This window comes from Streptomyces sp. L-9-10 (genome assembly GCF_004151105.1).
Taxonomy (GTDB): domain Bacteria; phylum Actinomycetota; class Actinomycetes; order Streptomycetales; family Streptomycetaceae; genus Streptomyces.
Genome location: NZ_PHRF01000168.1, coordinates 115,344 through 165,985 on the forward strand (window position 1 = coordinate 115,344; position 50,642 = coordinate 165,985).

Here is a 50,642-nt window from a genome sequence, read left to right on the forward strand (position 1 = left end):
CCGTCGTGCACCCACTCGTGCACCTCCGCACCGGAGAACACCGACGTGGCGCCCTGCTCCGCGCCGACGAAGTAGAGCAGCACCAGCATCAGGGTGCCCACGAACACGGCCCACGGCAGCACCGCGCGGAGCGGGAGCGGGGTGACAGCGGTACCGGTGGCACCGGTGGACGTAACGGTCGGGGGCGCTATGGACTGAGCCATGGCACAACCTCCTTGCGGGAACTCGCGTCCCATTCAGTGGAGCTCGAACGACGGCTTCCGGGTCTGACTCACCGGGGCCCCCGCCGCGCAGTACGCGGCCGGCGCCCGGCTTACAGTGGCGCGACCGTGCCGGATTCCCACCGGACTTCCGTTCCGCCGTCGTGATTGCGACGTGAAGGTACCGCGATACGGCAGACCGGCCAAGGGGACCTCCTTCCCGACCCCGGTGCGGCCGACCCGGCAGGACCGAGCCAGAACCAGGCAGCGAGGACCGTATGACCACCCGCCTCATGCTCATCTCACCGGCCATGAACCCGGCCCTGCGCGAGGCCCGCTTCCCGCACACCGGTGAGCCGGCCGCGACCACCGCCGGACCGGGCGCCGGAGCGGGCGGCGAACCCGTAACCGGAGCGGGCGGCGAAACGATGCCCCCACCCGGCGGCGACGCGCTGGACGCCCTCGGACTGCGGCAGGCCGAGGCCGTACGGGAGCACTTCCCCGCCACCGCCACCGCGTACGTCTCTCCCTCCCCCCGCTGCCGTCGCACCGCCGAGGCCCTCGGCCTGGACGCGCGGTCGCTGCCCGCCCTCGCCCCTTGCGCGATGGGCCGCTGGCAGGGCAGGACCCTCGACGAAGTGGCCGCCGCGGAACCGGCCGCGCTGGCCTCCTGGCTCTCGGATCCGGCGTCCGCCCCGCACAGCGGCGAATCCCTGCTGGAGCTGCTCGCCCGCACCGCCCACTGGCTCGACACCCTCGGCGACGGCGCACCGGCCGACGGCGGCACAGGCGGGAACGGCACAGGTGGGAACGGCACAGGTGGGAACGGCACGGCCGGGAACGGCACGCCCGGGGGCGGCACGGCCGGCGGCCGCCTCATAGCCGTCGTCGAACCGGACATCGTCCGCGCCTGCGCGGTCCACGCCCTGGGCGCACCACCCGCGGCCTTCTGGCGTATCGACGTACGCCCCCTCACCGCCACCGAACTCAGCGGACGGGCCGGCCGCTGGAACCTGCTCAGCGGCCGCCCGCTCCACAGCACGGCCCCCTGAGACACCCACCGCCGAAACCCGCCGGGACCCGGCACCGGTCAACGGGCCAACGCCCATTCGCCTTGTGAAGACTGGCGGTGTAGGTATAGGTACATGGCCCGACATATGGGTCGATCCTGGGCTCGGGCCTTGTCTGCCCGCTCCGGCCGGCGCCCACGGAGTCGGCGGCGTGAGCACCCGCGCACGGCAGGCGGGTCGCGACGATGGATCCAGCGCCGGGCCCCGCGGTGGCCGCAGGGGTGGCGTCGTCCGTCATGGCTGAACGTCCGCACGCTCGCCGGACAGGTCTTCATCCTGCAACTGGTGATCGTGCTGCTGCTCATCGGGTCCTCGCTGGTCTCACTCCTCCTGGTGTCCCGGCACGACACCGAACAAGAGGCGCGCAACCGCTGCCTCTCCGTCGCCACCGCGTTCGCGAACTCGCCGGGAGTCGCGCCCGCCCTGCGGGCCCCCGACCCCAGCGCGATCCTCCAGCCACGGGCCGAAGCGGTCCGCAAGGCCTCCATGGTCGACTTCGTCGTCGTCATAAACACGAAGGGCATCCGGCTCACGCACCCCAACCCCGCGCGCATCGGGGAGCACTTCATCGGCACCATCGGCCCGTCGCTCAAGGGCCGCACCATCACCGAGACCGTCCCGGGGACCCTCGGCCCCTCCGTACGGGCGGTGACCCCCGTCAAGGACGCGAACGGGAAAGTGGCCGGACTCGTGTCGGCCGGGATCACCATCAGCAAGGTGAACAGCCTCGCCAACCGCGAGGTCCCGATCGTCCTGGCCGCCGCCGCCGCGTCGCTCGCCCTCGCCACCGGCGGCACGGCGCTGGTGAGCGGCCGGCTGCGCCGCCAGACCCACGGGCTGGAGCCCGTCGAGATGGCGCGTATGTACGAGCATCATGACGCGGTCCTGCATGTCGTACGCGAAGGAGTGCTCATCCTCGACGGCGACGGCCGGCTGGTGCTCGCCAACGACGAGGCGCACCGTCTCCTCGATCTGCCCCCGCGACCGGAGGGCCGCTCCGTCACCGATCTCGGCCTGGATCCGCAGATGGCCGATCTGCTGGCCTCGGGACGCGCCGCCAGCGACGAGGTGCTGGCGACCGGAGAGCGGCTGATCGCGGTGAACAACCGCTCCACGGATCGTGACGGAGGCCCGCCGGGCAGCGTGGCCACCCTCCGCGACTCCACCGAGCTGCGCGCGCTCACGGGCCGGGCGGAAGTGGCGCAGAAGCGTCTCAAGCTGCTGTACGACGCGGGCGTGGAGATCGGCACCACCCTCGATGTGACCCGGACCGCCGAGGAGCTGGCGCGGGTGGCGGTCCCGCGGTTCGCGGACTTCGTCACCGTGGACCTGGCGGAGGCCATGCTGCGCGGTGAGGACCCCGCGGGGGTCACCGCCGTCTCCGAACTGCGCCGTACGGCCGTGGTCGGCATCCGCGACGACCACCCGCTCTACCGGCTGGGCGAGCGGTTCACGTTCCGCGCGTCCACACCCCAGGCACGGAGCCTGCGGAGCGGGCGCGGAACCGTCGAGCCCGATCTCGGCGTGTCGGCCGGCTGGCAGGCCCAGGACCCCGAGCACACCGCCCGGGTCATGGCGTACGGCATCCACTCCCTCGTCACCAGCCCGCTGCGTGCCCGGGGCGTGCTCCTCGGGGTCGTCAATTTCTGGCGTTCGGAGCGGCCGGAGCCCTTCGAGGACGAGGACGTGTCCCTCGCCGAGGAACTGGCCAACCACGCCTCGGTCTGTATCGACAACGCACGCCGCTACACCCGCGAGCACAACATGGCGGAGACGCTCCAGCGCAGCCTGCTCCCCCAGGTCCTGCCGGACCAGAACGCCCTCGACGTCGCCTACCGCTATCTGCCCGCGGAGTCGGGGGTGGGCGGCGACTGGTTCGATGTCATCCCGCTGCCCGGCGCCCGCGTGGCCCTGGTGGTGGGTGATGTCGTCGGACACGGCCTGCTCGCGGCGGCGACGATGGGCCGGCTGCGTACGGCGGTCCACAACTTCTCGACGCTCGACCTGCCGCCCGATGAGATCCTCACCCACCTGGACGATCTGATCACCCGCATCGACCATGACGAGGGCATCGCGGGCGGCGGCGCCGTGATCACGGGCGCGACCTGCCTCTACGCGATCTACGATCCGGTCACCCGGCTGTGTTCCATGGCCCGCGCCGGCCATCCGCCGCCCGCGCTGGTCGGCACGGACGGCAGCGTGGAGTTCCTCGATCTGCCGGCCGGGACTCCGCTGGGGCTCGGCGGGCTGCCGTTCGAGACGGTGGAGGTGCGGCTGCCCGAGCACAGCCATCTGGTGCTGTACACCGACGGGCTCATCGAGGACCGCGACCGGGAGATCGACGAAGGACTCCATCTGCTGCGCGCCGCGCTGTCCCACCCGCACCGGGACCCGGAGGAGACCTGCTCCGCGGTGCTGGAAGCACTGCTGCCCAACCGCCCGAGCGATGACATCGCGCTCATCGTCGCCCGTACCCGCGTGCTCGAACCCGACCGGATCGCGGAGTGGGAGGTGCCCTCCCATCCCTCGGAGGTGTCCCGGCTGCGCGCCGCCGTGGCCAGGCAGCTGGCGGACTGGGGGCTGGAGGAGGTGGCGTACTCGACCGAGCTGATCCTCAGCGAGCTGATCACCAACGCCATCCGCTACGCCCTCGGCCCGGTCAAGGTGCGGCTCCTCCGCGACCGCACCCTGATCTGCGAGGTCTCCGACTTCAGCAGCACCTCGCCGCATCTGCGGTACGCGAAGGCCACCGACGAGGGGGGCCGGGGCCTGTTCCTCGTCGCGCAGTTCACCGAACGCTGGGGCACCCGCTACACCGCGGAGGGCAAGGTCATCTGGGCCGAGCAGGCGCTGCCGTCGGACGACGGACCCGCCGCGGACAGCTGACCGCCGACCGCCGACCGCCGACGGCTGAAGGCTGACGGCTGACGGCTGACGGCTGACGGCCGAGCGACGGGCCCGCAACGGGCTACGAGCGGCTCCAGCCCGGATCCCGTCCCGTCGCGGCGAGCAGCGCCGCGAACGGCGCCGCGTCCTCGGCCACCGCCACGGGCTCCCCGAACACCCCCATCTTCCGCGCCGTCGGAGCCAGCGCCCCGAACTCCGCCCCGAGCATCCCGACGAGCGCCGCGTCCGGCTCGTACGGCTGCCCCGTGGCCCGCGCCAGATCCCACCCGTGCACGGCGAGGTCGCCCACCACCATCGCGCCGACCGTCCTGGCCGGCATCCCCATCGCCCCCGAGGTGCCCTCCTCGGCGCCCGGCGCGCCCCAGGCCGCGATGAGCCGTACGGTCTCGTCGGCGAACCGGTCACGCCACGCACCCGTCAGACGCTCGGGGGCGGCGCCGAAGTCGGAGTCCTCCTTCGCGGCCAGTGCCTGGAAGTTCACGATGACCTGGAAGAGATGGTCGACGAGGGCGTGCACGTCGTACTCCGCGCACGGGGTCGGGGCGGTGAGCTGGTCGTCGGTGATGTTCCGGACGACGGCGACGGTACGGTCGGCCGCCACCTCCAGCAGCTTGCTGATCGTGTCGTTCATGGCCGTGATCGTAGGAATCGGCGCCCCCGGCGTCTTGAAGAAACGCGACATAGGATCCGTACATGGCAGGACCGCGGCGTGACACCCGGGGCATCGTCGACGCCCCCGGGCTCTTCGCGCGGGTACGGTTCCGGCGCCGCGAGCCCGCTCCGGCCCTGCGGCCGTATCTGGAGCACTACTGGCTGATCGACTGGGATCTCGAACAGCCCTACGACTCCCTTGTCGTGCCGCACCCCTCGGTCAATGTCGTCTTCCAGCGGTTCGGCCCCGGACCGGACAGCCCGGCCTTCGCCGAGGTCGCGGGCATCGGCCTGGAGCTGTTCACGCAGAAGCTGGAAGGGCGCGGCCGGGTGTGCGGGGTGCAGTTCAGGCCCGGCGGCTTCCGGCCGTTCGCACCGCGGTGGCCCGTGTCGGAGTGGACGGGGCGGCGCGTGCCGATCGCCGAGGTCATGCCGGCGACCGACGAGGACATCGCGGCGGTGCTCGGCCCGCCCGACGCCACGGAGGACGCGCGGGTGGCCGCGCTCGACGCGTATCTGCTGGGCGTGGGCCCGCGCCGGGACCCGCGGGCGGCGCACGCCATGGCGCTCGCCGACCGGATCCGTACGGACCGCACGATCCGGCGCGTGGCCCCGCTCGCCGAGGCGGAAGGGCTGTCGGTGCGCTCGCTGCAACGGCTCTTCGCCACATATGTGGGGGTGGGTCCGAAATGGGTGATCCTGCGCTACCGCATCCACGAGGCCCTGGAGCGCGCGGAGTCCGGAGCGGGTGCGGGTGCGGGTACGGGTGCGGAGGCGGACGTGGACGTGGACTGGGCGGAGCTGGCCGCCGAACTCGGCTACAGCGATCAGGCCCATCTCGTACGGGACTTCACGGCGACGGTCGGGGTCCCGCCGACGGCGTACGCCGGCCCCCCGGACGCCGGCCCCCCGGACACCACACCCCGAGAAGTCGGCCGCCCATCAGCCGGTCCGCCGGCAGCCGGACGCCCCGATGTCAGACCCCCGCCCTACAGTGCCTGACATGCCTGACACGCCTGACACACAGAGCGAACCACCGGGAGTACGGCTGGATCCCTGGTCCGAGGGCGATCTCGGCCTGCTCCGCGCCATGAACGCGCCGGAGCTGATGAGCCATCTGGGCGGCCCCGAGACCGAGGAACAGCTGCTCACGCGGCACCGGCGGTACGTCGATCTGAGCGCGGACCTGACGGGCCGGGGCCGCATGTTCCGGATCGTGCTGCCGCCGTCCGGCGAGGCCGTCGGCACGATCGGGTTCTGGGAGCAGACCTGGCAGGGACAGCAGGTGTACGAGACGGGCTGGGGAGTGCTCACCGCCCACCAGGGGCGCGGCATCGCGGCGGCGGCAGCGGCGGCCGTCGTGGCGAAGGTGCGCGCCGAGCACAGGTACCGCTATCTGCACGCCTTCCCGTCCGTCGACAACCGCTCGTCGAACGCGCTGTGCCGCCGGGTGGGGTTCTCGCTCCGGGGCGAGTGCGAGGTCGAGTACCCGAAGGGGCGTCTGATGCGCGCCAACGACTGGCGGCTGGATCTGACACCCGGCGCCGACGACCAGGAAAGTCCTGGCCCGCCCCCCGCGTCCGGTGGCATCCTGACGACGTGAACGGACCGGAGATCCAGATCGAATTCGCCCCCGGGCTGCGCCTGTTCGTTCCCGCCGAGCGGCGTCATGGACGTACGTCCCTCCTCACCGACGGCGCGTCCACGCTCGGTCACACCGTCGAATCGCTCGGCGTCCCGCTCACCGAGGCCGGGGCGCTGCTCGTGGACGGCCGTGAGGTGCCCGTCTCGCACATCCCCGCCGCGGGCGAATCCGTCGAGGTACGGGCCGTGAGCCGCCCCCAGCGGGTGCCGGGCGCTCCCCTGCGCTTCCTGCTCGACGTCCATCTCGGCACGCTCGCGCGACGGCTGCGGCTGCTCGGTATCGACGCGGCGTACGAGAACGAGGACCTCGGCGATCCCGCCCTGGCCACCCTCTCCGCCACCGAGCGCCGGGTGATGCTGTCCCGGGACCGCGGGCTGCTGCGGCGCCGCGAGCTCTGGGCCGGGGCGTACATCTACAGCGACCGCCCCGAGGACCAGCTCCGGGACGTCCTGGAACGCTTCGCCCCCGCCCTCGCGCCCTGGACCCGCTGTACCGCGTGCAACGGCGGCCTGGGCCCGGCCGCCAAGGAGTCCGTCCAGGAGCGGCTGGAGCACGGCACCCAGCGTTCGTACGACGTCTTCGCCCAGTGCACGGCCTGCGGCCGGGTGTACTGGCGCGGCGCGCACCACGCGAGGCTGGCGGCGATCGTCGAGGACGCGGTACGGGAATTCGGCGACGCCGCCGCATAGCTCCCGCGTAGCTCCCGGGGCGGCCGGAGCTCGCAGCCGAAGCACGCGGCCGGGGCCGATGCCGGAGCGGACGAGGCCGGGGCGGACGAGGCCGGAAGGCACGCGGTCAGAAGGCGTACGGGTCCCCGGTGGCCGGGGCCAGCACCCGGTGCCGGTGGTTCTCGGGGTTCGGGTCGCTCGCGCCGCCGTTCCAGGCGGTGTCGATCTCCACGACCGCCTCGACGGGCCGCCCCGCCGCCTTCAGGTCGAGAACGGTCTCCTGGCTCCGGCCGACCGCCCGGAGCGGCCCCGTACGGCACAGCACCACCCGGTCACCGCTCCGCAGACAGTTCGACGGCAGGCTCTGACCGGCCGCGAGAGCGACCGAGAACGTCAGCCGCACGGTCGCGTCCGCGAGCCCGGAAGGACCGTGGTTCTCGGACTCGAAGCGGACCGTCAGCTGCTGGCTCCACAGCGACACATGCCCGTGGTGCGAGAGATCGGCCTCCGGCACGACACCACCCCGGAAACCAACGGTCCCGGCCTCGGCACCAGTCCCCGCCTCGGTCTCGGCCCCGGCCCCGACGCCAGGCCCCGCACCCGTCACCGTCACCACCGCCGCGACGGCCGACACCGCCACCAGCCACGCCTTGCGCTTGACACCCATGGCGGGAACATACCGATCATCACACCGCGAATCGGGCCACCCGTAGGCCCGGCGCGCCCCCGGTCACCCACATGACACGCGGCACCCACGCGGCGGAATCCCGCGCGCACCCCGCGGCCACCGCCCTCGCACCGCCGCGGTCCGCGCTCCGGACACCACGGGCACCCGCCCGCGCACCCTGCCTATCCTGGCCGTGTCCGACTCGATCATCGATCACACGCGCGAGGAGTACGTCATGACCGCCGCGGGGACCCCCATCGCCGTCATCACCGGAGCGAGCAGCGGCATCGGCGCCGCCAGCGCACGCCAACTCGCGGCCGCCGGCTACCACGTCATCGTCACCGCCCGCCGCAAGGACCGCATCGAGGCGCTCGCCGCCGAACTGACAGCCGCCGGGCAGCACGCCACCGCGTACGCCCTCGATGTCACCGACCGCCCGGCCGTCGACGCCTTCGCCGCCGAGCTGGGCCGCTTCCCCTCCGTGAACGTCCTGATCAACAACGCCGGGGGCGCCCTGGGCGCCGACCCGGTGGCCACCGGCGACCCCGTGGACTGGCGCCGGATGTACGAGACGAACGTCCTCGGCACGCTCAACGTCACCCAGGCGCTGCTCCCCGCCCTCACCGCGAGCGGCGACGGCACGGTCCTGGTCGTCTCCTCCACCGCCGGCCACGGCACGTACGAGGGCGGCGCGGGCTATGTCGCGGCCAAGCACGGCTCCCACGTCCTCGCCGAGACCCTCCGCCTGGAGATCGTCGGCACACCGGTCCGGGTGATCGAGATCGCCCCCGGCATGGTCAGGACCGAGGAGTTCGCCACCACCCGCTTCCACGGCGACACCGAGAAGGCCGCGAAGGTCTACGCGGGCGTCGCGGAACCGCTCACGGCCGACGACGTCGCCGACACCATCACCTGGGCGGTCACCCGCCCGAGCCATGTCAACATCGACCTCCTCGTGGTACGCCCCCGCGCCCAGGCGTCCAACTCCAAGGTCCACCGCGAGCTGTGACCGCCCCCGGCCGGTCAGGGCCGGCAGTCGGCCCCCCGGCAGAGCGCCGGGGGGCCGATCACCGTTCCGGGAAGCAGGACCATGGGGACATCGGGACCGTCACGGCCGGCCGTGTCCTGGCCGCTCAGCCCTTCACGCAGATGACCTGCTTCAGCTTCGCCACCACCCGCACCAGATCCCGCTGCTGCTCGATGACCTGCTCGATCGGCTTGTACGCGGCCGGGATCTCGTCCACGACTCCGGAGTCCTTGCGGCACTCCACGCCCCGCGTCTGCTCCTCCAGGTCCCGCGTCGAGAACCGGCGCTTGGCGGCGTTACGGCTCATCCTCCGGCCCGCGCCGTGCGAGGCCGAGTTGAACGACGCCTCGTTCCCCAGGCCCTTCACGATGTACGAACCCGTGCCCATGGAGCCCGGGATGATGCCGAAGTCGCCGCTGCCCGCACGGATCGCGCCCTTGCGTGTGACCAGCAGGTCCATGCCCTCGTACCGCTCCTCCGCCACATAGTTGTGGTGGCAGGAGATGACCTCGTCGAAGGTCACCCGGGCCTTCTTGAACTCCTTGCGGACCACGTCCTGGAAGAGCCCCATCATGATCGCGCGGTTGTACTTCGCGTACTCCTGCGCCCAGAAGAGATCGTTCCGGTACGCCGCCATCTGCGGGGTGTCCGCGATGAAGACGGCCAGGTCCCGGTCGACCAGCCCCTGGTTGTGCGGCAGCCTCTGGGCCTCGCCGATGTGGTGGTCGGCCAGTTCCTTGCCGATGTTCCGCGATCCGGAGTGGAGCATCAGCCAGACCGAATCCGACTCATCCAGACAGAATTCGATGAAGTGGTTGCCCGAGCCGAGCGTTCCCATCTGCTTCGTGGCGCGTTCCTGACGGAATTTGACCGAATCGGCGACTCCGTCGAACCGCTCCCAGAAATCCGCCCACCCCGCCGTGGCGAACCCGTGCATCCGCCCCGGATCCACCGCCTCGTCGTGCATGCCGCGCCCCACCGGGATCGCCTGCTCGATCTTGGAGCGCAGCCGGGACAGGTCACCCGGCAGATCGTTCGCCGTCAGGGACGTCTTCACCGCCGACATCCCGCACCCGATGTCCACCCCCACCGCCGCCGGGCAGACCGCACCGTGCATCGCGATCACCGAACCGACCGTCGCGCCCTTGCCGTAGTGCACGTCCGGCATCACGGCGAGGCCCTTGATCCAGGGCAGTGTGGCGACATTCCGGAGCTGCTGCATGGCGCCCTCTTCGACCGTCGCGGGATCCGCCCACATCCGGATCGGCACCTTCGCGCCCGGCATCTCTACATACGACATAACCCCTCAATTCCCCCGAAAGTCCTATAACGCAAAAGCCGGAACCAGGGCCGTCAAAAGAGACGGCCGACCAGCATCGACGGCGTCGCGTGCGATAGACATTGTGTCCATCGACCGTCATACGGCGGCAAGCAGTTTTCGCGCGGAGCCCCGCGCGGAACCCCGTACAGAAGGGAGCCCGGGACCGTGCAGCCAAAGGCGCGCAAGGCGTACGTACCCGGCCTGGCGGCGCTCCTCGTGGCGGTCGTCGCCGGCTGCTCGGGGGGCGGCGGCGCGGACGGCGCCGTCACCGACACCAAGCCGGGCGGCCCCACCACCGCCACCGCCGCCCAGCCCGGCAAATACCGCACGCTCCGCGAGCCCTGCGGCTCCGTGCCGCGCTCCATGCTCAAGGATCTGCTGCCCGGCGTCGCCTCGCTCCCCGAGGACCAGCGGGCGAAGGTGTACGAGGGCACGGCCGCTGTGACATACGACACCGACCGCCGCGTCGGGTGCGGCTGGAAGGCCGCCTCCCCCGACGCGTCGAACCAGCTGATGATCGACCTCGAACGCGTCGTGTCATACGACCCGGCCGTGAGCGACGCCGACCGGGCCCAGGAGGTCTACGCGAAGGCGGAGACGGCCGCGGGGCTGCCCGCGGCCACGGCTCCCGGAACGCCGGGCGGCATGCCCTCCGCGACGGGTTCCGGCGCGGGCACGGACACCGGTACCGGCTCGGAGTCCGGTACGAGCGCACAGACCGGCTCCCCGTCCGGTACCCCCTCCGGCACCCCGTCCCGCTCCGGCGCGCCCTCCGACGGCGCGCCCTCCGACGGCACGACCCCCGACGGCCTCGAACCCCGCGTCCTGGAGAATCTCGGTGACGCCGCCTTCCTGGACGATGTCCTCGCCCGCTCCGGCGCCGCAGCTCAGCAGCGCACGGTGAGCGTGGTGTTCCGCACATCGAACGTGATCGTGACCGTCCGGTACACCGAGCAGCCCGCCCACCCCACCGTGGTCCCCGACAGCAAAGAACTCCAGGACAAGGCGCGGGAACTGGCCCGGACGCTCGCCGAGCAGCTCAACGAGTAGCCGCCCCCGTCCCCGCCGCCCGCGCCGGGCGCGCGGGGCCCGGACTCCCGCTCCGGGAGCCCGCGGACCCGGCTCGGCGGTTACCGTGGCCGATCGGACCGTACGACAACCGACCGACTGAAGGAACCATGCACCGTTCAGCCTCGCGACTCACCCGCATACTCGCCTGCGCAGCCGTTCCGGTGATGCTCGTCGTCGCCGGCTGCTCGTCCGACTCCGGCGACAAGAGCGACGCCGACGGCTCCTCGTCGAGCCCGAGCGCCGCGCCGTCCCCGAAGGTCGCGGCGGCCAAGTACAGCGGGCTCCCCGACGCCTGCGCCACGATCGGCGCGAAGACGGTCGGCTCGCTCGTTCCCAAGGTCAAGACCAAGGCCGGTACGTCGGGCAAGTCCAGCGACATCGACACCCGCGGCAGCTGCTCCTGGAACGGTCTGGACGACAAGGGCGTCAAGGGCTCGCAGTACCGCTGGCTCGATGTCTCCCTCATGCGGTACGACTCCGACGCCACGCTCGGCAGTGGCGACAAGCGCGCCGGCGAGTACTACGCGAAGGAGGTCGCCGGGGCCCAGGGCACGGCGGGCGCCAAGAGCCTCAAGTCCGTCGCCACGGCCGGCGTCGGCGACCAGGCGACGCTGGTCACGTACACCCTCAAGAAGACCGACGAGGACTTCGCGTACGCGACGGTCGTGGCCCGCGCGGAGAACGTCGTCATCACCCTCACCTACAACGGCGCGGGATACGCGGGCGCGAAGTCGCCCAGCCCCGCCGATCTGACGAAGAACGCGGAGAAGGCGGCCAAGGAAGCCGTGGCGGCCGTCGCCGCCGGTTCCGAGGACGCGGCCGGTTCCGGTGACGCGCCGGGCGCCGGGGAGGGCTCCGAAGCCGCGTCCTGAAGGCCGGCTTCCGCTCCCCGCGCAACGCCCTCCGCACACATGTGCCAGGCTGTGCCCGCCGGGTGTCGGGGCGTCGAGTGATTGTTGTCGAGTACCTGACGCCCCATACAGGCCGAATACGGGAGGAGATCGCGGGTGGCCGCGATGCAGCTGACACGCACGCACCGGATTCTCATCGGGATCGTGGTGTTCGGAGCGGTGATCATCGCCGCGATCGGATTCGCGGGGTCCTACGCCGCCGTGCGCGAACTCGCCGAGGCCAAGGGCTTCGGGCGGTTCTCCCTGGTCTTCCCGATCGGTATCGACGCGGGCATCTGCGTCCTGCTGGCGCTCGACCTCCTCCTGACCTGGATGCGGATCCCGTTCCCGCTGCTGCGCCAGTCGGCGTGGCTGCTGACGACCGCGACCATCGCCTTCAACGGCGCCGCCGCCTGGCCGGACCCGCTGGGCGTCGGGATGCACGCCGTGATCCCGCTCCTCTTCATCGTGTCCGTCGAGGCGGCGCGCCACGCGGTCGGCCGGATCGCGGACATCACCGCCGACAAGCACATGGAGGGCGTGCGGCTCACCCGCTGGCTGCTCTCGCCGGTGCCCACCTTCAAGCTGTGGCGCCGGATGAAGCTGTGGGAGCTGCGCTCGTACGAGCAGGTCATCAAGCTCGAACAGGACAGGCTCATCTACCAGTCGCGCCTTCAGGCGCGGTACGGCCGCAACTGGCGCCGCAAGGCGCCGGTCGAGGCGCTGATGCCGCTCCGGCTCGCGAAGTACGGCGTACCGCTCGCCGACACCGCGCCGTCGGGTCTGGCCGCCGCCGGGATCGAACCGGTGCTGCTGCCGCCCCCGCCTCCGGTGGCCGAACTCCCGCAGGGCCGGGCCGAGATAGCCGCCGCGAGCCCGTCCGTGTCTCCGTCCCCGGAGCCGACGGAACAGCAGCCCCAGCACTCCCAGCCCCAGCCCCAACAGCAGCAGCAGATCCCGCCGCAGCTGCGGAAGCAGGACCAGGACCCCCAGCACCAGCAGCAGCCGCAACCGCAACCCGAACCCCAGCAACACCCTCAGCAGCACCCGCAGCCGCAGCACCCCCAGCCTGAGCCCCAAGCCCAGCCCCAGCCGAGCCCCTGGTTCGCGGCCCCGCAGGTGCAGGAAGCGGCGTACGAGGGCGCGTACAACCCCGCGTACGCCGAAGTCCCGGACCCCGCAGCCCCGGTGATGATCCCCGCCGGCCCCGGCCGCAGCCGCCCGCTCGGCGGGGTGCCCAATCAGCGCGTGGAGGGCCCGTACGCGACCCCGGAGCCGGAGCAGGTCCCCCAACAGGCCCCGGAACAGCGGCAGTACGCCGAGCCCGCGCCCGTCCAGGAGCAGCCCGAGGAACTGCCCGTTCCCGCGCTCCCCGACGACATCTCACGCGAGGAGGCGTACTTCAACGCCTTCCGCAAGTACATCAGCGAGCACGGCGACTACCCCAACGGCCGCCAGTTCGGCCTGTACTTGGTCGATCTGTACGGGATCACCGGCCGCACCGGCGGCCCGCTGAGCGAGAGTTCGCTCCGCCCGTACCTGAAGGACTTCCGCTCCCGGTACCAGGCGGAACTGGACGACGAGTACATCGCCTGAGCCCCGTCCGGCGACTGATCCCTGTCCGGCGACGACGCGCCCCACAGCCTGGCCGCCGCGTCACGGAGGCCGGGCGGACCCCATACGGGCGGACCCCATACGGGCAGACTCCATGAACGCGGCGCCGGCCGCGACCGCGCACCGGCCGCGACCGCGCGCCGGCTCAGCCGCCGAGCAGCGTCCTCACCCGGTCCGCGCCCACCGCCAGCAGCAGCGTGGGCAGCCGCGGCCCGGTGTCCCGGCCGACCAGCAGCCGGTAGAGCAGCGCGAAGAACGACCGCTGGGCGGTCTTCAGTTCGGCCGTCGGCTTGGCGTCGGGGGCCAGCCCCTCCATGACCTTGGGCACGCCGTAGACGAGCGTGGTCAGCCCGTCCAGCGACCAGTGGCTGTCCAGGCCCTCCAGCAGCAGCCGCAACGACTCGCGCCCGCGCGCGTCGAGCGAGTCGAGCAGCTCGCGGTCGAGCTCGGCGCGCACGATCGTCCGCGCCTCGGCCGGGACCTGGCTGGTGATCCAGTTCTGTGCGCGGTCCAGCCGGGGACGCGCCTCGTCCAGCGAGGCCAGCGGACGGGCCGGGTCCAGTTCGCTGAGGATCCGCAGGGTCTGTTCCTCGGCACCGGCCGTGATGTCCACGACCGAGGCCAGCGTGCGGTACGGCAGCGGGTGCGGCGTACGCGGCAGCTCACCGGCCGCCGTGCTCGTGGCGCGGGAGTACGCGGCGGCGTCGGCCGGCAGGACGGAGCCGTCGGCGACCTTGCGCTCCAGCGCGTCCCACTCGTCGTAGAGCCGCTGGATCTCCTGGTCGAAGGCGATCTTGAACGACTGGTTGGGCCTGCGGCGCGCGTAGAGCCAGCGCAGCAGCGGCGCCTCCATGATCTTCAGCGCGTCGGCCGGGGTCGGCACGCCGCCCTTGCTGGACGACATCTTCGCCATCCCGGAGATCCCGACGAAGGCGTACATCGGGCCGATCGGCTGGACGCCGTCGAAGATCTCGCGCACGATCTGCCCGCCGACGACGAACGAGGACCCCGGCGAGGAGTGGTCGACCCCGGACGGCTCGAAGATCACGCCCTCGTACGCCCAGCGCATCGGCCAGTCGACCTTCCAGACCAGCTTGCCGCGGTTGAACTCGCTGAGCAGGACGGTCTCGGAGAAGCCGCACTCCGCGCAGGTGTACGTGAGCGCGGTCGTCTCGTCGTCGTACGCGGTGACGGTGGTGAGGTCCTTGCCGCAGCCGCCGCAGAAGGGCTTGTACGGGAAGTAGCCGGCGGCCCCGCCGCTGCCGTCGTCCTCGGCCGCCGCGCCGGAGCCCTCCGCGGCCTCCAGCTCGGCTTCCTCGGGCGGCTTCTGCCCCTGCTTCTGGCCCTGCTTCTGGCCCTGAGGGGCCTTGGCGGGCTTGTCCTTCGTCCGGTAGCGGTCGAGGATCGCGTCGATGTCCGCGCGGTGCTTCATCGCGTGCAGGATCTGCGCGCGGTACGCCCCGGCGGTGTACTGCTCGGTCTGGCTGATGCCGTCGTACTCGACGCCCAGCTCGGCCAGCGCCTCGGTCATCGCGGCCCTGAAGTGCTCGGCCCAGTTCGGGTACGCCGACCCCGCCGGGGCGGGCACGGACGTCAGCGGCTTGCCGATGTGCTCGGCCCAGGACGGGTCCGTACCGGGAACGCCGGCCGGAACCTTGCGATAGCGGTCGTAGTCGTCCCAGGAGATCAGATGCCTGACCTCGTGACCGCGCCTGCGGATCTCGTCCGCGACCAGGTGCGGGGTCATGACCTCGCGGAGGTTCCCCAGGTGGATGGGGCCGGAGGGGGAGAGTCCGGACGCGACGACGACCGGTTTGCCAGGCGCACGTCGCTCCGACTCGGCGATGACATCGTCCGCGAAACGGGAGACCCAGTCGGTCTCGGTGCTCTGAGCCACGATCGGCACGTCCTTACTTCTTTCTCGTACGCCCAAACATTCCGGCGGCTGCCATTCTCCCAGGTCCCCCCGGGAGAGCGAAAATGGCTTGTTACACCATGGGATACTGGGCAGGACTTCCCTCCGTACCCGACAGGAACGGCACCAGCCCATGGCCTCGGTCACTTCCCTCGCTTCGACCGTCGATCAGCGCATCGCGGACGCCCTCTCGGCAGCTCTGCCGGAGGCCGGTCCCGCGAACCCGCTGCTGCGCCGAAGCGACCGGGCCGATTTCCAGGCCAATGGTCTCCTGGCGCTCGCCAAGCGGCTCAAGGGCAACCCGCGCGAGCTGGCGACGCGGGTCGTCGCGTCGCTCCCCGCCGATGGCGTGATCAAGGACATCGAGGTCTCGGGACCCGGCTTCCTCAACATCACGATCACGGACCGGGCGATCGTCGAGACCCTCGCGGCCCGCGCGGCGGACGCCCGGCTCGGTGTCCCGTACGAGCCGGAGCCGGGCACGACCGTCATCGACTACGCGCAGCCGAACGTGGCCAAGGAGATGCACGTCGGGCATCTGCGCTCCGCCGTGATCGGCGCGGCGATGGTGGAGATCCTGGAGTTCACCGGCGAGAAGGTGGTCCGGCGCCATCACATCGGCGACTGGGGCACCCAGTTCGGCATGCTCATCCAGTATCTGATCGAGCACCCGCACGAGCTGGACCACAAGGGCTCCGCGGACGCCGCCACCTCCGGCGAGGAGGCGATGTCCTCCCTCAACCGGCTCTACAAGGCCTCGCGGGCGCTCTTCGACTCCGACGAGGAGTTCAAGGCACGCGCGCGGGACCGGGTGGTGGACCTCCAGGCCGGTGACAAGGAGACGCTGGCCCTGTGGCAGCGGTTCGTGGACGAGTCGAAGATCTACTTCTACTCGGTCTTCAACCAGCTGGACATGGAGATCCGCGACCCCGACATCGTCGGCGAGTCCGGCTACAACGACATGCTGGAGGAGACCTGCCGGCTCCTGGAGGAGTCCGGGGTCGCGGTCCGCTCCGAGGGCGCGCTCTGTGTGTTCTTCGACGACGTGAAGGGCCCGGACGGCAACAAGGTCCCGCTCATCGTCCAGAAGTCCAACGGCGGTTACGGCTACGCGGCCACCGACCTCTCCGCGATCCGCGACCGGGTGGGGAACCTGTCGGCGACGACCCTGCTGTACGTGGTCGACGCGCGCCAGTCGCTGCACTTCAAGATGGTCTTCGAGACCGCCCGCCGGGCCGGCTGGCTGAACGACGAGGTCGACGCCGTCCAGCTGGCGTTCGGTACGGTCCTCGGCAAGGACGGCAAGCCGTTCAAGACCCGTGAGGGCGAGACGGTACGGCTGGTGGACCTGCTGGAAGAGGCGGTCGAGCGGGCGACGGCGGTCGTACGGGAAAAGGCGAAGGACCTCAGCGAGGAGGAGATCGCCGAGCGCGGCAGGCAGGTGGGCATCGGCGCGGTGAAGTACGCCGACCTGTCCACGTCCGCCGCCCGGGACTACAAGTTCGACCTGGACCAGATGGTCTCGCTGAACGGCGACACGTCCGTCTACATCCAGTACGCGTACGCCCGTATCCAGTCGATCCTGCGCCGGGCGGGCGACGCGAAGCCGGCCGCCCACCCGGAGCTGGAGCTGGCCCCGGCCGAGCGGGCGCTGGGCCTGCACGTGGACCAGTTCGGCGAGGTGCTGGCGGAGGTCGCGTCGGCGTACGAACCGCACAAGCTCGCCGCGTACCTGTACCAACTGGCCTCGCACTTCACGACGTTCTACGACCAGTGCCACGTACTGAGCGACGAGAACCCGGCCGAGCTGGTCGAGAACCGCCTCTTCCTCTGCGACATCACGGCCCGCACGCTCCGGCAGGGCCTGGCACTCCTGGGCATCCGCGCCCCCGAGCGCCTGTAACCCTCCGTACGCGACGCGTGGGGTGCCACCGCCACCTGGCGGCGGCACCCCACGCGTTCTGTTCGGCCTGGTCAGAGCGCGACGATGCCCTCGCCGCCGACGCCGTCCGGGACCTTCGTGGTGCTGATCTTGGTCAGCGAGCCGTCCGCGTGGATACGGAAGGCGTCCACGGCGCCCGCGCCGCCGGTCTGGACGTAGAGGAAGCGGCCGTCGGGAGTGATGGACGAGTCCACCGTGCCGGTGCCCGTGGGGGTGTTGCCCAGGCGTTCGAGGCGGGCCTCACGGTTCTGGAGGAAGCGGGTGACGGTGCTGCTGCCCGCGTTGGACGCGAAGAAGTGGTTGCCCGTGCGGGAGACCCAGCAGGTGGCCTGCTGTCCGGTCGGTGCCGCGTCGACCAGGGTGGTACGGCCGTCCTTGTGGATACGGAACGTCAGGAGGGCGTCCTCCACGCCGTCGGCGACGACGAGCCGGTCCTGCGCGTCGAAGGTCAGCCCGAACGGCTGCGCGCCCGGCTTGCTGTCCACAACAGGCTTGTGCGACAGCACGCCTTCACGGTTGAGGTGGAAGATCTCGATGCTGTTGCCGCCCAGCTTGGTGGTGACGACGAGCTGCGATCCCTCGGGGGTGAAGGCCACCTGGCCCGGGGTGTGGGTGAACTCGGGCGTGGCGCCGGTGTTCAGACGCAGCGCACGGTGCCAGGCCTCGACGCGGTGCAGCTTGCCTTCCTTGAGCCGGAAGCCCTGGATGGAGCCGCCCTCGCGCGCGTTGAGTACGAAGACACGGTCCCCGTGCGCGGTGACGCTGACCGGGAACACGCCTCCGGACTCGATGACCTGCCGGCGCTGGAGCCGGTCGCCGTCGACCGAGAACACCGTGACCGTGTTGCTGCCCGCGTTGACCGCGTACAGCAGCTTGTGCTGAGAGTCGTACGTCAGCGATCCCTGCGAGGCGAGGTGGTCGACGACAGAGCCGCCGAGTACGCCGCCCTTGCCGCCGGTGCCGTACACCGCACGCTTGTGCAGGGAACCGTCGGCTTCGCGGCTGTAGGCGATCACCTGATTGCCTTCGACGCGGTCGTTCTGGACGAACACCGCCTTGCCGTGGTGGTCGGCGGGCGGGGCGGGGCTGGTGGGGGCCGCGGTGGCGGGCACGGCGAAGGCGGCCGTCGAGAGGGCCACGGTCACGGCGGCCTGGACGATACGAGCGAACCTGCGGGTAGTTGTCGGCATCTGCCTTTTCCTGAGTCGGGCCGGCCGGGCGCGACTTCTGTGAGGAAGGCGTACACCACGGTCGGCGCAGAGCGTCATTCCGCCGTCATCGTGAGGGAGGAGCGGCTCGCGCCGACGGACCGTCGCCCATCGGGTAATCCATCCGGATGGATCAAGGGTGGCGAACGGTGGCACGCAGGCAGGCACATGGCCCCGGGGGCGATGTCAGGCGGAACGGTTCTCCGCGCTGACCATCCAGGCGTGCTTCTCCAGGGAGTCGATGATCGAGTGCAGCAGGTCGGCCGTGGACGGATCCTCGCTGTCGACCTGGTCATGGAGGGTGCGCAGCGTATCGACGGTGGCCCGCAGGCGCGCGGTGACGAGGTCGACGACGGCGTGCACACTCTGCACGCCCTGCGGGAACGCCGGGAGCGTGGTGGTCGCCGACACCGTGTCGGAGCGGCCGTCCGGCCAGGCCTCCAGCGCGCGCATGCGTTCGGCGATGGTGTCGGCCGACTCCCGGGCGTCGTCGACCACCTCGTCCAGTTGAAGGTGCAGATCACGGAAGTTGTGCCCGACCACGTTCCAGTGCGCCTGCTTCCCCTGGAGATGCAGCTCGACGAGATCCACCACGATCTGCTGCAACGCTCGGGCGAGCTGCGCCGAGGCCGCGAACTCCGGCACATCGGACTCCGAACGCCGGGAACCCCCAGGGGCGGAGGAAGCGGGCATGACGTATCTCCTTCGAGAGCACCGGAGGGCAGACCCCTGCGAGACGAACAGGAAGCCTGTTGATCTACGTCCTCAAGCCTTACGAAGGTCCCTTTCCGCCGCCACCGGGCGTTAGTCCGTCTGCGCTCCGGCCTGGGGCCCGGGGCAGAATAAGCCGGGGTCAGTCACTACGTGAAGCGGCGCACGGCCTCCGGGTGGATGACGACGCGGAGGTGGTCGGTGGCCAGCATCGTGGCAAGGGCGTCGGCGCGGACCTGGTCGTCGAGGTCCCAGTAGCGGGCGGCGAGCCGGGAGCACACGTCGCGCGCTCCGTCGGCCTCCACCGTGACGCGGCCGGCGACGGACACCCAGCGCTCGGGCTCACCCACCGGGGCCGCGACGACGATCGAGGCGCGGGGGTCGTCGCGCAGGCGCCGTACCTTCAGCGAGTCCGGCTCCGTGAAGAACTGGACCGTCCCCTCCGCGGTGGCCTCGAACCACACGGGCCGGGGCTGTGGCGGCTGGGTCCCCCCGGCCACGGACAGGAACCCGTGCAGGGGACGTCCGAGGAACTCCAGGTCCTCGGCGGTCAGGAGGCTGGTGCCGGTGCTCATAGCGGCCCTTTCGGAAGATGATGACGGTGGAGGGCAGACAGTGACGATGACGGTGGAGGGTCATGGTGAGGGTCAGGACCGCCAGGCCCCCGCCGCAGCGGCCCGCACGACGTACTCCTCGAAGGTCCGTGGCGCGCGCCCCAGCACGGTGGCGACACCGTCCGTCGTTCCGGCGCCCACCCCACGCTCCATCAGCACGAACATCTCGGCGACGTGATGGGCGTCGTCCTCGCCCCAGCCCTCCTCGACCAGCGCCGCGCTGTACTCGGCGGGGGAGACCCGCTTGTAGGTGAGGGGCCGCCCGGACGCCCGGGAGATCAGCTCGACGGCCTCGGCGAAGGTCAGCGCGCGCGGCCCGGTCAGCTCGTAGATCCGCCCGGCGTGCCGGCCGGGCTCGGCCAGCACCGCGGCCACGGCGTCGGCGACGTCCTCCACGTCGATGAACGGCTCGGGGACCGTCCCGGCCGGGAGCGCCAGCTCTCCCGCGACCAGCGGGGCGTGGAACAGGTCCTCGTCGAAGTTCTGGTTGAAGTTCGACGGCCGCAGAACGGTCCACTCCAGCGCCGAGCCGCGTACGGCGTCCTCGGCCGAGCGCATGTCCAGCCCGAACGCGGACTCGCCCCAGGCGTCGACGCCGTGCCCGGAGAGCAGGACCAGCCGCCGCACACCGGCGGCCTCGGCCCGCGCCACGAACTCGTGCACCGGTCCCGGTACGGACGGCGGAACCACATAGACGGCGGTGACGCCCCGCAGGACCGCGTCCCAGCCGTCGGGCTCGGACCAGTCGAAGCGGGCACGGCTCGACCGGGAGGCGGCGCGCACCTGCGTGGTGCCGTGCAGCCGCAACCGGGCGGCGACCCGTCGGCCGGTCTTGCCGGTGGCGCCGAGGACGAGGGTGGTGTCGAGGGTGGTGTCGTTGCTCATAGCAGCGAGTCAACGGCATCCGCTCGGACGCATCCATAGGTGAAAAGCCGGATCACCTTTGTCATCGTCTAACCTCGGTCGGGTGGACGCGTTCGGTGACCTCTTCCGCGGGATGCGGGCCCAGGGCTCGTTGTTCGCCGGCTCGACCCTGTCCCCGCCCTGGGCGCTGCACTTCGTGGACGGCGCTCCGCTGACGTTGTGCACCGTTCTCGGCGGGGCGGGCTGGATCGTGCCGGAGCACCGCCCGCCCGAACACCTCCGCGCCGGCGAGACGCTCATCGTGCGCGGCCCCGAACCGTTCACCTTCGTCGACGAGGTCGGCACCCGGGCCGAACCGGTCGCCTGCGGCGAGCACTGCGCGACGCCCGAAGAGGGCGGGACCCGGCACCGGCTCGGCTGGAACGACGGCAGCTGCGACGACTCGGGCGACGGCGCGACCACGCTGATCGTCGGCGCCTACCCGGTGCGCGGCGAGATCAGCCGCCGGCTGCTGGACGCGCTGCCCGTAGTCCTGCGCGTCGCCTCCGGCGGCGGGGCCGACGCCGTACTGGACCACCTCGCCGCCGAGGTCGCCACCGACACCCCGGGCCAGCAGGTGGTCCTGGACCGGCTGCTGGACTGGTTGCTGGTCTGCGCGGTGCGCGAGTACTTCGACCGGCCCGGCGGCGAGCCGCCCGCCTGGTACGCCGCCCAGCGGGACCCGGTGGCGGGCGACGCGCTGCGCCTGCTGCACGCCGAACCGGCGGCGCCCTGGACGGTCTCCTCGCTGGCCGGCCGGACCGGAGTGTCGCGTTCCACGCTGGCGAAGCGATTCGCCGACCTGGTCGGCGAACCGCCGCTGACCTACCTCACCCGCTGGCGCATGACCCTCGCGGCGGACCTGCTGACCGAGCGCGAGACGGCGACCGTCTCCGAGATCGCCCGCACCGTGGGCTACACCGACGCGTTCGCGTTCAGCGCGGCGTTCAAACGGATCCGGGGCGTCAGCCCGAGCGAGTTCCGGCGCGCGGGCGCCGCACGGTAGCCGACGGGACACACACCAGGCGGAAGGGGATGCTTCGTCCCGCCCGCGCGCCGTCCCGAGCCGATACGGTGACGCCAGGGGAGGGGGCACCATGATGGAGACGGTCTTTCACAGCGATGACCTTCCGGCGGCGGAGCGGCTGGCCCGCTTCGACGCGTTCCAGGTCGGCAGTCTGTACCCGATGCGGGTGGAGAGCGGCGAGCGGGCGCGGTTCAGTGCCACGGCGCGGGCGCTGGACCTCGCGGCCGTGAACGTCATCGAGCTGACCTGCTCACCCTCGGACGTACAGCGCACACCGCGGCTGATCCGGCGGTGCGACCCCGAGCTGTACTCGGTCGTCTTCGCCCAGCGCGGCGGGCTCGGCGTCGTCCAGGACGCCCACGAGGTGGAGTTGGGACCGTACGACTTCGCGCTGTACGACAGCTCGCGCCCCTTCGACGTGAGGATCGCCGCCGACCGCGGGACGGCCGCGCTCGTACACGCCCTCGTACCGCGCGCGCTGCTGCCCCTGCCCGTGGACCGGAGCGCGGGGCTGATCGCCGTGCCGCTCCCGGGCCGCGAGGGCGTGGGGTCGCTCCTCACGCAGTTCCTCACCAGCCTGACCACGGACTCCGCCGCCTACCGGCCGGCCGACGCCCCCCGGCTGGGTACGGTCGCCCTCGACCTGCTGACCGCGGTACTCGCCCACCATCTCGACGCCGACGCGCGCGTGCCGGACGGCTCCCGGCAGCGCGCCCTGCTCCTGCGCATCGAGGCGTTCGTACAGCAGCATTTGCACGACCCCGAGCTGTCGCCGGGCGCCATCGCCGCCGCCCACCACATCTCCGTCAGCTACCTGCACCGTCTCTTCCGCGCGCGCGACGACACCGTCACGGCCTGGATCCGCGGGCAGCGCCTCGAACGCGCCCGCCGTGACCTCGCCGACCGTGCGCTACGGACCGTAGCCGTCCACCGGATCGCGGCCCGCTGGGGCTTCCCGGACCACGCCACCTTCACCCGCGCCTTCCGCGCCGCCTACGACCTCCCGCCCCGGGACTACCGCCGCCAGGCCCTCGACTCCCCGGCGTAGCCGGCTTTCGCGTGGCCGCCGTCTCCCCTGTGGACGGCGGCCACGGAGGCCGAAAACACCGAGACCCCCCGCACAGCCCGTGAAGGCCGGGCAGGGGGCGCGGTGTTGGCAGTCAGAGGAGCAGGGCGAGGATCCCGGTGACGGTGCCGGCCGACGTGATGGCCGGGCGGAATATCACCACGTCCGGCCCACCCACAAGAATTCGATCGAACCGCTGTATTCCCGGACGGTATGGAGGGCGTCGTCCCCATCGTTGATGAGGAAGTTGCCGTTCTGGTTCTGGATTCTGTCGTCGTCGGCAGTCCAGAACTGTCCGGAGCGGTTTCCACAGGGAGCCAGCCAGACGGCGTTCCACTCGGACTTGTTGTCCGTGGTCAGGCAGGCACCCGTGGCGACATTCACCAGCCGCTTCATCGTGTGACCTTGCCAGCTGTTCGACTCGGAGCCCCAGTACCACTGCTGCCGAATAGTGCTGGCGCAACTAAGTGCCGTGGCGCTCCCTCCGTCTGAAGTCGAGGAGAGACAAGGGCCGCCGCCGATCCCGTTCTGATAGGCCCAGTGTGTCGCTGCGGACGCGGGGGACAGGGCACCCGAGACGGCGAGCATGAGGGCGCTGAGCCCCATGGGCACGGCAAATCTGAGCTTCTTACCTCTCAAGGATGTCATGGTCCAAACAATCACATACCCGCGCGGTGATGCCTTTGATGATGCGTCGACACACCTTGACGATGCGTCTACACCTCCGTCCGGGGCCGAACCTCCGACTCCCGTACCGACACCGGCTTCTCAGAAACCCCTACGCCCCCTACGACCCCCAGAGCACCGGCCGCCGAGCGTGTGCGGGCGGGCCACCGGGTACGGCTGGGGGCATGATCGTGCATCTGCTTCCGCTGGACGACTGGCGACGCGAGCCGGACCAGCCGTACACGCCCGCATCGCTCGCCACCGACGGCTTCATCCACTGCTCCCCCGACGAACCGGTCACCCTGGCCATCGCCAACGCCTTCTACCGCGACACGCCCCGCCCCTTGCTGGCGCTGCTCATCGAGGAGGAGTCACTGGAACCGCGCCTGGTCTGGCAACAGGCCGAGAAGGCACCGCCCGGGGTCGCGGACGACACCCGGTTCCCGCATGTGTACGGCCCGCTCAACCGCTCGGCGGTGACGGGGATACGCGAGGTCAAATGGGACGAGACCGGCGAGGCGGTGGGGCTCACGGACACGGACGTGGAGGTCTGACGGCGGAGATCAGGGCCCGGTCACCAGTGCACCACCGGGCCATCACCGGGCCATCAGAAGACCGAGCCAGCCCTCGGCGTGGTGGGTGACCGCCGGGGGCGTCGCCTCGTCGGCCTCCTCCCGCCGCACCTCGAACTCGCACCACACCACCTTGCCGGGGCTCCGCTCCCCCACGCCCCACCTGTCGGTGAAGGCCGCGACGAGCAACAGCCCGCGCCCGCCCTCGCCGTCCGCCGAATCAACGATCCGGGGGACGCCGGGGCCGCTGTCGTGCACCTCGATACGGAGCACGTCACCGGTGTACTGGAGGTACAGCCGGAACCCACGGCCGGGCGGTACGCCGTGCAGAAGCGCGTTGGTGGCCAGCTCACTCACGCACAGCAACACGTCGTCGGCGGAGAAACCTTCGGTCAAGTCCCAGTCGACGAGGGCTTGGTGGGTGAACTTCCTGGCGGCGGGGACGGACCGCCGGTCACGGCGGAAGAACCTCTCCCTGAGCACAAAGTGGCGAGTTGTCGCATCCATGGAGCGATAGTCGCGGAGAGTAACTAAACTCGTGCACCAGGTGACCCCGTACAGATCTTCTGTACGGGCTGTCCCAGGATCAAGTACGTGCGCATGTGGGGAGTTGGGCCGGCATGAATCCCAGGAAACATCCGAGGAAGAAGAACGCCTCGGCGATGAAGATGCTGGGCGCCCAAGTGGCGACCTTCCGCCGGGCGGCAGGCTATACGCAGCGTTCCCTCGGTGAACGGGTCGTCGCCGACGAGGAGACGATCGCGTCGATCGAGCAGGGCCGACGGCCGCTGAAGGCGGACCTGGCGGAGACGCTGGACGAACTCCTCGACACTAAAGGGGCGTTGTCGGTCGGGGTGGACAACATGCCGGCGATCGACCAGTTCCCCCTGTGGGCGGAGCAGTTCGTGGACCACGAACGCGAGGCGATCTCGCACTCGTCGTTCGAGAACCAAGTGGTCCCTGGCCTGCTCCAGACCGAGGCATACACACGGGAAATCTTCGGCACTCGCGTTCCCGCGTTCGACGAGGACGAGATCGAGACCAAGACCGCCGCCCGTATGGAACGCCAGGAGATCCTGCAACGCAAGGTCCCTCCGACGCTCAGCTTCGTTCTCTGGGAACCCGTCCTCCGCTTCCCCCTCGGCGGTCGAAAGGTCTTCAGCGACCAGCTGAACCATCTGCGCGCATGCACCGAACTCCCCGGCCTCTCCATCCAGTTCCTGCCCCTGGCCCGCACGAACCACGCCGGGATCAGCGGCCCGTTCGTACTGCTGGAGACCCCCGACCACCAGCATCTCGCCTACGCCGAGTCACAGCAGGGCAGCCACTGGGTCTCCGACCCAGACAGCGTGTCCATCATGTCCCGCAAATATGCGATGCTGCGATCGCAGGCCCTCACCCCCGAGGAGTCCCGGGACCTGCTGGACGAGCTTCTAGGAGAGCAATGAACACCGCGCTTCAGTGGTTCAAGTCGAGTTACAGCACCGAACAGGGCGGCAATTGCCTCGAAGTCGCCTACGACTGGCGCAAGTCCAGCTACAGCACCGAACAGGGCGGCGACTGCGTCGAGGTCGCGTCATGCCCCCACGCCGTTCACATCCGCGACTCCAAGAACCCCACAGGCCCCACCCTCACCCTCGCCCCCACCGCCTGGGCCGCCTTCACCTCGTACGCGGCCAACTGACCACACACACCACGGCAACCTTCCGGCTCCCTGCGGCGACCTCCGGCTGACGACGGCACCACCCCCACCCCCGTCAGGAGTCCCGGATGCCCCCCACCAGCCGCAGGCGCTTCCTCCTTGGCACCACCGCCGCGCTCGGCGCCGGTACCGCCGCCACCCTCGGTCTCCCCGGCACCGCGTCCGCCGCGCCCCGCGCGGTCGCCACGCTCTACATCGCCGGCGACTCGACGGCGCAGACATACAACTCCGGCTATTACCCGCAGGCGGGCTGGGGTCAGACGCTTCCCGGCTTCTTCACGCCGAACATCACGGTCGCCAACCGCGCGATCGGCGGACGCAGTTCGCGTTCGTTCATCGAGCAGGGCAGGCTCGCCGCCATCCACGACGTCATCAAGCCGGGCGACTACCTCTTCGTACAGTTCGGCCACAACGACGCCACCACCGGCAACCCCGAGCGCTACACCTCACCCGCCGACTACAAGGAATACCTGCGCGACGACTACATCCGCGCGACCCGCTCCCGGGGCGCGACGCCCGTCGTGGTCACGCCCGTCTCACGGCGCTCGTACAACGAGTCCACCGGGCAGTTCAACGTGTCGTTCCCCCAGTACGTGGACGCCGCCAAGGCCGTGGCCGCGGAGGAGCGAGTTCCCCTGGTCGATCTGTCCGCGCTCAGCCGTACCTACCTGAACGGGATCGGGATCGAGGCGTCCAAGAACGTCTTCCTGTGGCTGAACCCGGGCCAGTACCCCAACTTCCCGAACGGCATTCAGGACAACACCCACTTCCAGCAGAACGGCGCCACCCAGCTCTCCCGTCTGGTGGCTCAGGCGGTGGCCCGGCTCGGGCTGCCGCTCTCCGGCGAGGTCAGGCCGTCCGCTGGGTGAACCCGGCCCGAAGGCCGGAATTCCCTGCGAAGATCGAGGAATGGATCAGCGAGAGACCTTCCCCGTCACGGCCCCGGCCCCGGCCACCCCCACCGTCGTTCAGCTCCCCCTCATGCGCTGGGGACGGCCCGACGCGTCGCGGCACGCCCTGTTGCTCCACGGGCTGACCTCGGCGGCGGCCTGCTGGTGGCGCGTGGCGGACGAACTGGCCGAGGCCGGCTGGTCGGTCACCGCCCCCGATCAGCGCGGCCACGGCCTCGCGCCCCGTACCCGGCGGTACGACATCGAGGGGTTCGCCGCCGACGTACTGGCCCTCACCCCGGAGGGCGGCGGCGCGTGGGATCTCGTCGTCGGGCACTCCCTCGGTGGTGTCGTGGCGACCGCGGCGGCGAGCGCCGAGCCCGGCTGGGCGTCGCGTCTCCTCCTGCTCGACCCCGTCATCGCGGTCTCGGGCAGGGTCGAGGAGTTCGTGAGCGGCACGCTCACCGAGCTGACGGCGACCGAGGAGTCGTTGCTCCGCAAGAACCCGGAGTGGCACCCCGAGGACATCTTCCTCAAGGTCCAGGCGGCCCACCGGACCAGCCCGTACGTCGCCGAGAGCTTTCTGCGGCACAACACGCCGTGGTCATACGAGAAGGAGCTGACGGAGTACGCCGGTCCCGTGACCGTGCTCGCCGCCGATCCGGCCCACAACCCGGCCTTCACCGCCGACCAGGGCGACCGCATCGGCTCTTCGAAGGCGGACTTCCACTGGACGGCGGTGGAGGGAGCGACCCACTCGGTCTACCGCGACAATCCGGCGGCGGTGGTCGCGGCGGCGCTGGCCGGTCCCGAGCGGTAACCGCACGGGGCCAGGGCCAGGGCCCGTCTCAGCCCTTCGCGGCCACACCCCACTCCGTGCCGCCCAGCGGGTAGTCGTACGACGGACGCCCCTCCGACCCGCTCGTACGGAAGGGCTTTCCGTTGTCGTCCACGCGGAGCGTGCCGTGCCGGTCGCCGCTGGTCCACTCCAGCTCCAGGTACCAGCTGACGTCCCGCGCCGTCGCGGTGGCGGAGACGTAGTACACCTCGGGGTCCGACTCGCTGACCTTGTACGGGAAGTCCCGCTGGCCCGCCTTGGGCACGGAACTGGGCCGGGCCGCGTCCAGGTTGACGGCGAAGGATTTCGTGCCCACGCCGCCGCCGCAGCCGACGCCCATCGCGTAGTCGGTCCAGGGGAGCGGGGCGTCGCTCTTCACGACCTTCACGCGCAGTGCGTTCAGGACGACCGTGTCGCTGCTCTTGCCCTGCACGGTCAGTTCGATGAACTGACCGCCGCTCGCCACCCCTCCGAGCGCGTTGACCCAGCCGGGCGCGTCCTGCTCGGTGGGGGGCGGAGGGACCTGCTCCGGTGGGCTGTCGATGAGGTAGTGCTGACTGCACGGGTCCTCGAAGGCGTACGGCCGGGTGTTCACCGACACCGGCACCCCGCCCGCGGAGAGATGGCCGGGCGCCGTGGACTTCGTACGCGCGCTGGGCGCGTCGGACGGGCTCGCGCTCCGGGAGGCCGAGGCGGAGGGCGGGGCGGACGGCTTTTCCTTGTCCTTGCCGTCCGGGGAGGCGGAGGGCGACAGGCTCTCCTCCGATTCCCGGCTCGGAGCCTCCGACACGTCTGTCGCGGCGGAACGGTCGTCGGTCGAGTTGACGGCCCCGCTGCCGTAGGCGATGGCGGGAACGGCGACCGCCACGACCGCCACGGCGGCGAGAAGAAGACGCAGGCGTTTGGTACGGGGGAGCCGGACGGTACGGGACCCGGCGACGGGCACGGGCTCGCGTGCGGACACGAGTTCAGGCGCAGGCTCCGGTGCGGGCGCGGGTGCGGGCTCAGGTGTGGATGCGGGCGCGGGCTCAGGTGTGGACGCGGGCTCAGGTGCGGGCTCAGGTCCAGGGACAGCCTCAGCCTCGGCCGGGGCCGCTGCTGCCGCCGCCGCTGCCGCTGCCGCTGCCGACGGAGCCGACCGCCCCCGCCGTCTCGCCTCGTCCGCGAGGATCCACCGCCGGTGCAGTTCCACCATTTCCTCGGCGTTCGCCGCGCACAGCCGCGCGAGCCGCTCCACCGACGCGTAGTCGGTCGGCACGGCGTCCCCGTTGCAGTAGCGGTGCAGCGTGGACGTACTCACATGGAGCTTTGCGGCGAGGACGCCGTAACTGCGCCCCGAGCGGTCCTTCAACCCTCGGAGCAGTTCCGCGAAAGCCTCGGCCTCGGTGGTCGCCACTCGCTGTTCCCCTCCTCGTTCCTGCTGGTCCGTTCCAGGAACGCGTTCCAGGGAAACCCCGTCCCCCCAGGTCAGAGTATGCGCGAGCGTTCCAGCTTCCCCCATTCTCCCTTGCCGATTGCGGCCGCTTCCGGCCACCCCGCAAGGTGAGTGCAGCACCAGCCGAACGGGGAGCAGCAATCAGAATCCGACTCCGTATCAGCGTGGTCGACGCGTTGGCGGTCGTCGTGCTGATCACCTCGACAGCGATCGTGCTCATGCTCATCAATCGCCACTGACCACACCCGTCGACACCTCACTTCACCTCACTTCACCTCACCTCACCTCACCTCACCGAAACGGGGATCAACCTCATGCGTAACATCCGTCACCGCGCCGCCGCAGCCGCCGCCACCGCTCTCGTCGCCTCCCTCGCCCTCACCGCCTGCGGAAGCGGCGACAACACCGCCGGCGCCGTGAAGGACTCCGCCGCCGCGTCCTTCGGCACGCCGTCGGCCAAGCAGCAGTCGCAGGGCGACGACAAGCAGCAGACGCCCGCCGAGCAGCTCAGCACCACGAGCAACAGCAGCGGCAAGATCGAGGCCGACTCCAGCGCCGTCAGCAGCAAGAGCCAGAGCAAGAGCAAGAGCAAGAGCCAGAGCCAGGGCAGCAGCAGCACCACCGCCAAGCGGACGACCTGCACCGGCGCCAACACCAAGGTCAAGGTCAGCCAGGTGACCCGCCCGATCAACCACCTCCTCCTGACGGTCACCAACACCGGCAACAAGAACTGCGACGCCTACTACGCCCCCGCCCTCCGCTTCGACGAGGCCCAGGCCGCCACGCAGATCATCGAGGAGAGCCAGCCGCAGGCCGTCGTCACCCTCGCCCCGGGAGAGTCGGCCTACGCCTCGATCTCCCTGAACGGTGACGGGAACCCGAACATCCCGGCGAAGGAGCTGACCGTCCACTTCATCGGACGCGCCAACCAGGGCTCGGTGGGCTCCCCCGCCGGTCCGCTCAAGCTCCCCACGGGGACGCGGATCGCCGACGACACTGCCGTCACGTACTGGCAGTCGGAGATGGCCGACGCCCTCACCTGGTGACGCGTTGACGCCGACAGGGCCCCTACCCGACCCGGTAGGGGCCCTGTCGGCGCGGTACGGAGCCCGCCCGCGTCAGGCCGCGACCGCGGCCGTGCTCCGTACCTCGGGGTACTCCACCTCGTCCGGCAGCCGGTAGCCGAGGCCGGTCAGCCGCGCCGCGACATCCGCCGGGCTTCTCCCCGTCAGACTCGCGCTGCGCAGGACGTGTTCGAGGTGGACGTTGTCGAGGAACGAGCGGTCGACCGTCTCCAGCAGCCGGATGTCCTCCGGATCCGCGACCGCGGGCACCTTCGCGTGGGCGTGCGGCCCGTGCCCCAGCGCGGCCAGCCGCTCGGTGACGTCCGCCGGGGTCCGTCCCGTCACGAGGGAGGCGCGCAGGATGTGCCGCAACTGCACCCCGACGGCACGGTTCACGGGCAACCAGGGCGCACGGCCGTCGAGTTCGTGGCTGAGGAGAACGAAGTCGTCCGCCTCCGGGGCGTCGGGCACCGGCGCGTCCACCCCGCAGCCCAGTTCCGCCAGCCGGGCGACGATGGCCGCCTGCGGGCTGCCCGTCTCCCGTGCGACATCGAGGATGTGCCCGCTGGGCACCGAGGAGTAGCGGGCCGCCCAGGCCCGGTGGCCGGTCCCGTACCTGAGGATCCGCTCGTCACCGGGCTCAGGGGCGTAGGGCAGCCGGATGCCGAGCCCGACCAGACGCTTGGCGGCCGTGTGCGGGCTGTACCCCAACTCCCCCGCCGCGCTGAGCACATGGTGTGCGGGCACCTCCGCGCCCCAGTCCAGCCACTCTCCGTTGCCCCCGCGCTCCCTACGGATCAGCACGATGTCACGGGTGTCCGGGGTTTCGGGCAGCGGATGGCCGGCCGGGACCGCGTAGCCGAAATCGGTCAGCCGCCGCGCGGCGTAGGCCGGGCTCCGGCCCGTCCGCCCCGCCGCGGCGAGTACGTGCCGCAGCGACACGGGCTTGCCGAGCCCGAGCCACGACAGGTTGTACGCCTCCTCCTTGATCAGCAGAGCGTCGACCGGGTCGACGGTGAGGGGCAGCGGGCCGTCGGGCAGCTCGATGTCGGCGAACCCGAGCGCGGTCAGCCTCGACACGACGTCGGCGGGAGCGCACTCCAACGTGCCCGCCGCGTACAGGACATGTCCGTACGACACCTGCCGGTCGGGCTTCACCCAGGCGGTCTCGCGCCCCATCGGGATACGGGTGAGCCGGAGGTACTCCGGGTCCTGGGATTCAGGGCTGCTCGACATCGTGGACCTTTCGGAAACGGAAACGGGAACGGGAACCCGAGCGGGAAGGGCGCCGGTGCGTGGGGCTTCGAGTACAGGCCCCCGTACGGCGGGAATCAGGCGTGAGGACGGTCATTCGGCCACCGCGATATAACGGCCGCCGCCCCCGGACTCCTCGTCGTCGTCCCAGTCGTCGAACTCCCGGTCGTTCCTCCCGTACAGGTTCACCCGGACCCCCGCGGGCTCAAGCGCCGTCCATATCCGCAGCATCATGGCCTCGCTGAGGAAGTGGTGCGAGAGATCGAGTTCCTTGAGATGGGTGAGCGGCTGCCCGTGGAGCAGCGCCTCCGCGCCCTCGTCGGAGAGCGTGCCCATGGACAGGCTCAGCGAGGTGAGCCGCGGCACGACCGGCGCGGAGGCGATCGCGGCGGCCAGCTCGTCCTGGATGGGGCTGTTCTGGAGGCCCAGGTGACGCAGCGCGGGCTTGCGTTCACCCGCGAGGAGCGGGGCGAGCTGCTCGACCGTGGTGCCGCCCCCGTAGTCCTCGTCGCCGAGCCACAGCTCGATCCGCTCCAGCGAGGGCAGGTCGGCGGCGGCGATGTGCTCCGCCGCCTCCGGAGGCAGCCCGCCGGACTCGATACGCAGCGACCGCAGCCCCGCGTGCCCCGTCACGGGGAAGTCCAGCCCGTCCCCGCCGCGGACGGCCAGCTCCCGCAGCCCGGGGAACGCCGCCAGGAGCGGTGCGAGATCCGGCTGCCCGATCGAGGAGATCATCTCCTCGTCGTCCTCAAGGTCGTTGAGGAAGAGCGCTTCGAGCCCGACCAGCCGGGAACTCAGATCGATGAGCGCCTGGTCGGGCATGTAGTGCGCGCCATGGCCGAGGACCAGCGCCCGTACCTTCTCCAGCTCCACCGTGCTGGTGAAGCGGTCCCAGTAGTCCTCGTAGTCCTCGTCGGACGAGTACGGCCCGGTGTGGAGACGCCAGGCGACGGAGCCGGCGTCCGGCAGCTCCGTGGCCGGTGTGTACGGCGGGACGGTCAGTACGGGCAGGCCATGGAAATGCTCGACGTGTCGCACGTAGGACAAGGGGGGCTCCCGAAGTTCATGGGTCCGAAGCCGTGTTCGGGTCCGGCTTCGGTGCGCCTTGTTCTACCAGCAGCCTCCGACATCAGAGTTTCCGTGCCACCTCCGTGGCCCAGTACGTGAGGATCATGTTCGCGCCCGCGCGCTTGATTCCGGTCAGGGCCTCCAGGATCGCCGCGTCGCGGTCGATCCAGCCCTTCTCCGCCGCCGCCTCGACCATCGAGTACTCGCCGGAGATCTGGTACGCCGCGACCGGCACGTCCGTCTCCGCCGCGACGCGCGCCAGGATGTCCAGATACGGCAGCGCCGGCTTCACCATCACCATGTCGGCGCCCTCCTGGAGGTCGAGCGCCAGCTCGCGCAGGGAGTCCCGGACGTTCGCCGGGTCCTGCTGGTAGGTCTTGCGGTCGCCCTTCAGCGAGGAGCCGACGGCCTCACGGAACGGGCCGAAATACGCCGACGAGTACTTCACGGTGTACGCGAGGATCGACACGTCCTCCCTGCCGATCGTGTCGAGCGCGTCGCGCACGACCCCGATCTGGCCGTCCATCATGCCGCTGGGGCCCACCACATGGGCACCCGCGTCGGCCTGGACCTGGGCCATCTCGGCGTACCGTTCCAGGGTCGCGTCGTTGTCGACCCGTCCCTGGTCGTCCAGTACCCCGCAGTGGCCGTGGTCGGTGAACTCGTCCAGGCACAGGTCGGACATGACCACCAGGTCGTCCCCGACCTCTTCGCGCACCGCGCGGATAGCGGCCTGGAGGATGCCGTCCGGGTCCGTGCCCGCCGTACCCGCCGCGTCCTTCTTCTCCTCCTCGGGGACGCCGAAGAGCATGATCCCGGAGACACCGGCCGAGGCCGCCTCCACCGCCGTCTTGCGCAGCGTGTCCAGCGTGTGCTGGACGACGCCGGGCATCGCGGAGATGGGGACGGGCCGGCTGATGCCCTCGCGTACGAACGCGGGAAGGATGAAATCCGCCGGGTGCAGCCGGGTCTCGGCCACCATCCGTCGCATCACCGGGTTCACCCGCAGCCGCCGGGGCCGCGAGCCGGGGAAGGATCCGTGCACAGTCATCGTCAGTCGCCTCTTGGGTCTGCTGCTTCGTCGGGGCCCGGCCGGCCGTCGGACCACCTTCGACCATAAACCCGGCATCCCCGCCCCTTTACCGACACGGCGACCGGGAAACCGCCCCGCCTCCCGGCCGGAACAGCCCCGTCGGCGGACCGGACCAGCCCGGGAGCCGGGACCGGGAAGCAGCCCCGGTTACCGAGGGCCCCGGAAACCGAGGGCGCCGGAGAGACCGGAGAGACAGGCCCGGCGATGTACGCCCGGGAACGACCGCGGGGCCCGGCCGCCTCGGCGACCCGGCCCCACACTCCTCCGGTCCGTACGCCCCTCAGGTCGTACGGCGCTCAGGTCGTACGCCCCTCAGGTCGTACGGCGCCTGCGGCTGCCCGGCCGGCGCTCGCTCGGCCGCGTGACCGTTTCGCCCGCCTCCTTCGCCGCCTCGCGGCGCTGCGTGCCGAACGCGGCGAGCGCCTCGGCCAGCTTGTGCACCGACGGCTCGGGCGAGAGGACGTCGACGCGCAGCCCGTGCTCCTCGGCGGTCTTCGCCGTCGCCGGGCCGATGCACGCGATCACCGTCACGTTGTGCGGCTTGCCCGCGATACCGACCAGGTTCCGCACGGTCGAGGACGAGGTGAAGAGCACGGCGTCGAAGCCGCCGCCCTTGATCGCCTCACGGGTCTCGGCCGGCGGCGGCGACGCGCGCACCGTGCGGTACGCGGTGACGTCGTCCACCTCCCAGCCCAGCTCGATCAGCCCCGCCACCAGCGTCTCGGTGGCGATGTCCGCGCGCGGCAGGAACACCCGGTCGATCGGGTCGAAGACCGGGTCGTACGGCGGCCAGTCCTCCAGCAGCCCGGCCGCCGACTGCTCGCCGGACGGCACCAGGTCGGGCTTCACCCCGAAGTCCACGAGCGACGCGGCGGTCTGCTCGCCCACCGCGGCGACCTTGATCCCGGCGAAGGCACGGGCGTCGAGCCCGTACTCCTCGAACTTCTCCCGTACCGCCTTCACCGCGTTGACGGAGGTGAACGCGATCCACTCGTAGCGGCCGGTGACCAGGCCCTTGACCGCGCGCTCCATCTGCTGGGGCGTGCGGGGCGGCTCGACCGCGATGGTCGGGACCTCGTGCGGGACCGCGCCGTACGACCTGAGCTGGTCGGAGAGCGACGCCGCCTGCTCCTTCGTACGCGGAACGAGCACCTTCCAGCCGAACAGGGGCTTGGACTCGAACCACGCGAGCTGGTCGCGCTGCGCGGCGGCACTGCGCTCACCGACCACGGCTATGACCGGCTGGTGTCCCTCCGGGGAGGGCAGGACCTTCGCGTGCTTCAGGACCTGCGCGATGGTGCCGAGCGTGGCGTTCCAGGTGCGCTGACGGGTCGTCGTACCGGCGACGGTGACCGTCATCGGGGTGTCCGGCTTGCGGCCGGCCGCGACCAGCTCACCGGCGGCGCCCGCGACCGTCTCCAGGGTGGTGGAGACGACGACCGTGCCGTCGCTCGCGCCGACCTCGGTCCAGCACCGCTCGCTGGCGGTCCTGGCGTCCACGAGCCGTACGTCCGTGCCCTGGGCGTCGCGCAGCGGTACCCCGGCGTACGCCGGCACACCGACCGCGGCGGCGATGCCCGGGACGACTTCGAAGGGAATGCCCGCGGTGGCACAGGCGAGCATCTCCGTGCCCGCGTCGCCGTCCAGCCCCGGGTCACCGGAGACCGCACGCACGACCCGCTTGCCGCCCCGCGCGGCCTCCATGACAAGATTGGCCGCATCCCGGATCGCGGGGATCCCGGCGGCTGCTGACACATCGTCAACAACCGTCAGCGCAGGGGTGTGCACACCCGCCCTGGCGTGGCCGCGTACGACTTCGAGCACATCAGGCTCGGCAATCAGTACATCCGCCCCCGCGAGCGCCTCGACGGCGCGGAGTGTCAGCAGACCCGGATCTCCGGGTCCGGCACCGAGGAAGGTGACGTGCCCCGATGCGGAGCAGGCTGGAAGGTCAGAGGTGGTGGGGCTCAAAGTGCTCGCTCCCCCATAAGACCGGCCGCACCCTTGGCGAGCATCTCGGACGCGAGTTCGCGACCGAGCGCGATGGCGTCGCCGTGCGACGTGGGTACGGGACCGGTGGTGGACAGCTGCACCAGCGTCGAGCCGTCGGTCGTGCCGACGACGCCGCGCAGGCGCATTTCGTTGACAACCTGTCCGTCGGCCAGCAGGTCGGCCAACGCACCCACGGGTGCGCTGCAGCCGGCCTCCAGGGCGGCGAGCAGGGAACGCTCGGCGGTCACGGCGGCCCGGGTGTACGGGTCGTCGAGCTCGGCGAGCACTGCGGCGAGGTCCACGTTGACCGCGGCGCACTCGACAGCAAGGGCCCCCTGGCCGGGGGCGGGCAGGACCGTGTCGACCGACAGGAACTCGGTCACCTCTCCGATCCGGCCGATGCGGTGAAGCCCGGCGGCGGCGAGCACGACCGCGTCGAGCTCCCCTCCGCTGACATAGCCGATCCGCGTGTCGATGTTCCCGCGGATCGGTACGGTTTCGATGGTGCGGCCGTGGTTGCGCGCGTACGCGTTGAGCTGCGCCATCCGGCGCGGCGACCCCGTACCGACCCGGGCGCCCGGAGGCAGGTCCCCGAAGGCCAGCCCGTCGCGCGCGATCAGCACGTCCCGGGGGTCCTCGCGGCGCGGCACGGCCGCCAGCGTCAGATCGTCGGGCTGGGTCGTCGGCAGATCCTTGAGGGAGTGCACGGCGAAGTCGACCTCGCCCGCCAGCAGCGCGTCGCGCAGCGCGGTGACGAAGACGCCCGTGCCGCCGATCTGCGCGAGATGCTCGCGGGAGGTGTCACCGTACGTGGTGATCTCGACCAGCTCCACCGGCCGGCCGCTCAGCTCACGCACGGCGTCCGCCACCTGGCCGGACTGTGCCATGGCGAGCTTGCTGCGCCTGGTTCCGAGCCGCAGCGGCTTCTCGGGCCTCAGTACCTTCTCGGTCATACTCGCCCTCTGCCTACACCGTCGGTGTCATTCAGGTCGGCCCGGCTGACGGCGGCGACCGTCTGCGGGTCGAGGTCGAAGAGTTCACGCAGCGCGTCCGCGTACCCGGCGCCGCCGGGCTCGCCTGCCAGCTGCTTGACCCGCACGGTGGGCGCGTGCAGGAGTTTGTCGACGACGCGGCGCACGGTCCTGGTGATCTCGGCGCGCTGCTTGTCGTCAAGACCGGGGAGCCTGCCTTCGAGGCGCGCGACCTCGCTGCTCACCACGTCGGCGGCCATGGCGCGCAGCGCGACCACGGTCGGCGTGATGTGAGCGGCGCGCTGGGCGGCGCCGAAGGCCGCCACCTCGTCGGAGACGATGGTGCGTACCTGATCGACGTCGGCGGCCATGGGGGCGTCGGCGGATGCCTCGGCCAGCGACTCGATGTCCACGAACCGGACCCCGCCGAGGCGGTGTACGGCGGCGTCGATGTCCCGGGGCATGGCCAGGTCGAGCAGGTCCAGCCGGCCCGTACGGCCGTGCAGCGCCGCCTCGACGGCCCCGGCGGTCAGCACCAGACCCGTCGCGCCCGTGCAGGACACCACCACATCGGCGTGGGGCAGCTCGTCCGCGAGGGCGCTCATGTCCACCGCGCGGGCGAGGACGCCCGTCGAGCCGGGCTCGGTCAGGATCTGTACGAGCCGGTCGGCGCGCGCGGCCGTGCGGTTGGCGATGACTATCTCGTCGATGCCGACGCGCGCGAGCGTCGCGGCCGCCAGCGAGGACATCGAGCCCGCGCCGATCACCAGCGCGCGCTTCTTCTTGGCCCAGGCGTCCACGGCGGCTCCGGCGGCGAGCTGCTCCAGGCCGAAGGTGACCAGGGACTGCCCGGCCCGGTCGATCCCGGTCTCGCTGTGGGCGCGCTTGCCGACCCGCAGGGCCTGCTGGAAGAGGTCGTTGAGCAGCCGGCCCGCGGTGTGCAGCTCCTGCCCGAGCGCCAGCGCGTCCTTGATCTGCCCGAGGATCTGGCCCTCGCCGACGACCATCGAGTCGAGCCCGCAGGCCACCGAGAAGAGATGGTGGACGGCCCGGTCCTCGTAGTGCACATAGAGATGGGGAGTGAGCTCCTCCAGGCCGACGCCGCTGTGCCGGGCGAGGAGCGTGGACAGCTCGGCGACCCCGGCGTGGAACTTGTCGACGTCGGCGTACAGCTCGATGCGGTTGCAGGTGGCGAGGACCGCGGCCTCGGTCGCGGGCTCGGCGGCGAGCGAGTCCTGCAACAGCTCGATCTGTGTGGCGGTGGTGAGGGACGCCCGCTCCAGCACACTCACGGGTGCGCTGCGGTGGCTCACTCCGACGACCAGGAGGCTCATGCCGGCATCACCGCGGGAACGTCCCCGTCGGGTCCCTTCCGGCTCGCGGCGGCGCTGTCCGCCTCCGGGGCGTCCACGTCCGCGTCCGCGGCGTCCGCCTCCACCGCGTCCGCCACATGCACCGCGCTCCCGCGCTCGGCGGCGAGCGCCGCTTCCGCGGCGGCCCCCTCACCGGCCTTGCGCTGCTCGTGGAAGGCGAGGATCTGGAGCTCGATGGAGAGGTCGACCTTGCGCACGTCCACACCGTCCGGCACGGAGAGCACGGTCGGCGCGAAGTTGAGGATCGAGGTCACACCGGCGGCGACCAGCCGCTCACAGACCTGCTGGGCGGCGCCCGCGGGGGTCGCGATGACCCCGATCGAGACGCCGTTGTCGGTGATGATCTTCTCCAGCTCGTCCGCGTGCTGGACCGGCATCCCGGCGACCGGCTTGCCCGCCATCGCGGGGTCGGCGTCTATCAGCGCGGCGACCCGGAACCCACGGGAGGCGAACCCGCCGTAGTTGGCGAGCGCGGCGCCGAGGTTACCGATACCGACGATGACGACCGGCCAGTCCTGCGTCAGCCCCAGCTCGCGGGAGATCTGGTAGACGAGATACTCGACGTCGTAGCCCACACCCCTGGTCCCGTAGGAGCCGAGGTAGGAGAAGTCCTTCCGCAGCTTGGCGGAGTTGACCCCGGCCGCGGTCGCGAGCTCTTCGGAGGAGACCGTGGGTACCGAACGCTCGGACAGAGCGGTCAGCGCCCGCAGATACAGCGGAAGCCTGGCGACGGTGGCCTCGGGGATTCCTCGGCTACGAGTCGCCGGTCGGTGAGTTCGGCCAGTTGCCACGGTGCTCCTGCGGGATGAGCGAGGCTGCAGGCGGTCGTATGTCCCTGGACCGCCCCGTCGAATGCAGGTTATGTCTTTGTGAACGCGTGCACAAAGATTGTGTCCGCTTTGTCCGAGCAAAGTGACCGGGGTCACGCGCGTCGATCCCACGAGAGTGGAACCGCGCACCGCGTCGACCCGTTGCACACACGAAGGGGGCAAAACCGCACACACTCCTCACGAATTACGCCCCCGAGACCGCTCCCCTTAACCCTCCCGGGACCGATCCCCGGACGCCCGGCAACACCTCGGGGCCACCCTCGCGGCCCGGAGCATGATCACCAGAGAAAACCCAGCAAAGCGCCCACGATGGTAACCGTCTTTCCCTTCAGCCCCCCAGTTCACGACGGAGCCGATCGGCGTCGACCCGCCAGAACGTGTGCCGCTCCCCGTCCACCAGGACCACCGGAATCTGCTCCCAGTACGCGCGATGCAGCGCCTCGTCCTGCGTAATATCCTTTTCCTCCCATGATGCTCCGGTCTCCGCGCACACCGTTTCGATCACGGAGCGGGCATCGTCACAGAGATGACATCCGGGTTTCGAGACGAGCGTCACCATCCGCTCGCCCGCCTTCTTCTTCGTCGTACGTCGCAGCAGAGGACTCATGCGGGCCATTCTCCGCCCGCGCCGCCGACGGGGGCGCGCGTCATCCACAGCCGGGGCCGGATCACATGATCGGCGGATTAACGCACCGGTCCCGGAGAGTTCACTCCACGGCACCCCCACACGTCGGGAAGTACCGAACAGACTGGCTATGCTCACGCTATGGCCGCACTGGGATGGCTCACCCCCCGTAAGCGCTCCGCCACCGCACGGAGCGTGCTCGCAGGCGAGGCCGCAGCCGAGGCAGGACTCAGGTCCACACAGGAGTCGCACGCGGCGTCGGAGGCCGAGGCCGCCAAGGCCGACGAGGTGCCCGACTTCCCCGTCTTCGGCGACAACCGCGCCGCCGCCTTCTTCGATCTCGACAACACCGTGATGCAGGGCGCCGCGATCTTCCATCTGGGCCGCGGCCTGTACAAGCGGAAGTTCTTCCAGCGCCGCGAGCTCGCCCGGTTCGCCTGGCAGCAGACCTGGTTCCGGCTGGCCGGGGTCGAGGACCCCGAGCACATGCAGGACGCCCGCGACAGCGCCCTGTCCATCGTCAAGGGCCACCGGGTCGCCGAGCTGATGTCCATCGGCGAAGAGGTCTACGACGAATACATGGCCGACCGGATCTGGCCCGGCACCCGCGCCCTCGCCCAGGCCCACCTGGACGCGGGCCAGCAGGTCTGGCTGGTGACGGCGGCGCCCGTCGAGACCGCGACGATCATCGCCAGGCGGCTCGGCCTGACCGGCGCCCTCGGCACGGTCGCCGAATCGATCGACGGCGTCTACACCGGCAAACTCGTCGGCGAACCGCTGCACGGCCCCGCGAAGGCCGAGGCCGTCCGCGCCCTCGCCGCCACCGAGGGCTTCGACCTGGACCGCTGCGCGGCGTACAGCGACTCGCACAACGACATCCCGATGCTCTCGCTCGTCGGACACCCGTACGCCATCAACCCGGACACCAAGCTCCGCAAGCACGCGCGCCGGCTGGACTGGCGGCTGCGCGACTACCGGACCGGCCGCAAAGCGGCCAAGGTCGGCATCCCGGCGGCGGCCGGAGTGGGCGCCCTCGCGGGCGGCACGGCGGCCGCGGTCGCCCTGCACCGCCGCCGCCGCTGACTCTGCGTCGCCGGCCCGGTCCGACCCGGCCGCAACGAGAGACACGCCCCGGAGACACGCCGCCGGGTGACAAATCGACACGTACGGCCCTGCGGAAGTCTCCGCGGGGCCGTACGTACATCCGTCACTCAGGCACAACCCATCACGAGAGCAGGCAGATCTTGACGCAATCCGATCAGTAAATGGTCACGATGTGCGACTAGATACGCCGCATAGGCGTCATGGAAGCGACGTAATCGATGATTTGAGCAACTGGGTGTAGCACTGCCTGTACGAAGCGTTATTCTCCTCAGACGCATACCGGACCCCACACGTCGCCACGACGAGTGAACGGTCCCGCACTGCACGTGATGGAAGCTCTGCCTCTGGGAGTCCCGTGTACCCACACGTCGGGGTTGACGCCTCGGGCCTGGCTACGCTGCGCGCAACGGTCCTCGACCACTTGCGCGGCTTCGTCCCCACCGCGTACGCCGTCCCCGCCTTCGCCGCACCGGCCCCTGCCGTGAGCGGCCCTATCGGTCCTTGTTATGCCCTGGCGAGCGGCGGTGCGGCGGTCGGCAGACGGGGGAGCCGAAGCAGCACCGCCGCCTCGACCACCGCCCGTCGGCCGACCGCCGACAGCGACAGCGCCCGCATGATGGAACTCGTCGAGCGCGCCCAGGCCGGTGAGGCCGAGGCCTTCGGCCGGCTGTACGACCAGTACAGCGACACCGTCTATCGCTATATCTACTACCGCGTGGGCGGAAAGGCGACCGCCGAGGATCTCACCAGCGAGACGTTCCTGCGCGCCCTGCGCCGGATCTCCACCTTCACCTGGCAAGGGCGCGATTTCGGCGCCTGGCTGGTCACGATCGCCCGGAACCTGGTCGCGGACCACTTCAAATCGAGCCGTTTCCGTCTCGAAGTGACCACGGGCGAAATGCTCGACGCCAACGAGGTGGAGCGCAGCCCGGAGGACTCCGTCCTGGAGTCGCTTTCGAACGCGGCGCTGCTCGAAGCCGTACGCAAACTCAACCCGCAGCAGCAGGAGTGCGTCACACTGCGCTTCCTGCAAGGCCTCTCGGTCGCCGAGACGGCCCGCGTCATGGGCAAGAACGAAGGAGCGATCAAAACTTTGCAGTACCGAGCCGTACGAACACTGGCCCGGCTCCTGCCCGAAGACGCCCGCTGACCGCCGCTGTCCCCCCACCCGCCCCCCACCTCTCGCCGGCCGCCGTTCACCCTCTGTCCGCCCCCCACCTCGGACCCAACTCACAGTCGGTGACGCCTCGATGACGGCCTGGTCCGATCATCCTTCGCGCGTAACCCATGTGCCGCGACGCTCGTTGTGCGGGATGCAGGCTCCCTGCGGTCACGCCATGCCCGCAGCCACTCACTCAATCGTGTGGATGTGCTCAAGGCGTGCAACCTTCCGGACCCCCAGGGGAGTCGATCGTCATGACGAGAGGAGGTGCCGCCAGTGATCGCGAACGTTTCGGCACACCGGCGGGCGAACGCCTTCGCCCAGGCCCTGGAAGACCAGACGGTCCAGGGCGCGGCGGCCGAACAGCCCGCCGAGTCGGCCGAACCGGCCGAACAGGGGCGGCTGTTGGCCCTGGCGAGTGGTCTCGGTGAACTGCCGAAACCGACGCTGGACCCCGAGGTCAAAGTGGTGCAACGAGCACAGCTCGTGGCAGCCATGGAGGCCATGCTGCTGGAGGACACAGCCGCCGGGGGGGCGACTCCGGGCCCTACGGTGCCGGAGCAGCGCAAATCCGGACGGGGTGCCCACCGGGCTTCCCGCCTCCGGAGATTGCGCCCCAGATCCCGCTGGTCCAAAGGCCTTGCGGCGGGCGGGCTCACAGTCGGTGTGGCGGCGGGCGCCTTCAGCGGTGTCGCCGCCGCCAGCTCCGACGCCCTGCCCGGTGACTCGCTGTACGGACTGAAACGAGGAATGGAGGACTTCAAGCTCAATCTGGCGGACGACGAGTCCGACCGCGGCGAGCTGTATCTGGACCACGCCTCGACCAGGCTCAGCGAGACCCGCCGACTGATGGAGCGGGGCCGCTCCGGCCGGCTCGACCACGAATCCATGGCCGAGATCCGGCGCACGCTGAGCGGGATGAAGCACGACGTCACCGAGGGCCACCGCCTGCTCCATCAGGCATACGAACGGGACGGCTCACTCGGCCCGATCGCCACCCTCTCGTCGTTCTCCTCCTCGCACCGCCAGGCCTGGAACGGGCTGCGCGAGCGGCTGCCCGTCCAGCTGACGGACGTCGGCAACGAAGTCAGTTCGGTCTTCGACGCCATAGACGAAGAGGTCGCTCCGCTTCAGTCGCTGCTGCCGCGCCCGCCGGAGAAGCACGCGGGAACCACCCGGCCCGGCTCCACACCCGACTCCCCGGGCTCCGGTCATCAGAGCCATCCCTCGCCCTCCGCACCGAGCGAGGGCGACGGAAGCGGCTCGCACACCAGCGACCAGCCCAACGTGTCGGGACAGGACTCGGACAGCGCGCCCGAGGAGGGCCTGCTCGGCGGCACGGGCGGCCTGCTCGACCCGCCACAGAGCAGCGTCACCCCGTCCCCTTCCGAGAACCAGGACAGCTCCGACCGTCCGGGACCGGATGTCACGATCCCGCCGCTGCTGCCGGATCTGCTGCCAGGACTCGGCTTCAAGGCCGAGGACACGGATCAGTAACCGTCAGCGGCAGTACAGGTGAGGGGCGGTGCTCCACCGGAGCACCGCCCCTCATACGTACGTCCCCTCCTAGGTCCTGTCCGGCCCTCAGAAGAACACCGACCGCCGCTGCACCAGCAATTTGTACAGCGAGTGCTGGATCTGCTCGCGCACCTGATCCGTCAGATTGAACATCAGCATCGGATCCTCCGCCGCCTCCGGCGGATAGCCGTCCGTCGGGATCGGCTCACCGAACCGGATCGTCCACTTCGTCGGCAGCGGCACCATGCCCAGCGGCCCCAGCCACGGGAACGTCGGCGTGATCGGGAAGTACGGCACGCCCAGCAGCCGCGCCAGCGTCCGCGAGTTGCCGATCATCGGATAGATCTCCTCGGCGCCCACGATCGAGCACGGCACGATCGGCACGCCCGCGCGCAGCGCCGTCGACACGAACCCGCCCCGGCCGAACCGCTGAAGCTTGTACCGGTCGCCGAACGGCTTGCCGAGCCCTTTGAAGCCCTCCGGCATCACCCCGACGACCTCACCGCGCTGGAGCAGTATCTCGGCGTCCTCCGCGCATGCCAGGGTGTGCCCGGCCTTCCGCGCCAGCTCGTTGACCACGGGCAGCATGAAGACCAGATCGGCCGCCAGCAGCCGCAGATGCCGGTCCGCCGGATGGTTGTCCCGGACGGCGACCTGCATCATCAGCCCGTCCAGCGGCAGCGTCCCCGAGTGATTGGCCACCACGAGCGCCCCGCCGTCCGACGGGATGTTCTCGATGCCCTTCACCTCGACCCGGAAGTAGTTCTCGTACAGCGGCCGGATCAACGACATCAGGACCTGGTCGGTGAGCTCCTGGTCGTACCCGAACTCGTCGATGTCGTACTCGCCGGTGACCCGTCGGCGCAGAAACGCCAGCCCGCCCGCGAGGCGCCGCTCCCAGCCGCTCGTGGGCTCCGGTTCCGGCTCCGGCTCCAGTTCCGCTTCCGCCTCCGGTTCCAGTTCCGGTACGGGCGCCAGCGGTCCCGGCTTGCGTACGGAGCCAGGTCCCGTCGCCGGCCCCGGCCCGGCGCCCGGCCCCGGTTCCGCCGCCGCTCCCGCTCCCGCTCCCTGCGAGCGCTTCGGGGCGCCGTCCTTGGCGTGCTGCCGCCGGCCGCCGGCGGACCCACGCCTCGACCTCGGTTCATCACCGAAGGGGATGACCTTGGCATCGGCCATGTCAGATGCGCTCCTTGCTGACGAGAGTGGAGAGCCGGTCGACGGTACGGGCCACCGCCTCCGGCGGCAGCAGCCCGGCACCCCGGCCGCGCGCGAAGTCCGCGAAGGCCTCCGCGGTCGTGTACCGGGGTACAAAGCCCAGTGTCTCGCGCAGCTGGTCCGTGCTGACCACCCGGCCATGGGTCAACAGCCTGATCTGTTCCGGCGCGAAGTCCGTCATCCCGACCGTGCGCAGCGCCGTACCGACCCAGGTCACGGCAGGCAGCGGAACGGGCACCGTGGGCCGCCCCAGCCGCCGTGAGCACTGCGAGAGCAGCAGCACACCCTCACCGGCGACATTGAAGGTCCCGCTGTTGAGCGTCCCGCGCCGCGGCTCGTCGGAGGCGATCAGCAGGACGTCGATCACATCGTCCTCGTGCACGAACTGGAGCCGCGGGTCATAGCCGAAGACCGTCGGCAGCACGGGCAGCGACAGATACTCGGCGAGCGGTGTATCCGCCGCGGGCCCCAGGATATTCGCGAAGCGCAGCACACAGACCGCCACATCCGGTCTGCGCCGCGCGAAGCCGCGTACGTATCCCTCGACCTCCACCGCGTCCTTGGCGAAGCCGCCGCTCGGCAGCGATTTGGGCGGCGTGGTCTCCGTGAAGATCGCCGGATCGCGGGGCGCGGAACCGTACACACTCGTACTGGACTTGACCACCAGCCGCTTCACCGTCGGCGATTTCTGGCAGGCGCCGAGCAGCTGCATCGTGCCGATGACGTTGGTCTCCTTGACGGCGGTACGCCCGCCGGAGCCCAGTGGAGTGCCCGTCACATCCAGATGGACGACGGTGTCGACTCCGTGTTCGGCCAGGATCCGCGCGATCACCGGCTGCCGGATATCCGCGCGGACGAATCGCGCCCCGCCCAACTCATGTGCGGGCGGGACCGCGTCCACGGCGATGACCCGGTCCACCTCGGAATCACGCTGAACGCGCCGTACGAAACGGCCTCCGAGCTGACGGGCCGCTCCTGTCACGAGCACGACCTTGCCCAAGATCAGCGCCTTCCCCTGAAAGTCTCCGTGGGCGCCACCGTATCGGGTCGGTATCGCGCCATGGTGACCGTAGGGCGCGCCACACCATTTCTTTGTCCGGCAAACACCGCGGCCCTCCCACCATGTCGGTGGAAGGGCCGCGAATGCACGAACAGCTGCCGCTACTTCTTGTTGCGACGCTGAACGCGGGTGCGCTTGAGCAGCTTGCGGTGCTTCTTCTTGGCCATCCGCTTACGCCGCTTCTTGATAACAGAGCCCACGACTACCCTCGCTCACTTCTCTTCACTCGGTGCGGGGCGTCTGGGCCCACACGACCTACGTCGGCCTAGCCTACCCGCCGCCGAGTGAGGGACGTAATCCGAGGGACACCCGAGGTGATTCTCCCGGCGCCACGCGCCCCGCCGCGACGTTCGCCGCGACGGGGAACGAGCCGTACCGGTCTCGGCATCACGCAGACTCGACCCCCACAAATGACTCGCGGAGGTACTCGTGAACCGCTTGCTCCGGAACCCGGAATGACCTGCCCACCCGGATCGCCGGCAGATGACCGCTGTGCACCAAGCGGTACACGGTCATCTTCGACACTCGCATCACTGAGGCGACTTCCGCCACGGTAAGGAACTTGACCTCGTTGAGAGGCCTCTCGCTGCCAGCAGCCATGACCCACCTGTACCTTCCGCACGCGACGGCCACCGGCTTCCCCTCCGGTAACTCTTCGTCGCTGTGCGCTCACTCACCAGACTAGGGGCGGGTGATGCGAGTGGGGAAGAGGAGCAGCCTTCGGCCGCCTACTGTGACAGACACGCTCGATTGAGTACATAGCGCGTAAGCGGCCAGTAGTAATCAGACCGCACGGCGTCATCGAGGGGAACGGCCACGGACACCCGTCCCTCCGCTTCCCCGACGAACAGCGCGGGGTCGTCCGTATCGGCGAGACCGATGGCCTCAATGCCCAGCTGACCTGCCCCGCAGACCCATCCGTGGTCTCCCACGACCAGCTCGGGCAGCGGGCCGCCGGACTCCGCCACATCCTCCAGGGCCACCCGGACCGGCAGGGGTGAATGGGTGTGCGCGCCGGTCTCACGCCCGGCGCATCGCACGCCGGACTCCCGCATCAGCGCGACTCCCCGTACGTAGTCAAGGTTGTACGTACGTACCCCGAACCGGGTCGTTATGTCGACACATCGCCCCTGCGCGGGAGTGAGAACGAGACATCCCGCCGCCGACAAAGCGTCTGCCAGCGCCGCGTAGAAACCGAGCAGCCGATGCGGATGCCCCGTCCCGAGCAGCACCGGAGCCCGCCGCTCCGCCACAGCGCCCAGCCGGCCGGCGAACGCGTCCAGCGCGCTCAGCGTCCGCTCGGGATCGATGACATCAGGACCCGACACATGATCGGAATCGGCGGAAACTCCACACTTGTCGGCCATGAGCTTGAGCAAGTCCTGCTCATTCCATGCCCATTCCGGATCGAGTCCGAGCGTCACGCGTGGATCGCGTATAGCGAAGAGACGGTAGCTGCGCAGACTCGCCTCGCGCGAGGTGGCCACGGGTCCGGCCAGCCTGGCCGCCAGCAGATGCGCCCGCAGCGCTCCGGTGCTCAACACCCGGCCGATCCTGCCGCTTACGGCACTCCCGCGGGCCGGAACCCCGGATTCACCGCACAGTTGGCGTAACAGCCGCCCGCCGGACCGCCACCCGACGGGCGCTACGCCAGCAGCCCCCGCAGCGGGAACACCGCCTTGCGCGTCGCCAGCACCGCCTGGTCCAGCCGGTCCGCCGGATCGTATCCGGCCTCCCACGGCTGCCAGGCCGGCGTCCGCCCGTCCGTCATCCGCCCGGGACCCAGCTGCCGCGTCCGCGCGTACACCTCGTCCCGCCAGGACTCCGGCACCTCCGACAGCGGATCGATCGGCGCGTGCGCGGCGATCCCCACCAGATGGGTCCAGGACCGGGGCACCACATCGACGACCGCGTAACCGCCGCCGCCCAGCGCGACCCACCGCCCGCCGTCCACGTACTCGTGCACCAGGTCATGGCAGGACGCCTGCACCGCACGCTGCGCGTCGAGGGACACCGCGAGATGCGCCAGCGGATCCTCGAAATGCGTGTCCGCGCCGTGCTGTGTCACCAGCACCTGCGGCCGGAAGTCCGCCAGCAGCTCGGGCACCACCGAGTGGAACGCCCGCAGCCAGCCCTCGTCCCCCGTCCCCGCGGGCAGCGCCACGTTCACCGCGCTGCCCTCGCCCGCGCCCCCGCCGGTCTCCTCCGCCCAGCCGGTCTGCGGGAAGAGCGTCCGCGGGTGCTCGTGCAGCGACACCGTCAGCACCCGGGGGTCCTCCCAGAACGCCGTCTGGACACCGTCCCCGTGATGGACATCCACATCGATGTACGCGACCCGCTCGGCGCCCAGCTCCAGGAGCCGCGCGATCGCCAGGGCCGCGTCGTTGTAGATACAGAACCCGGACGCCGCCCCGGGCATCGCGTGGTGCAGCCCGCCCGCGAAGTTCACGGCGTGCGCGGTCTCCCCGCGCCACACCGCCTCGGCCGCACCGACCGACTGCCCGGCGATCAACGCCGACGTCTCATGCATCCCCGCGAAGGCCGGATCGTCCGGCGTGCCGAGCCCGTACGAACCGTCGGCGGCGCGCGGATCCAGCGAGGCCCGCCGTACCGCGTCCACATACTCCTGCTGGTGGACGAGGCGCAGCGTCGAATCCCCGGCGGCCGGCGCGGCCACCACGTCCGCCGCCCGGTCCAGTCCGTACGCCCGCACCAACCCCATGGTCAGCACGAGCCGTACGGGATCCATCGGATGGCTGGGCCCGAAGTCGTATCCCGTTACTGCGTCATCCCACATCAACCGTGCGCGGCCGCTCATGCCCGCCACCGTATCGGTCCTGATCCGTCCCGAACGAGTGGGCGTACGCGAGCGTCACCAAAACCATCACCATCGGTACGAGCATCGCGCCCCGGTAGCTCCACAGGTCCCCAAGTGCTCCCACCAGCGGCGATCCGATCAGAAACCCCACGTAGTTGAAGATATTGAGCCGGGCCACGGCCGTGTCGCTGGAGGCGGGAAACAGTCGTCCGGCCGCCGCGAAAGTCTGCGGAACGATCACACACAGCCCGAGCCCGAGCATCGTGAACCCGAGGATCCCCATCCAGGCACCGGACGCCAGCGCCACCACCGCGAACCCGGCCCCCGCCAGCAGCGACCCGCACCGCACGACGGCCACGGGACCGAACCGCCGCACACCCAGATCCCCGACCGCCCGCCCCAGCAGCGTGGTGACCATATAGGCGTTGTACGGAACGGTCGCCAGCTCCTCCGAGCTGCCGAGGACGTCCTGGAGGTACTTGGCGCTCCAGTTCGACACGGTGGAGTCACCGATGTACGCGAAGGCCATGACGAGGCAGAGCGGCAGGAGCAGCTTGAACGCGACCGGCGGCCTGCCCGCGGCGCCCGCCGCCCCCTCCGTGCCCGCGTCCGTACGGTCGCCGCCAGGGGCGGAATCGGCGTCGGCGTCGGCATCGGCATCGGCATCGGCGTACCAACGGCTGCCGATCAGCGCGGCCGGCAACAGCAGGGCCACCACCGGGAGATACGACACCAGCAGCGACAGATCCCAGTGCGCGCCGGCCCAGGCCAGCGAGGCCCCGGCGATCCCGCCGAGGCTGTACGCGGCGTGGAAGCCGAGCATGATGCTCCGGTCGTACGCCCGTTGAAGACTCACCCCGAGCATGTTCATGGACGCGTCCAGGGCACCGACCGACAGCCCGAACGCCGCCAGCGCGATGCCCAGCTGCCACACCTCGTCACCGGCCCCGGCGCCGAGGAGCGCCAGCAGTACGACGGGCTGCGCCCAGCGCAACACCACCCCGGGCCGTACCCGCGCGACCAGCTTCTCGGTGACGACACTGCCGACGCCGGCGAGCACCGGCACGGCGGCGAGGAACACAGGGAGGAGCGCGTCGGATATCCCGTACCGGTCCTGAATGGCGGGGATACGCGTCACGAGCAGGGCGAAGGTCACCCCCTGGACGAAGAAGCTCAGCGCCAGGGAGAGCCGACCGTGCCGCAACCGCGCGTCTGTCATGGCCGGACAGCGTAGGACGCTCCTCTACCCATGGGTAGGCGGATCACACAATGGATCCCGCCCCACGCATCCCACGGCGGCGGATCAGGTCCAGGGAACGGATCAGGCGAGCAACCCCGGTAGTTCCGCCATCCTGCCGAAGTAACCAGTGGCACCCGGGAGCTGGTCGGCGGGTGTCATGGCCGTGAACGCGAACACGTCCATGCCCGCGGCCCTGGCGGCCCGGACCCCGAGGGGGCTGTCCTCCACGACGGCACAGCGGCCCGGTGCCACACCCATGCGCTCCGCGGCATGAAGGAAGAGATCGGGCGCCGGCTTGCCCCGTCCGACATCCTGCGCGCTGAAGATGACGCTGTCCTCGAACCACCGGCTCAGCCCGGTCTTCCGGTGCCCGACGCGGATCCGCTCATGGCTCCCGGAGGAGGCGACGCAGTAGGACACCCCGTCACCGGCCAGCTTCTCCAGAACCTCGGTCACTCCGTCGACGGGCTCCAACTCCCGCTCGAAGGCGGCGAAGACACGGGCGTGCAGGGTGTCGTCGAAGTCCGTGGGCAGAAGCTGACCGGTCCGCTCCTTCACCAGGTCATGGACGCGATGAACGGCGGCTCCCATGTAGTCCCGGAGGGAGTCCTCGTAGGAAGTGGGATGGCCCAGTTCGGTGAGATAGGCGGCCAGGATGGTGTTGGAGAGCGGCTCGCTGTCGACAAGGACACCGTCATTATCGAAAATGACCAGTTCATAGCGCATGCACTCAGCCTAATCCGGCCCCGGAACGCAGAAATGCCCCGCACCAAAGGTGCGGGGCATTCCCATCAAAAATTGTTCGGCGGCGTCCTACTCTCCCACAGGGTCCCCCCTGCAGTACCATCGGCGCTATGAGGCTTAGCTTCCGGGTTCGGAATGTAACCGGGCGTTTCCCTCACGCAATGACCACCGAAACACTATGAAGATATCGAACCGCTGGATAACAACACGGCCGTTCGTTACTTCAGAACTAACACAGTGGACGCGAGCAACTGAGGACAAGCCCTCGGCCTATTAGTACCGGTCAACTCC

At 70.6% G+C, this 50,642-nt stretch carries 49 protein-coding genes, 1 rRNA gene and 1 riboswitch (1 of these 51 only partly in view); of the genes, 21 read left to right on the forward strand and 29 right to left on the reverse strand.

All coding sequences use genetic code 11. The annotated features are described in order from the left end of the window. Positions 1-203: the 5' portion of a CbtB-domain containing protein gene (locus CU044_RS36835; RefSeq protein WP_129773254.1), read on the reverse strand. Its footprint begins 31 nt before the window's first position; the window shows 203 of its 234 coding nt (coding positions 1-203); its start codon is at positions 201-203; the stop codon falls past the left edge of the window. Positions 204-264: 61 nt separating this feature from the next. Then, a riboswitch (cobalamin riboswitch) is annotated at positions 265-353 on the reverse strand. A 125-nt stretch (positions 354-478) separates the two neighbouring features. Between CU044_RS36835 and CU044_RS36840 the strand changes: the two genes are divergently transcribed. Together CU044_RS36840 and CU044_RS36845 are read left to right on the forward strand one after the other, a co-directional pair. Beyond that, on the forward strand, positions 479-1,252 hold the full coding sequence (locus tag CU044_RS36840; protein WP_129773256.1) for a histidine phosphatase family protein: 774 nt from the start codon (positions 479-481) through the stop codon (positions 1,250-1,252). Positions 1,253-1,345: 93 nt separating this feature from the next. After that, on the forward strand, positions 1,346-4,156 hold the full coding sequence (locus CU044_RS36845) for a SpoIIE family protein phosphatase/ATP-binding protein (protein ID WP_129773258.1): 2,811 nt from the start codon (positions 1,346-1,348) through the stop codon (positions 4,154-4,156). Positions 4,157-4,238: 82 nt separating this feature from the next. Here CU044_RS36845 and CU044_RS36850 read toward each other — a convergent pair whose 3' ends face one another. Further along, positions 4,239-4,808 carry a TIGR03086 family metal-binding protein gene (locus tag CU044_RS36850; protein WP_129773260.1) on the reverse strand — a complete coding sequence of 190 codons (570 nt, stop codon included), beginning with the start codon at positions 4,806-4,808 and terminating at the stop codon, positions 4,239-4,241. A 62-nt stretch (positions 4,809-4,870) separates the two neighbouring features. Between CU044_RS36850 and CU044_RS36855 the strand changes: the two genes are divergently transcribed. Genes CU044_RS36855 through CU044_RS36865 form a run of 3 tightly spaced genes read left to right on the forward strand, consistent with a single transcriptional unit; the run spans position 4,871 to position 7,162 of the window. Next, positions 4,871-5,830: a helix-turn-helix domain-containing protein gene (locus CU044_RS36855; RefSeq protein ID WP_129773262.1), complete on the forward strand. Its 960-nt coding sequence runs from the start codon at positions 4,871-4,873 to the stop codon at positions 5,828-5,830. Position 5,831: 1 nt separating this feature from the next. After that, on the forward strand, positions 5,832-6,431 hold the full coding sequence (locus CU044_RS36860; RefSeq protein WP_129773264.1) for a GNAT family N-acetyltransferase: 600 nt from the start codon (positions 5,832-5,834) through the stop codon (positions 6,429-6,431). Next, positions 6,428-7,162 (forward strand): Mut7-C RNAse domain-containing protein, encoded by a 735-nt coding sequence (locus CU044_RS36865; RefSeq protein ID WP_129773266.1) that lies wholly within the window; start codon positions 6,428-6,430, stop codon positions 7,160-7,162. The genes CU044_RS36860 and CU044_RS36865 overlap by 4 nt, the downstream gene beginning before the upstream one ends. Positions 7,163-7,268: 106 nt before the next feature. Here CU044_RS36865 and CU044_RS36870 read toward each other — a convergent pair whose 3' ends face one another. Continuing rightward, entirely contained in the window at positions 7,269-7,808 is a 540-nt protein-coding gene (locus CU044_RS36870) for a hypothetical protein (RefSeq protein ID WP_129773268.1), read from the reverse strand. A gap of 235 nt (positions 7,809-8,043) precedes the next feature. Here CU044_RS36870 and CU044_RS36875 point away from each other — a divergent pair, with 235 nt between their 5' ends. Further along, positions 8,044-8,817: an SDR family NAD(P)-dependent oxidoreductase gene (locus CU044_RS36875; protein WP_129773366.1), complete on the forward strand. Its 774-nt coding sequence runs from the start codon at positions 8,044-8,046 to the stop codon at positions 8,815-8,817. 124 nt (positions 8,818-8,941) lie between these two features. Here CU044_RS36875 and CU044_RS36880 read toward each other — a convergent pair whose 3' ends face one another. After that, positions 8,942-10,135 (reverse strand): RtcB family protein, encoded by a 1,194-nt coding sequence (locus tag CU044_RS36880; protein WP_129773270.1) that lies wholly within the window; start codon positions 10,133-10,135, stop codon positions 8,942-8,944. 186 nt (positions 10,136-10,321) lie between these two features. Between CU044_RS36880 and CU044_RS36885 the strand changes: the two genes are divergently transcribed. The 3 genes from CU044_RS36885 to CU044_RS36895 all read left to right on the forward strand — a co-directional run bounded on the left by CU044_RS36885 (position 10,322) and on the right by CU044_RS36895 (position 13,713). Further along, complete coding sequence (locus tag CU044_RS36885) at positions 10,322-11,206, forward strand: DUF3558 domain-containing protein (RefSeq protein WP_129773272.1); 885 nt, start codon at positions 10,322-10,324, stop codon at positions 11,204-11,206. 128 nt (positions 11,207-11,334) lie between these two features. Then, entirely contained in the window at positions 11,335-12,099 is a 765-nt protein-coding gene (locus CU044_RS36890; RefSeq protein ID WP_129773275.1) for a DUF3558 domain-containing protein, read from the forward strand. Positions 12,100-12,234: 135 nt separating this feature from the next. Next, positions 12,235-13,713, forward strand: a complete 1,479-nt coding sequence (locus tag CU044_RS36895; RefSeq protein ID WP_129773277.1) for a DUF2637 domain-containing protein — start codon at positions 12,235-12,237, stop codon at positions 13,711-13,713. Between the two features lie 163 nt (positions 13,714-13,876). On the opposite strand, the gene lysS is transcribed toward CU044_RS36895, so the two are convergent. Beyond that, positions 13,877-15,637, reverse strand: coding sequence for a lysine--tRNA ligase (gene lysS / locus CU044_RS36900; RefSeq protein ID WP_193564167.1), 1,761 nt, complete (start codon positions 15,635-15,637; stop codon positions 13,877-13,879). Between the two features lie 142 nt (positions 15,638-15,779). Here lysS and argS point away from each other — a divergent pair, with 142 nt between their 5' ends. Continuing rightward, positions 15,780-17,549 (forward strand): arginine--tRNA ligase, encoded by a 1,770-nt coding sequence (argS, locus tag CU044_RS36905; protein ID WP_129773279.1) that lies wholly within the window; start codon positions 15,780-15,782, stop codon positions 17,547-17,549. Positions 17,550-17,620: 71 nt separating this feature from the next. On the opposite strand, the gene CU044_RS36910 is transcribed toward argS, so the two are convergent. From CU044_RS36910 to CU044_RS36925, 4 genes are all read right to left on the reverse strand, one after another. Then, on the reverse strand, positions 17,621-18,778 hold the full coding sequence (locus CU044_RS36910; protein WP_129773281.1) for a beta-propeller fold lactonase family protein: 1,158 nt from the start codon (positions 18,776-18,778) through the stop codon (positions 17,621-17,623). Positions 18,779-18,982: 204 nt separating this feature from the next. Beyond that, positions 18,983-19,489, reverse strand: coding sequence for a DNA starvation/stationary phase protection protein (locus CU044_RS36915; RefSeq protein WP_129773282.1), 507 nt, complete (start codon positions 19,487-19,489; stop codon positions 18,983-18,985). A gap of 167 nt (positions 19,490-19,656) precedes the next feature. Next, the gene (locus tag CU044_RS36920) at positions 19,657-20,082 is read right to left on the reverse strand and encodes a pyridoxamine 5'-phosphate oxidase family protein (RefSeq protein ID WP_129773284.1); all 426 of its coding nucleotides are present in this window, start codon (positions 20,080-20,082) and stop codon (positions 19,657-19,659) included. A gap of 72 nt (positions 20,083-20,154) precedes the next feature. Further along, positions 20,155-21,006: an NAD(P)H-binding protein gene (locus tag CU044_RS36925; protein ID WP_129773286.1), complete on the reverse strand. Its 852-nt coding sequence runs from the start codon at positions 21,004-21,006 to the stop codon at positions 20,155-20,157. A gap of 82 nt (positions 21,007-21,088) precedes the next feature. Here CU044_RS36925 and CU044_RS36930 point away from each other — a divergent pair, with 82 nt between their 5' ends. Continuing rightward, positions 21,089-22,030: an AraC family transcriptional regulator gene (locus CU044_RS36930; protein ID WP_129773288.1), complete on the forward strand. Its 942-nt coding sequence runs from the start codon at positions 21,089-21,091 to the stop codon at positions 22,028-22,030. Between the two features lie 91 nt (positions 22,031-22,121). Continuing rightward, on the forward strand, positions 22,122-23,099 hold the full coding sequence (locus CU044_RS36935) for a helix-turn-helix domain-containing protein (protein ID WP_129773290.1): 978 nt from the start codon (positions 22,122-22,124) through the stop codon (positions 23,097-23,099). 174 nt (positions 23,100-23,273) lie between these two features. Here CU044_RS36935 and CU044_RS36940 read toward each other — a convergent pair whose 3' ends face one another. Further along, positions 23,274-23,513 carry a hypothetical protein gene (locus CU044_RS36940; RefSeq protein WP_129773292.1) on the reverse strand — a complete coding sequence of 80 codons (240 nt, stop codon included), beginning with the start codon at positions 23,511-23,513 and terminating at the stop codon, positions 23,274-23,276. 455 nt (positions 23,514-23,968) lie between these two features. On the opposite strand from CU044_RS36940, the gene CU044_RS36945 reads away from it, so the two are divergent. Further along, entirely contained in the window at positions 23,969-24,337 is a 369-nt protein-coding gene (locus CU044_RS36945) for a DUF952 domain-containing protein (RefSeq protein ID WP_129773294.1), read from the forward strand. Between the two features lie 42 nt (positions 24,338-24,379). Here the strand turns inward: CU044_RS36945 and CU044_RS36950 are convergent, their stop codons facing one another. Next, on the reverse strand, positions 24,380-24,862 hold the full coding sequence (locus CU044_RS36950; RefSeq protein ID WP_129773296.1) for an ATP-binding protein: 483 nt from the start codon (positions 24,860-24,862) through the stop codon (positions 24,380-24,382). Positions 24,863-24,975: 113 nt separating this feature from the next. On the opposite strand from CU044_RS36950, the gene CU044_RS36955 reads away from it, so the two are divergent. The 4 genes from CU044_RS36955 to CU044_RS36970 all read left to right on the forward strand — a co-directional run bounded on the left by CU044_RS36955 (position 24,976) and on the right by CU044_RS36970 (position 27,767). Continuing rightward, positions 24,976-25,803 carry a helix-turn-helix transcriptional regulator gene (locus CU044_RS36955; protein ID WP_129773298.1) on the forward strand — a complete coding sequence of 276 codons (828 nt, stop codon included), beginning with the start codon at positions 24,976-24,978 and terminating at the stop codon, positions 25,801-25,803. Then, complete coding sequence (locus CU044_RS36960; protein WP_129773300.1) at positions 25,800-26,039, forward strand: DUF397 domain-containing protein; 240 nt, start codon at positions 25,800-25,802, stop codon at positions 26,037-26,039. The genes CU044_RS36955 and CU044_RS36960 overlap by 4 nt, the downstream gene beginning before the upstream one ends. Positions 26,040-26,125: 86 nt before the next feature. Further along, positions 26,126-26,926: a rhamnogalacturonan acetylesterase gene (locus tag CU044_RS36965; RefSeq protein WP_129773302.1), complete on the forward strand. Its 801-nt coding sequence runs from the start codon at positions 26,126-26,128 to the stop codon at positions 26,924-26,926. Positions 26,927-26,966: 40 nt separating this feature from the next. Beyond that, positions 26,967-27,767, forward strand: coding sequence for an alpha/beta fold hydrolase (locus tag CU044_RS36970; RefSeq protein WP_129773304.1), 801 nt, complete (start codon positions 26,967-26,969; stop codon positions 27,765-27,767). 28 nt (positions 27,768-27,795) lie between these two features. On the opposite strand, the gene CU044_RS36975 is transcribed toward CU044_RS36970, so the two are convergent. Further along, entirely contained in the window at positions 27,796-29,181 is a 1,386-nt protein-coding gene (locus CU044_RS36975; RefSeq protein ID WP_240046061.1) for a helix-turn-helix transcriptional regulator, read from the reverse strand. 353 nt (positions 29,182-29,534) lie between these two features. Here CU044_RS36975 and CU044_RS36980 point away from each other — a divergent pair, with 353 nt between their 5' ends. Next, the gene (locus CU044_RS36980; RefSeq protein WP_129773308.1) at positions 29,535-30,266 is read left to right on the forward strand and encodes a DUF4232 domain-containing protein; all 732 of its coding nucleotides are present in this window, start codon (positions 29,535-29,537) and stop codon (positions 30,264-30,266) included. Between the two features lie 72 nt (positions 30,267-30,338). Here the strand turns inward: CU044_RS36980 and CU044_RS36985 are convergent, their stop codons facing one another. From CU044_RS36985 to CU044_RS37020, 8 genes are all read right to left on the reverse strand, one after another. Beyond that, positions 30,339-31,520, reverse strand: coding sequence for a hypothetical protein (locus CU044_RS36985; protein WP_129773310.1), 1,182 nt, complete (start codon positions 31,518-31,520; stop codon positions 30,339-30,341). A 111-nt stretch (positions 31,521-31,631) separates the two neighbouring features. After that, positions 31,632-32,576 (reverse strand): STM4015 family protein, encoded by a 945-nt coding sequence (locus CU044_RS36990; protein ID WP_240046064.1) that lies wholly within the window; start codon positions 32,574-32,576, stop codon positions 31,632-31,634. Positions 32,577-32,667: 91 nt separating this feature from the next. After that, complete coding sequence (gene hemB / locus CU044_RS36995) at positions 32,668-33,657, reverse strand: porphobilinogen synthase (protein WP_129773314.1); 990 nt, start codon at positions 33,655-33,657, stop codon at positions 32,668-32,670. Between the two features lie 354 nt (positions 33,658-34,011). Continuing rightward, entirely contained in the window at positions 34,012-35,670 is a 1,659-nt protein-coding gene (locus CU044_RS37000) for a bifunctional uroporphyrinogen-III C-methyltransferase/uroporphyrinogen-III synthase (protein WP_129773316.1), read from the reverse strand. Beyond that, entirely contained in the window at positions 35,667-36,644 is a 978-nt protein-coding gene (hemC, locus tag CU044_RS37005) for a hydroxymethylbilane synthase (RefSeq protein ID WP_129773318.1), read from the reverse strand. Before hemC ends, CU044_RS37000 begins: the two co-directional genes overlap by 4 nt. After that, positions 36,641-37,996: a glutamyl-tRNA reductase gene (locus CU044_RS37010; RefSeq protein WP_129773320.1), complete on the reverse strand. Its 1,356-nt coding sequence runs from the start codon at positions 37,994-37,996 to the stop codon at positions 36,641-36,643. The genes hemC and CU044_RS37010 overlap by 4 nt, the downstream gene beginning before the upstream one ends. Then, on the reverse strand, positions 37,993-38,826 hold the full coding sequence (locus CU044_RS37015) for a redox-sensing transcriptional repressor Rex (RefSeq protein ID WP_129773322.1): 834 nt from the start codon (positions 38,824-38,826) through the stop codon (positions 37,993-37,995). The genes CU044_RS37010 and CU044_RS37015 overlap by 4 nt, the downstream gene beginning before the upstream one ends. A gap of 367 nt (positions 38,827-39,193) precedes the next feature. After that, complete coding sequence (locus tag CU044_RS37020) at positions 39,194-39,472, reverse strand: glutaredoxin family protein (RefSeq protein WP_129773324.1); 279 nt, start codon at positions 39,470-39,472, stop codon at positions 39,194-39,196. 159 nt (positions 39,473-39,631) lie between these two features. Between CU044_RS37020 and CU044_RS37025 the strand changes: the two genes are divergently transcribed. The 3 genes from CU044_RS37025 (at position 39,632) to CU044_RS37035 (ending at position 43,253) form a co-directional block, all read left to right on the forward strand. Further along, positions 39,632-40,573, forward strand: a complete 942-nt coding sequence (locus tag CU044_RS37025) for an HAD-IB family hydrolase (protein WP_129773326.1) — start codon at positions 39,632-39,634, stop codon at positions 40,571-40,573. Positions 40,574-40,949: 376 nt separating this feature from the next. Next, positions 40,950-41,744: an ECF subfamily RNA polymerase sigma factor, BldN family gene (locus CU044_RS37030; protein WP_129773328.1), complete on the forward strand. Its 795-nt coding sequence runs from the start codon at positions 40,950-40,952 to the stop codon at positions 41,742-41,744. 288 nt (positions 41,745-42,032) lie between these two features. After that, positions 42,033-43,253 carry a DUF5667 domain-containing protein gene (locus CU044_RS37035; RefSeq protein ID WP_129773330.1) on the forward strand — a complete coding sequence of 407 codons (1,221 nt, stop codon included), beginning with the start codon at positions 42,033-42,035 and terminating at the stop codon, positions 43,251-43,253. 87 nt (positions 43,254-43,340) lie between these two features. Here CU044_RS37035 and CU044_RS37040 read toward each other — a convergent pair whose 3' ends face one another. From CU044_RS37040 to rrf, 9 genes are all read right to left on the reverse strand, one after another. Beyond that, complete coding sequence (locus tag CU044_RS37040) at positions 43,341-44,450, reverse strand: lysophospholipid acyltransferase family protein (protein WP_129773332.1); 1,110 nt, start codon at positions 44,448-44,450, stop codon at positions 43,341-43,343. Position 44,451: 1 nt separating this feature from the next. Beyond that, positions 44,452-45,489: an NAD-dependent epimerase/dehydratase family protein gene (locus CU044_RS37045; RefSeq protein WP_129773334.1), complete on the reverse strand. Its 1,038-nt coding sequence runs from the start codon at positions 45,487-45,489 to the stop codon at positions 44,452-44,454. Between the two features lie 161 nt (positions 45,490-45,650). Further along, positions 45,651-45,749, reverse strand: a complete 99-nt coding sequence (locus tag CU044_RS37050; RefSeq protein WP_003948845.1) for an AURKAIP1/COX24 domain-containing protein — start codon at positions 45,747-45,749, stop codon at positions 45,651-45,653. Between the two features lie 187 nt (positions 45,750-45,936). Further along, entirely contained in the window at positions 45,937-46,149 is a 213-nt protein-coding gene (locus CU044_RS37055; protein ID WP_014046653.1) for a helix-turn-helix domain-containing protein, read from the reverse strand. Positions 46,150-46,277: 128 nt separating this feature from the next. Further along, entirely contained in the window at positions 46,278-47,093 is an 816-nt protein-coding gene (locus tag CU044_RS37060) for a phosphatase (protein ID WP_129773336.1), read from the reverse strand. A gap of 101 nt (positions 47,094-47,194) precedes the next feature. Further along, a complete protein-coding gene (locus CU044_RS37065; RefSeq protein WP_129773338.1) occupies positions 47,195-48,367 on the reverse strand; it encodes an acetoin utilization protein AcuC in 1,173 nt (390 codons plus the stop codon). Beyond that, a complete protein-coding gene (locus CU044_RS37070; protein ID WP_129773340.1) occupies positions 48,336-49,586 on the reverse strand; it encodes an MFS transporter in 1,251 nt (416 codons plus the stop codon). The genes CU044_RS37065 and CU044_RS37070 overlap by 32 nt, the downstream gene beginning before the upstream one ends. A gap of 102 nt (positions 49,587-49,688) precedes the next feature. Continuing rightward, a complete protein-coding gene (locus CU044_RS37075) occupies positions 49,689-50,333 on the reverse strand; it encodes an HAD family hydrolase (protein WP_129773342.1) in 645 nt (214 codons plus the stop codon). Positions 50,334-50,407: 74 nt separating this feature from the next. Then, positions 50,408-50,524, reverse strand: a 5S ribosomal RNA gene (rrf, locus tag CU044_RS37080). Positions 50,525-50,642: the final 118 nt, after the last annotated feature.

What these genes read in the sequence shown, in the direction of transcription:
- CU044_RS36840 (WP_129773256.1), top strand. Translation starts at nt 479, where the DNA reads ATGACCACCCGCCTCATGCTCATCTCACCGGCCATGAACCCGGCCCTG.
- CU044_RS36845 (WP_129773258.1), top strand. Translation starts at nt 1,346, where the DNA reads ATGGCCCGACATATGGGTCGATCCTGGGCTCGGGCCTTGTCTGCCCGC.
- CU044_RS36850 (WP_129773260.1), bottom strand. Translation starts at nt 4,808, where the DNA reads ATGAACGACACGATCAGCAAGCTGCTGGAGGTGGCGGCCGACCGTACC.
- CU044_RS36855 (WP_129773262.1), top strand. Translation starts at nt 4,871, where the DNA reads ATGGCAGGACCGCGGCGTGACACCCGGGGCATCGTCGACGCCCCCGGG.
- CU044_RS36860 (WP_129773264.1), top strand. Translation starts at nt 5,832, where the DNA reads ATGCCTGACACGCCTGACACACAGAGCGAACCACCGGGAGTACGGCTG.
- CU044_RS36870 (WP_129773268.1), bottom strand. Translation starts at nt 7,808, where the DNA reads ATGGGTGTCAAGCGCAAGGCGTGGCTGGTGGCGGTGTCGGCCGTCGCG.
- CU044_RS36875 (WP_129773366.1), top strand. Translation starts at nt 8,044, where the DNA reads ATGACCGCCGCGGGGACCCCCATCGCCGTCATCACCGGAGCGAGCAGC.
- CU044_RS36880 (WP_129773270.1), bottom strand. Translation starts at nt 10,135, where the DNA reads ATGTCGTATGTAGAGATGCCGGGCGCGAAGGTGCCGATCCGGATGTGG.
- CU044_RS36890 (WP_129773275.1), top strand. Translation starts at nt 11,335, where the DNA reads ATGCACCGTTCAGCCTCGCGACTCACCCGCATACTCGCCTGCGCAGCC.
- argS (WP_129773279.1), top strand. Translation starts at nt 15,780, where the DNA reads ATGGCCTCGGTCACTTCCCTCGCTTCGACCGTCGATCAGCGCATCGCG.
- CU044_RS36910 (WP_129773281.1), bottom strand. Translation starts at nt 18,778, where the DNA reads ATGCCGACAACTACCCGCAGGTTCGCTCGTATCGTCCAGGCCGCCGTG.
- CU044_RS36915 (WP_129773282.1), bottom strand. Translation starts at nt 19,489, where the DNA reads ATGCCCGCTTCCTCCGCCCCTGGGGGTTCCCGGCGTTCGGAGTCCGAT.
- CU044_RS36920 (WP_129773284.1), bottom strand. Translation starts at nt 20,082, where the DNA reads ATGAGCACCGGCACCAGCCTCCTGACCGCCGAGGACCTGGAGTTCCTC.
- CU044_RS36925 (WP_129773286.1), bottom strand. Translation starts at nt 21,006, where the DNA reads ATGAGCAACGACACCACCCTCGACACCACCCTCGTCCTCGGCGCCACC.
- CU044_RS36935 (WP_129773290.1), top strand. Translation starts at nt 22,122, where the DNA reads ATGATGGAGACGGTCTTTCACAGCGATGACCTTCCGGCGGCGGAGCGG.
- CU044_RS36940 (WP_129773292.1), bottom strand. Translation starts at nt 23,513, where the DNA reads ATGAAGCGGCTGGTGAATGTCGCCACGGGTGCCTGCCTGACCACGGAC.
- CU044_RS36945 (WP_129773294.1), top strand. Translation starts at nt 23,969, where the DNA reads ATGATCGTGCATCTGCTTCCGCTGGACGACTGGCGACGCGAGCCGGAC.
- CU044_RS36950 (WP_129773296.1), bottom strand. Translation starts at nt 24,862, where the DNA reads ATGGATGCGACAACTCGCCACTTTGTGCTCAGGGAGAGGTTCTTCCGC.
- CU044_RS36955 (WP_129773298.1), top strand. Translation starts at nt 24,976, where the DNA reads ATGAATCCCAGGAAACATCCGAGGAAGAAGAACGCCTCGGCGATGAAG.
- CU044_RS36960 (WP_129773300.1), top strand. Translation starts at nt 25,800, where the DNA reads ATGAACACCGCGCTTCAGTGGTTCAAGTCGAGTTACAGCACCGAACAG.
- CU044_RS36965 (WP_129773302.1), top strand. Translation starts at nt 26,126, where the DNA reads ATGCCCCCCACCAGCCGCAGGCGCTTCCTCCTTGGCACCACCGCCGCG.
- CU044_RS36970 (WP_129773304.1), top strand. Translation starts at nt 26,967, where the DNA reads ATGGATCAGCGAGAGACCTTCCCCGTCACGGCCCCGGCCCCGGCCACC.
- CU044_RS36980 (WP_129773308.1), top strand. Translation starts at nt 29,535, where the DNA reads ATGCGTAACATCCGTCACCGCGCCGCCGCAGCCGCCGCCACCGCTCTC.
- CU044_RS36985 (WP_129773310.1), bottom strand. Translation starts at nt 31,520, where the DNA reads ATGTCGAGCAGCCCTGAATCCCAGGACCCGGAGTACCTCCGGCTCACC.
- hemB (WP_129773314.1), bottom strand. Translation starts at nt 33,657, where the DNA reads ATGACTGTGCACGGATCCTTCCCCGGCTCGCGGCCCCGGCGGCTGCGG.
- hemC (WP_129773318.1), bottom strand. Translation starts at nt 36,644, where the DNA reads ATGACCGAGAAGGTACTGAGGCCCGAGAAGCCGCTGCGGCTCGGAACC.
- CU044_RS37010 (WP_129773320.1), bottom strand. Translation starts at nt 37,996, where the DNA reads ATGAGCCTCCTGGTCGTCGGAGTGAGCCACCGCAGCGCACCCGTGAGT.
- CU044_RS37020 (WP_129773324.1), bottom strand. Translation starts at nt 39,472, where the DNA reads ATGAGTCCTCTGCTGCGACGTACGACGAAGAAGAAGGCGGGCGAGCGG.
- CU044_RS37025 (WP_129773326.1), top strand. Translation starts at nt 39,632, where the DNA reads ATGGCCGCACTGGGATGGCTCACCCCCCGTAAGCGCTCCGCCACCGCA.
- CU044_RS37040 (WP_129773332.1), bottom strand. Translation starts at nt 44,450, where the DNA reads ATGGCCGATGCCAAGGTCATCCCCTTCGGTGATGAACCGAGGTCGAGG.
- CU044_RS37055 (WP_014046653.1), bottom strand. Translation starts at nt 46,149, where the DNA reads ATGGCTGCTGGCAGCGAGAGGCCTCTCAACGAGGTCAAGTTCCTTACC.
- CU044_RS37065 (WP_129773338.1), bottom strand. Translation starts at nt 48,367, where the DNA reads ATGAGCGGCCGCGCACGGTTGATGTGGGATGACGCAGTAACGGGATAC.
- CU044_RS37070 (WP_129773340.1), bottom strand. Translation starts at nt 49,586, where the DNA reads ATGACAGACGCGCGGTTGCGGCACGGTCGGCTCTCCCTGGCGCTGAGC.
- CU044_RS37075 (WP_129773342.1), bottom strand. Translation starts at nt 50,333, where the DNA reads ATGCGCTATGAACTGGTCATTTTCGATAATGACGGTGTCCTTGTCGAC.